The sequence below is a fragment of the Psychrobacter urativorans genome, from assembly GCF_904846675.1.
GTDB lineage: Bacteria > Pseudomonadota > Gammaproteobacteria > Pseudomonadales > Moraxellaceae > Psychrobacter > Psychrobacter urativorans_B.
Map to the genome: position 1 here is coordinate 1 of NZ_CAJHBT010000019.1, position 55,019 is coordinate 55,019.

Below are 55,019 nucleotides of genomic sequence, written 5' to 3' on the forward strand. Positions count from 1 at the left end.
TCTAATCAGTACTCAGCAAATATGCCTTTCTTAATTAGCGAGCTGACTAGTATATCATAATGAAATAGTCTGTCAACTCTTTGTTCTAATTCGTGTCATCAAGTTATCTGGTTTATAAGTTTGTTAACCTATCCCTAGCTTCCCTTGGTGAGAGGCGTATTATATAGGTTTTAGGATGGGTGTCAAGAACTTATTTAAGATACTTGCATTTAGTTGCCAATGACCCTATATAAGCTTACTTAGAGACCATTATCAGAAAAATAACTATCAGCGCTTGATTGTCGGCTTTAATTAATTCACTATTTATCTTAATCCACTGCTACATCTAATGACTCAGTTATCAATACTTATCTAATGTAGATGACAAGTATGCGCTTGTCACCGGTATAATCGTTATTCATTACAAACCTTCCTATATATGATAGGTTTTATCGCACTATTAACTCACCTATCATATGATTAGTACCTTATTAGTAGTACGTCTTGTAGTAGTACGTTTTGACTTTTGCTACTCATAGCTTACAGATTGGACGATGCTTATCCCTTGCTATCTAGTGTTTATAGACAGTTTTTGCTATAATAGCTGCTTTTATAGCACGACTTAACGGCGCTGCCAGTTAACTGTATTTAAAGGGCGGGCCGCTATGTTTGATACTTTGGTAATTATTCATAATTAAGATGAATAATCATCCATCTCAATTATGCACGTTTAAAAAGTCATACTATTAGCTCTCAACATACCACGATGAGTGGTTATAATTTATGTAGTCTTGCGGTCATATGATTGATGGTTGCAATCATCACTGCCAACAGACTCAAAACAGGTGAATAGATTATGGTGGCGATTACTTTACCCGATGGTAGCGTAAAAAACTTCGAAGGCAACACGACTGTTATGGAAGTGGCGCAAAGTATTGGGCCAGGACTTGCCAAGGCAACGATTGCTGGGCGCGTAGACGGACATTTAGTTGATGCCAACGATCCTATTATTGCCGATGCTAAAGTCGAAATCGTTACTGCAAAAGATAATGATGGCGTTGATATCATTCGTCACTCTTGTGCGCATTTATTAGGTCATGCTGTTAAGCAGCTTTATCCTGATGTAAAAATGGTCATCGGTCCGGTCATTGATGAAGGCTTTTATTATGATATCTATAGTGAAACCCCATTCACACCTGAGCACATGGAAAAAATTGAAAAGCGCATGATGGAGCTGATCAAACAGGATTATGATGTTATTAAGAAAATGACACCACGCGATGAAGTGATTGATATCTTCAAATCACGCGGGGAAGATTATAAGCTGAAACTGATCAATGATATGCCGGGCGAAGATGCTTTTGGGTTATATTACCATCAAGAATATGTCGATATGTGCCGTGGTCCGCATGTACCGAATACACGATTTCTGAAGGTATTTAAACTGACCAAAATGAGCGGTGCTTATTGGCGCGGCGATGCCAAAAACGAGCAGTTACAGCGTATTTATGGTACGGCGTGGGCTGATAAGAAACAATTAAAAGCTTATATTCAGCGTATTGAAGAAGCTGAAAAGCGCGATCACCGTAAAATCGGTAAGGCGCTAAATTTATTCCATATGCAAGAACAAGCGCCAGGTATGGTGTTTTGGCATCCCAATGGTTGGACGATTTATCAAGTACTTGAGCAATATATGCGCAAAGTACAAAATGATAATGGCTATGAAGAAATCAAAACACCACAAATTGTCGATCGTAGCTTGTGGGAGCGTTCAGGTCACTGGGGTAACTATGCGACCAATATGTTCACCACTTCTAGCGAAAATCGTGATTATGCCATAAAGCCGATGAACTGCCCTTGTCACGTGCAAGTATTTAACCAAGGCTTGAAGTCTTACCGGGAATTGCCACTACGGATGGCCGAATTTGGCTCGTGTCACCGTAACGAACCATCAGGCTCATTGCATGGTTTGATGCGCGTACGTGGTTTTACCCAAGATGATGCGCATATCTTTTGCACGCAAGCGCAAATTCAACAAGAAGTGGCCGATTTTATCAAGCTTACTCTTGATGTCTATGATGATTTTGGTTTTAAAGACATCATTATGAAGCTGTCTACCCGTCCCGAAAAGCGCGTGGGTAGTGAAGAGGCTTGGGATTTTGCGGAAAAAGCGCTTGCTGACGCCCTTGATAGTTCAGGGCTAGACTGGGAATACCTACCTGGCGAGGGCGCATTTTATGGTCCTAAAATTGAATTTAGTCTCAAAGACTGCCTGGGTCGCGTCTGGCAGTGCGGTACTATTCAGGTCGATCCTAATATGCCTGAACGTCTCGATGCAGAATTCGTCAACGAACAAGGCGAGCGTGAAGTCCCGATTATGTTGCACCGCGCCATTTTAGGTTCGTTCGAGCGCTTTATCGGTATGCTCATCGAACACTATGCCGGTTGGATGCCAGTATGGCTTGCGCCGCAACAAGTGGTGGTGATGAATATCACTGATAAACAGTCCAAAACCTGTGAAAATGTCGTTAGTGAGTTGAAAAAAGCAGGCTTGCGCGCCATTAGTGACTTGCGTAACGAAAAGATTGGATTTAAGATACGAGAGAAAACATTAGAACGTATCCCCTATATGCTAGTATTAGGGGATAAGGAAGTCGAATCAGGCAGTGTCAATGTCCGAACTCGCGAAGGTGAAAACCTAGGCGTGATGAGCATTTCTGAATTTATCACATTAGTACAGACAGCTGTCGCCGAAAAAGGCCGACAGAATCAAAAAACAGATCAGGAGTAATACCTATTAAACAGTCAAACCGTTTGAACATCAACGAAGATATCAGTGCCAAAGAAGTCCGTCTGGTCAAAGAAGACGGCGAACAAATGGGCGTAGTCGATATTAATACCGCGATGAAAGCGGCACGTGAAGACAGTCTAGATTTGGTCGAACTGGTTCCTGAAGCCAAGCCGCCTGTATGTAAGATCATGGATTATAAGCATTTCCTCTATGATCAAAAGCAAAAGGCTAAAGAAGCTAAAAAGAACCAAAAGCAGACTCAGCTCAAAGAGATGAAACTGCGCCCTAGCACTGAAGAAGCTGACTATCAGGTTAAACTGAAAAAAGTCGTTAGCTTCTTAGAAGACCAAGACAAAGTTAAAATCAGTATTCGCTTTCGTGGTCGCGAGATGGCCCATCAAGATATCGGTCGTAAACAGCTTGAACGTATCATTGAAGACACTGCCGATATCTCAAACGTCGAACAATACCCAAAAATGGAAGGTCGCCAGATGGGTATGCTACTAGGTCCTACTAAGAAAAAATAGGCAGATGGCTAGGCTTTATTTAGCTCTCATAAAAACGTATTTGTATTTTTTGACCATCAATATGCTGCGGGATATCGATGGTTTTTTGCCATTAACTGTTTAATATTGCACGTCCTGTAATCGGCACTACTTTACAAAACCAACCTTCTTTAGCACCTAAGAACACGTTAATCTTAATAACTGGTAAACACCTCTCCATTATTATTTAATTTATAGTCTTTTAATTTAGTGCTTTTAGCTGGTTATACTTTAATCAACGCTACTTAGCCTTATAACGAACTTACTTAATAAGAAATATAAATATATGAAGTAAGACATTTAATATTTTAGTTATAGGAAATTTCATGCAAGAGTTGTCCCCACCAAAAAACGCCAATATCCCAGGTATTTCACTGACACCGCCTGCTGCTGTAAAAGAAGTACAAAAAAGTGAAGCGGATCAGATGGTCACGTTAGATGACAGCCAAGTTCCAGAGCTTGATGCCAAAGTTGACGCTTTCGTTGACAACGTTATCAATAACTCAGTGCACAGCTCAGACTTTCAGCAAAATATACAGTCTATTCATAACTTGGGTAACAAAGAAATCCGTGAATCGGCACAAATATCCAATCGCATGCTAGAGCTACCGGCCAAAAGTCTCAATGATAGCCTGTTCGACAACTCGCCCATTGCCAAATCACTTACTGAGCTGCGCGGTATTGTCGAGGACTTAGACCCCAGTAAAAAAGAGCTGACCCATTCGCGTAAATTGTTTGGTCTGATTCCATTTGGTAATAAAGTGCAAGATTATTTCCGCCAATATGAGTCTGCACAGTCGCATATCAATGCGGTGGTAACCAGCCTATATAATGGTAAAGATGAACTCCTCAAAGACAATGCCACGATTGAGCAAGAAAAAGTCAATATGTGGGAGCTGATGCAGTCGATTCGTCAATATATTTATGTTGGTAAAAAAATCGATGAGCAACTGGAACAAAAAGTTCATTCCGTTGAGGCAACTGACCCTGAAAAAGCGCGTATTATTAAAGAAGAGATGCTGTTCTATGTGCGCCAAAAGAATACCGACTTTTTAACGCAGCTGGCAGTTAACGTGCAAGGTTATTTAGCACTCGATACCATTCGTAAAAATAACTTAGAGCTCATTAAAGGGGTGGATCGCGCCACTACTACTACAGTGTCTGCCTTGCGTACAGCCGTAGTTGTTGCTCAAGCGATGACCAATCAAAAGCTGGTACTAGATCAAATCACAGCCTTAAATAAAACCACCAGTAGCTTGATCGAATCTACCTCTGAGATGCTTAAACGCCAATCTCTTGAGATTCATGAACAAGCGACTAGCAGCACTATTGAGCTTGATAAACTACAAAACGCTTTTAATAATGTCTATGACACCATGGATATGATCAGTAATTATAAGATTGAAGCCTTAGAAAGTATGAAACAAACGGTCAATACCTTGACCACTGAAGTAGATAAAGCACAAAAATACTTAGATAAATCGAACCAGACTACCGTGCTTGAAGTCTCGAAAGAGCTGGATAGTAAAAAGATAACAGATAAGTCTGGTACGGTCGATATCGATATTTAATGCCTTTACTTACTTAGAAGCGACAGATTATCGATAACACATAAGGTAATTGACGCAAGATATTGCAGCGTCGTTCGTGTTAAGATAGTCTTTATTAATAATCTTAAAAATAGATACGGTACTTTATGAGTTGGAATGATCCAAACGCTTCGGCTGAAGCCCAAAAATATGACAATCCTATCCCTAGTCGTGAGCTGATATTAAGCACGATTACTGCTCAGGGTGAAGTCACGCATCAGCAGTTGGCAAAAGCTTTTAATATTGATGATCCTGATCAATTTGATGCTTTAGGCAATCGCCTCAAAGCTATGGTTCGTGATGGACAAGTTAACCGCGATGGCCGTCCTTATCGCTATCGCACAGTGACCCAGCATGATGTCGTCAGCGGCACAGTATCCGCCCATCCTAAAGGCTTCGGTTTTGTATTGCTTAGAGATATGCCAGATTTGTTTTTACATGAAAAGCAAATGCGCTGGGTATTCAATGGCGACAAAGTTGATGCTATTGGTACTTCGACGGATAACCGTGGACGTACTGAAGGGCGTATCGTTGATGTGACTGAGCGTCATCAAAACCAGTTTATCGGTACGCTGGCTCAAGACGAAGACGGTTATTGCGTGGAGCTTGGTAGCCCAAACAACCATCAACCAATTTCAGTCACTGATGAAAACGTACAAGCCCTAGATGCTAAGCTTGGCAATCCAGTGAAAGTCGATGTCATTGATTGGCCTAATCAGCACGAATTTGCTACCGGTAAAATTGCTGAAGTCCTCACAGGCGATAACGATCGCGAGCTTATCATTGAGACGACGCTACTCAACTACGATATTCCTTTCGAGTTTAGTGAAGCGGCTCTTAAACAAGCCAATGACTACCAAGAACCGACTAATAAAGATTTAAAAGGTCGTACAGATTTACGTGAATTGCCGCTAGTTACTATTGATGGTGCAGATGCACGTGACTTTGATGATGCGGTATTCGCTGAAAAGCGTAGTGGTGGTAACTATCGCGTATTGGTTGCTATTGCTGATGTTAGCTATTATGTGACGCCAAACTCTGCGCTCGATCAAGAAGCTTATGAGCGCGGTACATCAGTATACTTCCCACATCGGGTGATTCCGATGCTACCTGAAGTATTATCAAATGGTCTGTGTTCATTAAACCCTGACGTTGATCGTTTGTGCATGGTCGCGGATATTAAAGTATCACGCGCCGGTAAAGTCACTGGTTATGAGTTTTATCCAGCGGTTATGAATTCACAAGCGCGTCTAACTTATGACCAAGTGAACGACTATTTCGCCAATCCAAAAGATGACAGCCTACCTAAGTCATTGACTGGTAATAAAGCGGTCAAAAAATCTGTTGATACGATGCATCAGCTGTACGAGCTACTACTCAAAAAACGTGAAGAACGTCATGCTATGGAATTTGAGACCGTTGAGACTTATATCGAATTCAACGAAAAAGGTGGTATCGCGGCTATCTTACCGCGCACACGTGGAGACGCGCATAAGCTTATCGAAGAATGCATGTTACTCGCTAATACTTGTGCCGCAAACTTTGCACTAAAAAACGAGCTGCCTGTTTTATACCGTAACCATGATAAGCCTGATGGCGAAAAGTCGATGCGTATTCATGAATATGCGAAGAACTTTGGCTTAAGCTTCCCTGAAGAGAATCCAACGCAAGAAGATTATCAGCGTATCATTGAAGCCACTAAAGACCGCCCTGATGCGATTAGCGTACATAGTATGTTATTGCGTTCAATGATGCAGGCGAATTATTCGCCTGATAATATCGGTCACTTTGGTTTGGCTTATGACGAATACAGTCACTTTACCTCGCCGATTCGTCGCTATCCTGACTTAATGCTGCATCGTGCCATTAAAGCTAAAGTTACTAATAGCAAACAACCAGTAATGGACTTCTCACTTGAAGGGGCAGGAACGCAAACGTCAGACACTGAGCGCCGTGCTGAAAAAGCATCACGCTTTGTAGAGTCATGGCTCAAGTGTCATTATATGAAAGATCATGTCGGCGAAGAGTTCGATGGTGTGGTCACGACTGTGACTAATTTCGGTCTATTTGTGACCTTAAAAGACCTATATATTGACGGTCTGGTGCATATCTCTAACGTTGGCGATGACTTCTTCGTCTATGACGAAAGACAACAGCAGCTTGTTGGCAAAGATAAAGGTACGTTATTTGGGCTTGGCGATTCGGTACGCGTAAAAGTCGCTGGGGTCAACATGGATCTGCTACAAATTGACTTTGACTTGCAGTCTAAGCTGCAATCTAGTGAGATGAACCGAACTGAAGCTAGCCCAACTAAGAAAAAACGTCGCCGTAGTAGTGGAAATGGTAGTAACGGCAATAGCAAAAAAAGCTAATTTGAGATAAATATTAAGAAGTAATAAAAAAGGCTAACATTATTGTTAGCCTTTTTTATTACTGTGGATTTAACGGTTATATGCGACTACTGCCCGCTGTCTATTTGTTCTAAACGCGCTTTATCCTTTTGCTGCGTTTGGTCCATCTGAGTGTTCACCTTATCAAGTATGGTTTTCGGTTGCTCGCCTAATGGTTTGCTATTAATATTGGTTGAGCTGCTTGTAGTATCAGTAAGGTTGGCAGAGTTAGCATTATCGATAGGGCTATCAGCTGATATTTCATTATTCAGTGCTGCTGCTTGCCTACTCTCGTAGCGATTGCCATTAATCATTTTAAAGCCCAGTAATAAGACCATACCTGCCAATGCGAAGATAATCAGATGTTTCAATTGCATGAATAATGTCTCGTATATTTAAAAATACATTTAATAGATATAAGTTATACTGCATTTTTCATGTCTATTTTATAGAAGAACTAATTTATATTTTATAGCATTACTATTCTTGCGGGCTGTTTTTATCTAATAAATCGGTCTCGTCTGAACTTTCAGCAATTTCTTGTTCCACCTTCTCCATTAGCTTTTCATCCGGACGGGCATCGAGTACGTCGTCGGCATTAGGCCCTTGTAAGATGTGTTTAGCCCGCGCCTTAGCAATTTTCTTATCTTTATCATCCACTGTAATTTCATTCAGGTCGGCCTCTCCTTCCTCTGCAGGCATCATCGGTTCTCTAGTAATTTCAGCACTGCTTTTACTTGCAAGGTTACCGTTTTGCATATGCCCAAGCACTTTTTCTAACTTATGATTAAAGCGCAGGCGATAAATAGGTTCGGGTAAGCTAAAGCCTTCGTTCTCTAAAGCATGCTTAGTCTCACGAATAGCAATACTGCGCGCTTTGGCGAAGTCAGTCTCTGACTGGTTAACCCAGACTTGAAATTCAAGAAGGATGTTGGAGTCACCAACTTCTGTGATAATGGCGATGGTTTTGGGAGTGTCCAATACAAAGTCTAACGTACATATCGCATCAATCCCGACCTTGATGGCTGCAAGTGGATCATCATTAGCATCAACGCCTAGCTCGAAAGTGAAGCGACGTTCAGGATTTTTAGTATAATTTAAGATGGTACTTTTAAAGACTTCAGCATTAGGAATACGTAGCTGATTGCCATCAAAAGTCATCAAAATTGTTGCTCTTGAGGTTAATCTCACCACAATGCCCTCTTGACCGTTGATGGCGATTTGGTCTCGAGCGCGAAACGGTTGGCGGATACTGAGCATCAGTGAGGCAATATAATTCTCGATCGTATCTTTGACGGCAAAACCGACGGCAATACCGATGACCCCTGCACCGCCAAGTAGCGTGCCTAAGATGGTCTCCGCACCGACTAGACTTAATGCTAATATTAAACCAAAGACAATAAAGATAACTTTGACCGTTTGCGATAATAGCTCAGCTACGAATGGATTCGGGGTCAAACGTTGCCACATCTTTTGTCGATTAGACAACCAACTGCCGAACCATACCACCACACCAAAAACCACAATACCGATCAATAATAATGGCAAAGCTTTGATTAGCGTTTTTCCTTGGGTTTTTAGCCCCTGATAAACCGTTGTAACATTGTCTTGCACATCAAGTGTTCGGTTAATCTTATCTTCTACTGTGACCACATCCGTTAGGCGATTGGTCAAATCAATGGCTTGCTGGGCCTTTTTCTCATTCGGAGTTTCGCCAGTTAAGCTCACTACTCCCTGGGTCACGCTGACGTTAATCGCTTGCAAGCCTTCAATTTCAGAAAAAATACCACTAATACGCTGACGGATATCGTTGTCTTTTTTCGGAGTCGGTGTGGTTTCAATTTGCGCATTATTAGTGCTCTCACCACTGATAACTGAGGGTGGAACAATGGGGGCAATGGGGGCGGGCGCACTAGATATAGTATCCCCATCTGCAGGGGCTTCTGATGCATCAGCTGCAGCGCTAATATCAGCAGAAGCATCGTCCGCAGGGGCATCTTTACCCGTGGTAGTTGCCGCCGCATTCGGTAACCCTAATGCTGTTGTAGTATCTGCCAATGCGGCACTAGCGGCATCGGGAACAGCATGGGCTGGCACGCCAGAAATAACGTTTAACAGCAGTATTTGACCCCACACAAGTAGTGCTCTATATAGCTGTTTGGATAGTCGTCTATACAAAAGTAAAAGGTCAAAATAAGCGGCCATAAGTATCCTTTATTAAGCGCTATTAAGATGATACGCTAGGTAAGCTGTTTATTTACGGTCCAAATAGCTCTGTGCCTCACCCAAATCTAGCGTGCCTTCATAGATAGCACGACCAGTGATGATGCCTTCAAGACAATCACCATAAGGCTTTAAAATTTTAATATCTTGCATATCAGTAACGCCGCCAGAAGCAATAACGGGCAGTCCACCTTCGCGCGCTAAATTAACTGTTTGCTCAACATTGACACCTTGCATCATGCCATCACGATTGATATCGGTATAGACAATCGAGGATACGCCAACATCAGCAAAGCGTTTGGCAAGCTCTGTGGCCTTAGTATCAGTGACATTTGCCCAACCATGAGTAGCAACCATGCCATCTTTGGCATCAATACCAACGATGATATTACCAGGGAATTCGCGGCAAGCTTCAGCAACAAACTCTGGATCTTCAACGGCTTTGGTACCGATAATAATATAAGTCAGACCAGCCGTAATATATTGCTCAATACTATGCATATTACGTACGCCGCCACCAAGCTGAATGGGCAGCTGCGGGAAAGCTTCGGCAATATCATGTACCACGCGCTTATGTACTGGTACACCATCAAAGGCACCGTTCAAATCGACTAAATGTAAGCGACGCGCCCCTTCTTTTACCCAACGCGCAGCCACCGCTACTGGGTCGTCAGAGAATACCGTATCATCCTCCATTCGCCCTTGTTTTAGGCGCACACACTTGCCATCTTTGAGATCAATAGCCGGAATAATCACAGGCGCAGCACACATATAGCACTCCTTATAAAATATATAAATAATGTTAGAAATAAAACAGAAAAACCAAATTTAAAATTAGAAATAAACGGTACAACCAGTGCCATTTAAGCGTGTTTTTAAAACCACCATAAATAGAAGTATAAATAAAAATATTTGTAGGCGTTTATCTAAGATTATACGTCGCTGATGCCTAGTTTTAGAAGTTACCTTCAGCATCAATATGAGATAAATTCAATTACTAACTGGCAATTTTAGGTTAATTTAGCGTATAATCCTAGGTAAATTTGTATTTGTTTCTATGTGAAAACAGCTTACTCTCTGATTACCATGTGGACGTTGTACACTCGTCATAAATGGCTGATCGATGTATGGCAGCTGATATACATCCCAAAACAACCCAATAAAATGATACATAACTTGTCATTATATTGGCCGTTATTTTGTTGAACGAATTCATCAATAAATACCGTTTAAGACGCTATCATAGGTCATTAAACACAGGTTAGATACCTTTTACAGGGCATCAATAGGTCATCTACTCCTAGATAATAAGCAGACTGGTCAGCACAGCTAAAGGCTAATTACTGTACTAGGGTGTCTTTTGACCCATTTGTCATCGAATGATAGCAAACAGCTATTACAAGTTTTAAGATTTCTATAAAACGTATGATAAAAATCGCTCTATATCTGGAGTAATCGCTTTTGGCAACTGGCTTTAAGCGTTTATCTGGTACTGAGCGCTTTATTGTGCATCTTGGTAGCCGGTCGCTTTTTTGGTAATTTGAATAAGACATTAACGTGTTGTTAAGGAGTCTAAGGTCAGCGTTAATACTCTTATCAGCAGTAATGCTCAAGCTTTGTACTTAGTGTTATTAGTCACTTTCCTATCGTAAGGAATCAATGATTAAACACTTTTAGCATCGTTTATGACTATTATTGTCGTTGTGCCAAACAGGACGTCTGGTATCGTTTTAGACTATGGACTAAGTTTTCGCTTATGATTACCATTAAGAAAGGTTTGGATTTGCCCATCACCGGTGAACCCTCCCGCGAGATATTTGAGCACAGACCCGCACAGGTGGCACTCATCGGCTACGATTATGTGGGCATGAAGCCTACTATGAACGTCAAAGAAGGCGACATCGTAGCCAAAGGTCAGCCCGTTTTTGAAGATAAAAAACATGTAGGCGTCATCTACACTGCTCCTGCTGCTGGCAAGGTCATCGCTATCAAACGCGGTGAGCGTCGTGTGTTTGAAAGTCTTGTGATTCAGGTTGACCCCAACGGTGAAGAAGTCGATTTTCAGAGTTATGACTCCCAGCAACTCGCTGACTTAGACTCTGATATCGTTGAAACCCAACTGCTTGCCTCTGGTGAATGGACGGCATTTCGCACGCGTCCCTTTAGCCGCTCCCCTGATATCGGTGCTCGTCCGCATGCCATCTTTGTCACTGCTATGGATACTAATCCACTAGCATTTGATCCGATGCTGCTAATTAACGAGCAACTACAAGCTTTCAATGATGGCTTAGCAGTATTATCGACATTGAGTCCAAAGACCTTTGTTAGCCATCATGGTGATGCCCAGCTGACGCCAGTACCGAAAACGGCTACTAATAATGTCACTGAGTATCATAGCTTTAAGGGTAAGCATCCGGCAGGCCTAGCAGGCACACATATTCACTTTTTGCACCCTATTGCTCGCGGCGTCAGCGTCTGGACCATTGGCTATCAAGATGTGATTGCTATCGGTAAATTATTTACCACTGGTCGTTTGTATACTCGTCGTCTGCTCAGCCTAGCTGGCCCTGCGGTTAAAAATCCGCATCTTATCGCCACCGAACGCGGTGCTGATATTACCGCATTGACCAAAGGTCAGCTGATTGAGGGTGATAACCGCATTATTTCAGGCTCAGTACTATCTGGTCGTAAGCTGTTCGCCAACGTTTCGTACCTTGGCCGCTTTCATGATCAAATCAGTGTTTTAGCGGAAGGCTATGAACGTCCTGCATTCCACTTTTTAACTCCCGGTAAAAACCGCTTTTCTAAATTGCCGATTTATATCTCGCAGTTTTTTGGCAAAAAGAAGTATAGCTTCACTACGACTACTAATGGCTCACCGCGTGCGATGGTGCCAATCGGGGTCTATGAAGAGGTTATGCCACAAGACTATCTGCCGACTCAGCTAATGCGCGCGCTGATCATCGAAGACATTATCACTGCAGTTGATTTAGGTGTCCTTGAATTGGACGAAGAAGATGTGGCGTTATGCACCTTCGTTTCTCCTGGTAAATATGAATACAGTGATATTTTGCGTGATAACTTAACGCGCATTGAGCTGGAGGGCTAACCACGATGAAATTTTTACACAATATGTTCGATCGTATGGAGCCGTCCTTTACCAAAGGTGGCAAGCACGAAAAGTACTATGCTCTTTTTGAGATGTTTGACACCTTTTTACGTCAACCAAGTTCAACGACGTTTACCTCATCACACGTGCGCGACGGTATTGACCTTAAGCGTATTATGATTACGGTATGGATGTGTACGTTCCCAGCAATGTTCTTTGGTATGTATAACGTCGGTCATCAGGCATTAACAGCAGTCGCTCAGCTTGGTCTGCAGCCTGAAGGCTGGCGTACTATTATCACTAGCATGGCCGGCTACAATCCCGATAGCATTTGGGCAAGCTTTGTATATGGGGCGATGCAGTTCTTGCCAATATATCTGGTCACTTTTGCGGTGGGTATTTTCTGTGAGATTATATTTGCTGTGGTTCGTGGACATGAGGTTAACGAAGGTTTCTTTGTAACCTCTGTATTGTATGCACTGATTTTGCCACCCGATATTCCACTATGGCAAGTGGCCTTAGGTATTATCTTCGGGGTGGTCGTCGCTAAAGAAGTATTTGGTGGTACGGGTAAAAACTTCCTTAACCCAGCCCTATCGGGTCGCGCATTCTTATACTTTGCGTATCCTGCTTATATGTCAGGCGACTCCGTATGGACCGCAGTCGATGGCTTCTCAGGGGCCACGCCTCTTGGTCTAGCAGCGCTTGGGGTGACTCCGGACAAATTCGTTGACGTTTATGGCCAAGCCATTACTTGGAGCGATGCCTTCTTAGGTAATATTCAAGGTAGTATTGGTGAGGTGTCGACCCTTGCCATTCTATTCGGTGCCGCTGTTCTACTGTGGACGCGTATTGCTTCCTGGCGCATTATGTTAGGCTGCGTGATTGGACTGATTGCCACGTCACTTGTCTTTAATATGATTGGCTCTGAGGACAACCTGATGATGAGCCTGCCGTTCTACTGGCACTTAGTCATCGGCGGTTTTGCGTTTGGTGTGGTGTTTATGGCAACTGATCCAGTATCAGCCGCGCATACCAATAAAGGTCGCTGGGCTTATGGTATTTTGATTGGCTTTATGACTGTATTAATTCGGGTAATCAACCCAGCTTTCCCAGAAGGCATCATGCTCGCTATTCTTTTTGCCAACTTATTTGCCCCTTTGTTTGACTACTTTGTTACCCAAGCAAATATCAAACGCCAAACTGCACGGAGGGTTCGTTATGTCCAAGCCCAAAAGTAATAATATGAAAACCATCAGCGTGGCGTTAACGCTATGTTTGGTGTGTTCAGTATTGGTTTCAGCAGCAGCCGTCGGTCTCAAGCCGGCGCAACTCGAGAATGCTCGTTTGGATCGCAATAAGAATATATTGGTCGCCGCTGGTATGTTTGATGCGGAAACTGATACCAATGAAGATGTCGCTGAGCGTTTTAAAGACTTCGATGTTGAAATCGTTGACTTAAACAAAGGTAATTACTTAGATGATGACGCCCTAAAGGCCGTTGGCATTGCAGATCGTAATACTTATGATACCAGTCAGGCCACTAAGAATAAGGCGTTAAGCGAAGACTTGGGCAGTAATGACCCTGCCAGTATTGGTCGTAAGCCTAAATATGCCAAAGTCTATGTAAAAAATGATGATGCCGGTCAGCCTGAAATGGTGGTGCTACCGATTCAAGGGTATGGTCTGTGGGGCACTATCTATGCTTTCTTAACGCTTGAGAGCGATATGAACACCATCAAAGGCATCAGCTTTTATGAGCATAAAGAAACCCCAGGCCTCGGCGCTCGCATCGAAGAGCCAAAATGGCGTGCGATGTGGAAAGGTATCCACTCTTATGATGAGAACGGCGACGTTGCTACTGGCGTGACCAAAGCTGGTAACCCAAAAGACAACTGGATCGATGGTATTAGTGGTGCGACTTTGACCAGCCGAGGCGTCAGTAACATGATTCAGTTTTGGTTGGGTGAGCAAGGGTATAAGCCTTATTTAGATCATGTGCGTGAAGAAACCGGTCAGACGATTGAAAATACTGACGTGCAAGCACAGCAAATCTCATATAAAAAGCTAGGCCAAAACCCAACTCAGAAAGAGACGCATTCCGTAACCGAGCTGGCATCAATAGCACCAGCAGCGCACGGCAAGGAGGCTTAACGTGGCTGATACAAAAAGTATTTTAGTTTCACCTATTTTTGATAACAATCCAATTGGCTTGCAAATATTAGGTATTTGTTCCGCATTGGCGGTCACTACTACCGTAGCTAATGCGTTGGTTATGAGTGTGGCATTGACCTTGGTGACGGCATTTTCGAGCTTCTTTATCTCGATTATCCGTAAACAGATTCCATCAAGTATCCGTATTATTGTACAGATGACTATTATTGCCTCCTTGGTTATTGTAGTTGATCAGATATTAAAAGCGGTGGCTTATGATGTCAGTAAAGGCCTGTCGGTCTTCGTTGGTTTGATTATCACCAACTGTATCGTTATGGGCCGTGCAGAAGCCTTTGCGATGAGCAATCCACCGGTGCCAAGCTTTTTAGATGGTATTGGTAATGGTATGGGCTACTCTGCTGTACTATTATTTGTGGCCACTATCCGTGAAATATTGGGCTCAGGTAGCTGGTTTGGTATGACGATATTACAACCAGCTACTGATGGCGGCTGGTATGTACCTAATGGCTTATTATTATTACCACCTTCAGCGTTCTTTATTATTGCGTTGTTTATCGTCATTATTCGTATTTGGAAACCAGAACAGGTTGAAGATGCTGAGTTCGTAATGAAGCCGCAATCTAAAGGTATGGCACATGGAGGCGGTCACTAATGGGACATTATCTTAGTTTATTTATAACCTCAGTCTTTATCGAGAATATGGCGCTGGCCTATTTTTTAGGCATGTGTACCTTTTTGGCGGTATCGAAAAAAGTGTCTACTGCTATTGGTCTTGGGGTTGCAGTGGTCTTTGTTATGGCGCTCACCGTGCCGCTGAACAATCTATTGTTCCAGTTTATTCTTAAAGATGGCGCGCTGGCGTGGGCAGGTTTTCCTGATATCGACTTAAGCTTTTTAGGCCTGCTCAGTTACATCGGTCTCATTGCTGCCGTCGTTCAGATTTTAGAGATGTTTCTCGACAAGTTTGTCCCGAGTCTGTACAACGCTCTTGGGGTGTTCTTGCCACTGATCACCGTTAACTGTGCCATCTTAGGTGGCGTACTATTTATGGTTGAGCGTGACTATAACTTTAGTGAATCGGTGGTATATGGCGCTGGTGCTGGGTTTGGTTGGGCGCTTGCCATTACAGTATTAGCCGGTATCCGTGAAAAGCTTAAATACTCAGACATTCCAGCACCGCTGCAGGGTCTTGGTATTACCTTTATTACGGTTGGCCTCATGGCACTAGGCTTTATGTCATTCGGTGGTATGACGATTTAAGCGCTTGTTTACTTAAATGCTTTTCTATTTAAGGGCTATTTATTTAAACACTTGCGCTTAAAACCATAATTAGTTATTTGACCTATTTAATTCATTTATTCGGTAGGGGCTCGGGACAAAACGCAATGACGTATCCCTGCACCCCTACCCCATAGATTAAGGATACATATCATGGATTATGCTACGGCGATTGGTGGCGTTGCTATGTTTACCTTGATCATCATGGGCTTGGTTGCCATTATTTTGATGGCGCGCTCAAGACTGGTCAGTTCAGGCGATGTGACTATTCACATTAATGATAATCCCGACAATGATGTGGTGACAGCAGCAGGCGGTAAGCTACTACAAACCCTTGCCAGTGAAGGTATATTTTTATCTTCAGCTTGTGGTGGTGGTGGTACGTGTGCTCAATGTCGCTGCCGTGTTATTGAAGGTGGTGGTTCTATTTTGCCCACCGAAGAAGGCTATTTTACCCAAGGTGAGATTCGCAATCATATGCGTCTCGCCTGTCAGGTAGCTGTCAAGCAAGACATGGAAATTGAGATTGATCCCGAATTCTTTGATGTACAAAAATGGGAATGTGAAGTTATCTCTAATGATAACGTTGCGACCTTTATTAAAGAACTGGTACTCAAAATTCCAGAAGGTGAAGAAGTTAACTTCCGCGCTGGTGGTTATGTGCAGTTAGAAGCACCGCCGCATGAGGTACATTATAAAGACTTCGATATCGATGAAGAATATCAAGAAGATTGGGATAAATTTGGCATCTTCAAGTATGTCTCAAAAGTTGATGAACCCGTTATTCGTGCTTACTCAATGGCCAACTATCCTGACGAAAAAGGCTTAATTAAGTTCAACATCCGTGTTGCTTCTCCGCCGCCGCGTGGTCCTGATGGTATTCCACCTGGTAAAATGTCTTCATGGACATTTAGTTTAAAACCGGGTGATAAAGTAACAGTATCTGGCCCTTATGGTGAATTCTTCGCCAAAAAGACTGAAGCTGAGATGATCTTTGTTGGTGGTGGCGCCGGTATGGCGCCTATGCGCTCACATATCTTCGACCAGCTCAAGCGTCTACATACAGATCGTAAAATCACCTTCTGGTATGGTGCGCGCTCTATTCGTGAGATGTTCTACGTTGAAGACTATGATCAACTAGAAGAAGAGTTCGATAACTTTGAGTGGCATGTGGCCTTGTCAGATCCGCTTCCAGAAGATAATTGGGATGGCCCTACCGGCTTTATTCATAACGTCTTGTTAGAAGAGTATCTAAAAGACCATCCAAACCCAGAAGATTGTGAATATTACATGTGCGGGCCACCGATGATGAACGCGGCGGTAATCGATATGTTACATAGTTTAGGTGTGGAAGACGAAAACATCATGCTTGATGACTTTGGCGGTTAAGTCGCTTGGTGACTCTGGCGGTCAAGCGAACACGATTAGCTTGATAATATATGTTAAATTAAGAGTCTCAACTGAGGCTCTTTTTTATGGGCGAAATTTAATAGCAACCCTGTATTATTATTAAAGAAAAACGCAGCAAAGCTCTTAGAAAAGATCTCCCCTTATAACGAATAAACCGGCTTAAATACATACAAACCTTTAACCAGATAAGAAAGGACTCTTATGAAAACAAAATTTAAAGACCTAACCATTTGGATAACAGGTGCATCCAGTGGCCTTGGAGAAGCCCTATCAGTTGAGCTTGCCAAACGAGGTGCAAGAATTATTTTGAGTGGTCGTAATAGTGAAAAACTAGAAGCCGTCAAGAAACGGTGTAAAAAGTCGCATAAACATATTGTAGTACCGTTTGATATCAGTGATGCCGATCAAGCAAAAAAAGCTTATCAAGCTGCGAAAGCGCAAGCAGGAAAAATCGATTGGCTTATTAATAATGCTGGCATCAGTCAACGCTCGTTAATCATAGAAACCACCGAGGAGGTTGAGCGTCAATTAATGGAGATAGACTACTTTGCGCAAACGCGTCTGACAAGATTAGTATTGCCCGATATGATCGCTCAAGGGCGCGGCAAAGTGGTGATGGTATCAAGTATAGCCGGCCTACTCGGTACACAATATCGCGGGGCATATGGCGCTGCCAAAGCTGCTATCCACATGTGGGCAAACAGTCTGCGAGCTGAATTACACGATCAAGGGATAGAGGTGGCAACTGTATTTCCAGGGTTTATCCAAACCAATGTATCTATCAACGCTTTAACTTGGGATGGTACGGCGCAAGGTACTATGGATGACGCTACCAATAAAGGACTAACCGCTACAGCATTTGCTAAGCACGTCACCAAAGCATTAATAAAAGGTGAAGAATATGTTATTGCCGCAGGTAAAAAAGAAAAGCTTGCGATGATGGTTAATCGCTTATCGCCTCCAAAGCTTTATAAACTGATCCGTAAGTCTAAAGTTAAATAGCCAAGTTAAATAATTAAAACAATCAATTTGCGTCTCGCTTATTGTGTTTATTAGGGTTAAGGGGTGTAAGATGGGTAAAATTTATTTGCAATGACATTCATCCCTTACTCTATCTCCTACTTTATATCAAATACCCTTATGACAAATTTAGCGCAGTTCTCACACTATAACTCTCCTAGTAGCACAATCACTAATAAAACCATTTTTGGTGCAATTGGTGTTGCCACTCTTTTGAGCCTCACCGCCTGCCAGCAAACGCCTGATTATAATTATTTGAGCGGCGAGACTATGGGTACCAGCTACCATATTAGCTATCAGTTGCCCGAAGGTGCGGATGAAGTGGCCATTCAATCGGCAATCGATGAACGCTTACAACAGATTAATGACAGTATGTCGACCTATCAAGATGACGCTACTATATCAAAATTTAATCGCTTAGCTAAAGACACGCCGATTACAATTGATGCCGATTTTAGCCATGTAATGGAAGTCTCACGGCAAGTTTATAAGCAATCAGGCGGCGCATTTGATCCTACCGTCATGCCACTTATTGAGACTTGGGGCTTTGGCAGCACTATGACTGTTGAGCGTTTGCAGAGCCCACCAAACGCTGCTGAAATTGCACAAGCTCGCGCCTTGGTAGATTTTGAGGGCGTGATACAAAAAGACCAAAGCATTTATAAAACCAAAGACGGTATCGCCCTTGATTTTTCGGCTGTGGCTAAAGGCTATGGCGTCGATGTGATAGCCGATGTCCTCAAAAACAGCTATCAGATTCGCAATTATATGGTTGAGATTGGTGGTGAGGTGGCAACATCAGGCGTTAGTAGTCAGCAGCAACCATGGCAAATCGCCATTGATGCCCCGATCGAAGGCAGTACCGTTAGTGAGCGCCAAACGATTGCAGCTATTCGTCAGCCTATAATTAACGGCAATAAAATGGCTTTAGCGACATCTGGCAACTATCGCAACTCAGTCATGTTCGCAGGTAAGCATTATAGCCATACTATTGATCCTACCACCGGTGAGCCTATCGTAGGTGGTGCGCCTTCGGTGACTGTCGTTGCCGAATCAGTGGCGCATGCCGATGCATGGGCAACGGCATTAACAGCCATGCCTTATGCCAAAGCATTGAAGACGGCTGAAAAACAAAATATAGCCGCGCTATTTATAATACTGGCTGATGGTGTTAAAGCAGATGCAGCCACTGATAATATCGATGATTGGCAAGTGGTACAAACGCCTGCTATGGAAACTTTACGTTCTGGGCAAGCCAATTAGGTGTCAGTATATTTTTTGAGCGAAGATGTAAATTTTGAATAATTTAAATAGAAAGGTATCAAATAATTATATTTAACAACCCTACATAGTTAATATTAATTATGTAGGGTTGTATGATATTTTATGAGGTGTTATTACTCTAACCTTACTATTAGTTATAATTATTGTAAATAAGTTATTATATAGCTTTTTATCAAAGTGATATCAAAGTGTTCTTACACTAAGGATATGAGATGATTTATTCATTAATGGCGGTATTCTTTGTTTTGGGCTATATTGCTATTGCTTTAGAGCATAACCTGCATGTCGATAAAGCAGCTTCTGCTCTGCTCACTGCGATTATTGTTTGGACACTGCTTGTTATTGGTTCAGATACTTTGCTTGCAGGCCAACTCGTCAACGGTCTTGACGCTACTACATTGATAAACACCGAACTTAGGCATCACCTAGCAGAAATCGCTGAAATTTTGTTTTTCTTGATGGGTGCTATGGTAATCGTTGAATTAATCGATGCGCATGATGGTTTTTCTGCTATTACCAACCGTATTCACACTACTAGTGCAGTCAAGCTTTTATGGACGATTGGCACACTCACATTCTTCTTTTCCGCGCTGTTAGATAACCTTACTACTGTCATCGTTATGATCTCTTTACTGCGTAAGTTGGTGGCAGATAAAGAACTGCGTTGGTGGTTTGTAGGTACAGTTGTAGTATGTGCCAACGCCGGCGGTGCCTGGTCACCAATTGGTGATGTGACCACCACTATGCTTTGGATTGGTAACCAAATTACAGCCAGTAACATCATTGTTGATTTAATCTTACCAAGCTTAGTTACTGCCATTTTGCCGCTGATAGTATTGACATTTATGTTCAAAGGCAAAGAAGTACACCGTCCAAAACCGATTAAAGCACCAATCCAGTCATCTAATAGTAATTACCTTGGCAACTATGTCAACGAGCAAGCTTCTGCGATGGTAATGGATACGTCAAATTCGTACACATTTAGCGTGCCTACAACTGAGGCAAATGACAGCGCGATAGTAGATCCTCTTGACACAGTTACCAGTAAAACGCGCATTAGTGTACTGGCATTAGGTTTAGGGGCGCTCGCATTTGTGCCAGTGTTTAAGACCTTAACCCACTTACCGCCTTATATGGGTATCTTATTTGGGGTAGGTGTACTTTGGGTATTTACTGAGCTTGTGCATCGTAATGATGATTGGGATATCAAACAACGTATGACCGTCGTTGGCGTGCTTACCCGTGTTGATATGTCTAGTATTCTATTCTTTTTAGGTATTTTGTTGGCAGTAGCTGGGCTAGCTACTGCCGGTCACTTAACCAATATAGCAACTTGGCTTGATAACACCTTTAGTAGCTTATATACCATTAACGTTTTAATCGGTCTTATGTCAGCACTAGTAGATAACGTACCTCTGGTAGCCGGTGCTATGAAAATGTATCCACTACTTAACGATTCCGCCATGGCCGGGTTAACTGGTAGTGAGTTGGCGCGTCAAAGTCAGTTTTTACAAGATGGTGCATTTTGGCACTTTTTGGCCTACTGTGCGGGAACTGGTGGTAGCTGCTTAATAATTGGTTCAGCTGCTGGGGTTGCTGCTATGGGAATGGAGAAGATATCATTTATGTGGTATCTCAAGCATATCAGTGGACTGGCTCTTATTGGTTACTTAGCAGGCGCTGGCGCATACATTGCTATCCATGTTATGTAGCTATTTATGGCCAACTGTGTCTCCCTGATGTGCATACGCATTATTTATGCTAGCTATATATGGTAAAATAAAGCTATACACTCAATGACTGCCAGCCGTGGCAGGCCATTCATAATAAGCCGAGGTTACCCCATGCTTAGCCAACTACTACCAATGCTTGCTATCACCTTTACCGTATTCGTATTATTTTTTATCTTTATGGGTATTGGTTATATGTTCAAAAAACAGCCCCTCAGAGGGTCTTGTGGCGGCGTTGCCAAATTAATGGGCAATGAAAAATGCTCATACTGTGGCGATGATCCTAACAAGTGCGACTCTATGACCACAGATCAGCAAATGAATGCCGCCAAGTCAGCTCAATTAGGTAGACCTGCATTATAACCACAGTTATAATCCGCATAATTCTTGAGCCGCTTATTCTTTAGCGGCTCATTTATTTGTAAGGTTACTCAAAGAGTGTTAAAAACGCTTATCAATAACGTCTTGTAACCTTGTATAGCTTGTAATAATGGCTTTTAGTTACCATACGTTGATAGTAGTCCTCTGCATCTGCTCTTATAATAGCGTTAAATCCTATTCAAGACCCAGTTAATCTAGATAAGCTTCAATCGCTTCCTGTGATACCTTATTATAGAAGCCGTCTTTATTAAATATTTTCATTCACTGTTTTTTACCAGCTGTCTTTATTAAATAGATGTATTCCAACATTTTGTTCAACCCTATATGATTTGCTTTCTGCAAAATTTTATACAATTCTGACCGAGCTGTCAGTCATCATCTCGGTGCAATTTTTTGGGTGTTATTTTGCGAATGGCGGTTCACCGGCGCTCGGAAATGACGTGTCCTTTTTCTTATTTTGATTGTTGTGTTGCTATGTCTACCCCTTCTAATTTACAATCCAAGCCCTCCACGGATAAGCTGAAAGTGTTTAACCCGCCCTCTTCAAAGTTTACTTTTTGGTTGGTGCTCTGCGCCATGATTTTGCTGGGTACCAATATGCGTGCGCCTATTGTAGCGCTCGGCTCTATTGCACCCGTCGTACAGGCTGCCCTTAATATCTCCGAGACTCAAATCGGTTGGCTGGGCGCAGTACCGATGCTAACCTTTGCCGTTGGCGCGCTGATTTCACCAACAATTGGTAAGCGTTTTGGGATTGAAAATACCTTAATTGCCATGATTGTGCTGCTGACCGCAGGTATGGTCGTTCGTGCCGCTATTCCAACTTGGATTGGATTTTTGAGCGGTACGCTCATGCTGACCTTAGCCATAGGTTTTGCGAATACCTTAGCCGCTCCAGTGATTAAGCAGCGCACGCCTAAACATATTCCACTGGTTACGGGTCTGTTCAGTCTGACGATGACGGTGACCGCAGGAATAGTCGCCGGCGTGGTATTGCCGCTATCTGAATGGGTAGGATGGCAGTGGGCACTTGGTGGTTGGTCATTTTTAGGTATTTTTGCGATTATTATTTGGGTATTTTTACGCCTGCGTTTAGGCTCATCTAGTGATCAAGCCCCTGTCCTCGCGTCGCCCGGTTCTTCCGATATTTCCGTGTGGCGTACTGCTTTTGCGTGGCAGATTGCTATTTTTATGGGCTTACAGTCGTTATTATTTTATACCGTTGCCAGCTTTTTACCGTCTATATGGGTAAGTAAAGGACTAACTGCAGTAAAAGCCGGACAGATGGGTTCGATGTTTCAGTTTATGGCACCAGTGGCAATTTTAAGCTTAACGTGGCTGGTCAATCGTGGTCGCCCTATTCAAGCCTTGGCAGTATTTGCCGCGGTTCTGAACGTTATTGGTGTCTTGGGAATCAGCTACTTGTCCACTGACCTAGCATGGTTATGGTCAGGTATTATGGGTGCTGGTTGCTCGGCGATGTTTACCTTGAGTATGATATTGTTTTCCCTGCGTACATATACCACCAATCAAGCCAGTGAGCTGTCCGGTATGGCGCAAGCGGTCGGTTATATCATTGCTTTCTTTGGCCCATTGGGTACAGGCTGGCTACATGAAGCGACTGGTAACTGGGACTTGCCGCTACTGTTGATTCTAGTGTTAATGATTATCAACGTTGGTGTGGCTTGGTTAGTCGGTCGTCCGGTGATGGTTGATGGTAAAAAGATTTAATAGCTCTCGTTAATAAGTAACAAGTACGCTTTGCAGTCTAATATAGACTGCAAAAATAGTACGATAAAAATATTAGGCGGGTTAGGCATTCACAATTAAACACTGTTGAATGTTTAACACGCCTTTTTATTTGCTACACTAAACCGATTGCATACAGGACAAGATAATTATGTTAGACGTATCATTAGGTTTCAGTAAACGTTATAGCGTGACAGTCGTCTTACTGACCGCTTTATTAATGCTGGTGTTAGCAATTAATGGCTGCCAAAAAGCATCTGAAACGGATACTGTCACTGATGAAGCGGTTGTGAATACTCAAACAACCGCTGAAAGCCCGATTCAAACTGATCAGCAACTCACTCAACCGGCTAACAGTCAATCATTGACTATACTAGCACTCGGCGATTCTTTGACAGAAGGTCTAGGGGTTGCAAATGATGCCAATTATCCAGCGCAGCTAGAAGCGAGCCTACAAGAAATGGGCTATAAGAATGTCAAAGTCATTAACTCAGGGTTAAGTGGCGAAACCAGTACCGGTTTGGTCAATCGCTTGGATTGGGTCGCGCAAACCAAACCAGATATTACGATCTTAACCATTGGCGCGAATGATGCTATTCGCGGTATTGATGTAGTAACCGTTGAGGCCAATATTCGTACAGCCGTTAAGCATCTACAAGATAATGGCAGTCAGGTCATCTTAGGCGGCATGCAGATTTATGACAATTTAGGTAATGACTACGTACAATCTTTTACAGCGATGTACCCAAGAATAGCCAAAGATATGAATGTAACGCTCATCCCCTTCTTTTTAGACGGTGTCGCTGCCGATGCTAATCTTAATCAAGCCGATGCTATTCATCCAACTAGCGAAGGTTATACCATCATCGTTAATGATAATATTCTACCAATATTGAAACCTGAGATTGAGCAGATGCTAGCAAATAAATCAGCGGTACTCGCACCAGAAAACATGCCAGCAGAGACACCACTAGTTGAGACTTCGCAATGACACTATCGAAAACGGCATCAAAAATAACGGCGACAGCATCGTCGACAGCAGCGCCAACCCCTAAAAAAAACGCGCTGCTTGTCGGCTCGCAATTGAATAAAACCGTACAAGTCGGTGAGCAAACACTGTCTATTATTAAAGACGTTAATATCCACGTTAACGCTGGCGAGTTTGTGGTCATTATGGGCAAGTCCGGCTCCGGCAAGTCGACCTTACTGGGACTATTGGCCGCTTTAGATCACCCCGATAGTGGTTCCGTTGAATTGGCCGGACAAACATTAAGCACGCTTGATGAGGACGCATTAGCAGTCATCCGGCAGCGCGAGATGGGCTTTGTCTTTCAATCCTTTCATTTATTGCCAACATTAACAGTGGCAGAAAACATTGCTTTTCCACTCGATATTGCCCGGCGTCCGAATAAGGCGCGGGTTGATGAATTGATTGAAGCGGTTGGCCTCAGTCACAGACGTAACAGCTTACCCAGTCAATTATCTGGAGGTGAACAGCAGCGCACAGCCGTAGCACGCGCCTTGGTATCACACCCTAAGATTGTGTTTGCCGATGAGCCTACCGGTAACTTAGATGAGCAGAATGCCGACCAAGTTATGCAGCTGTTATTAGACTTACGCCAACAAGTCGGTTCGGCACTGGTCGTCGCGACTCACGATGCCGCGCTTGCCGAAATGGCTAATAGAGTCATTACTATGCACGATGGCCGGATTTTGTCTCAATGAATAATAAGCTAACAAATAATAGCACCATGGATAATGAGTCAAATTATTCTAATGGCATACTGGGTCGAATATTTGCGCGCAGCTTAGGGTCACAGGTATTAAGCCGCAGTTGGTGGCGACGCTGGGTTTATCCAGTGCTGTTTTTAATTACCTTAACGTTGTCGCTTGCCACTTACCTGACCCTCGACTCTATCCAACAGACGGTCAATAGTTATATCAATGACAATCAGCGCGCGCTGGTTGGTGGTGATTTGATATTGACCAGTAACCAAGATTGGCCTGCAGAAGTATTAAGCCAAGTACAAACGATTGCTGATACGCAAACGGTTTATGACTATCAGTTTAATGCCATGATAGTCACTGCTGAGCAAACCTTACTTGCCCGCGTAAAAGCAGTCTCGCCGGCTTACCCCTTATATGGTGAAGTGGCGCTGGCCTCTGGCACGCCATTATGGCAACAGCTGAATTCAAATAGCGTAGTGGTCGCTCCTGAAGTTCTTAAAGGTTTAGATATCAGCGTTGGCGATAGTATCAACGTTGGCGACGCACAATTTATTATTAGTGATGAGCTGATTAAAGAGCCGGATCGTCCACTCACCGCGTTTGGTTTTGGCGGTCGCGTATTAATGCAGCAAGATGCTCTCGAGGCAACTAATTTAATGGGTCAACGTAGCCGAGTCAGTTACCGTATCGAGCTGGCAGGTGACCCTGAGCTGATGGCTAGCCAGCGCGAGCAGCTAAACCAAATATTAGAGAACTATCCCGATATTGAGCTGTCCGATGCCGAGTCAGCGGATACCTCGGTATCACGTATCTCTGACAATGTACTGAAGTTCTTAAAGCTATTAGTCATAGCAGTCTTGCTGTTATCTGCGGTGGCAATGTATGGCGTCATTACTGCATTTGTGACCAAGCAGCAATCTAATAATGCCATTCGTATGGCGTTAGGTGAGCCTATAGGAGCAATCAAAGGCAGCTATTATCGCTTGCTAATGGGTACAGCAGTAATCGCTTGTATCGCAGCGGTAGTTTTAAGTCTTGCTTTTCTCAAAATCGGTCAGCCCTATCTTGCGGCAATTTTACCAGCGGATATTGGTCTTGCCATCAATCCTCTGAGCATTACTAAGACTGTCATCATTGCCTTAGTATTGACCTTACTCATTACGCAACGCGGCCTTAGTACGCTCAGGACGACTAAGCCTGTAACCTTACTTAATCAAGGTGCCAGTCAGCAGTTGCAACGCTTGCCTTGGTATCGTCAGCTACCGCTATTATGGTATGGACTGATGCTAGTCGGCTTATATGGCTTCTTCGCTTATGAAGTGCAGTCTTTGAAGCTAGCCGCACAATTACTTATCGGCTTAATCGGTTTTATTGCCATATTCTGGGCATTGGCACGTGCTTGGTTATGGCTACTTTCGCGCGTGGCGACTTATAGTAAAATAAGCTGGATGCAGCGTATTGCTATCCATAACCTTGCCCGTAAAGGCAATCAATCAGTGCTTTTCTTTGTCACCTTATCGCTATCGGTAGCCGTACTGACACTAATTACGACGCTTAATCATAGTATTAATGTGCAGTTTATTAACGCCTATCCTGAGGATGCGCCCAATTTATTCTTACTAGATATTCAGAGTGATCAACACGATGACATTAATAACTTAATCGATGAGCCTGTTAGCTATTATCCAGTGATTCGAGCGCGGGTGGTGACTGCCAACGATGTTCCGGTACAAGACATTGAGCCTGCTGAAGGCTTTGATGATCCGACCCGCGTCTTTAATTTAAGCTACGCTGATACAGTGATGGAAACAGAGTTTATTACCTCTGCAGTGCAAGATAATAAGCTCTACGCTCCTATTATTAATGAAGATATTGTTAACGAGAATCATGCAATCCAAGCAGTTGAGACAATAGCGCCTTTATCTATTTTAGATACCGCAGCAACTATGCTCAACGTTAAGATGGGCGAGCAGATTCGCTTTAATATTCAAGGTATTGAGATTGTCGGTCAAATTACTAGTATTCGCTCGCGCTATGAGCGTGGCCCCAGTCCTTACTTTTATTTCTTATTTGAGCCATCGGTATTGTCTGCTGCCCCGCAAATTCAATTTGCTACCGTTCACGTGCCAGCAGATAATATTTCTGAGATACAAGGGAAGCTCGTCCGCCGTTTCCCTGCCATTACTACTATTGATGGCACCGCAATTGCCCAGCAAGTTCAAGAGTTGGTCGCACAGATGAGCCGTTTGGTGTATATTTTTACCTTATTGGCGTTGCTGACCGGCATTATGGTATTGATTAGCTCGCTATTATCCACCTCGCAAGATCGCATGCAAGAGAGCGCCTCATTCCGCCTACTAGGGATGCAAAAACGCGATTTATACATGCTTAATATTTTAGAATTCGGTCTGCTCGGTATTAGTGCCGCCGTATTCGCTGTGACGATTGCTAGTGTTGGCGCGTGGGCAGTGATTACTTACTGGTTTAATTTGCAATTTAGTATGCCTTGGTTGAGCATCGCTATGGGCTCACTAGTGCTAATTGCTTTATTATTCGCCATCTCTATTGTTTATGTGCGTCTGGTTATTGGGCGCGGCATTATGGCACGGGTGCGAGCGATGATTTAGAGTGAGAAGCGTTAAAAAACTGTATTTAGTTTTAACTTTGCAAAGAAAAACCCCGTCATGGGGTTTTTTAATCTGCTGTTATCTACCATCCTTACTCGCTATAAGTTTTGTTCAATCCCAATAACTACAAATTTCATTAGCATAATTAGTAATTGGATAGATGAATTTTTTATCTATACTCAATAGCTTACAGACTTCCCCAAACTTTTGTAATATCGACTGTTTGATAGAAGGCTCACTAAAAGATAAGACGTTAGTCTCACCAAAAACTAAACCTATTATTAATTTTCTCAAAAATCCTCTGGTCTCATCTTGTAGAATCTCATATTTCATAGGTGAAAAATTCACCGTAGCTAAGAAAGACCTAATTATATTAACTTGTTCGGCACTTAGTGCGTCTTCCATCTCAACTATGAAAGAAGCTATCTCACTCGGGTCTTTATATACAATACTATGTAGGCTTTCCAAATTCATTTTTCTATCCCTATAAATCTAAGCTAATATCATGGTGAGTTTGTAACCAATCATCAACGAACCAACTTAGCTCCAAAAATTCATTGTGACCTTCAAAACTAGAAATATTTTTTATTTCTTTAAATTCTCTATAAGATGTGAATAACCAACGCAGTCTTTTACTCTTTATACTATTCCAATTTAAGCCTACTATATTAGCACTATCGATAATTATTTCATTAAAGAAACTAACATCTAGCTCCAAATTATCTTTTACTATCTCATCTTGCTTTAAGAGGTTAGCTACTTTAGGAAAGTCTTCTTTATATAGGTGCAATGAATCCGTAAAATGGTTATGCAATCCAACCTGTATATCTAACTCTCTGGATATATAAAATTGTATTAACCTAAAGACAAAAAGATTGTATGGTACTCCTTTGTAAACATCATTAGATCTATTCAATACAGTCATATCTAATTGGTTATCGCGGATTTTAAATAAAAGAGATATATTACAAGGTATATCTAGCGAAGTTAAATTATTTAAATCTCCAGCTGCATAAATAGAGATGACCGCTCGTCTTGACTCTGGACTGTCTAACAGCTCTTTTATAACTTTTTCGACTTGGTTAACACCAAACTTATTGAAAATACGATAACCATAAGCACCATATAGATGGATATTATCCTCGGAATATTTTCCATAATTATCTATTATAGTCTGTAAAGGCTTAAGTTCATTAGAACCTGAATATATCCAAGCCACTTCCATTATCGCAAAAAATATATTCAAACCTCTACCTTTTACAAAAGGCAAACCACAACTTAGAGATCTGATGGAAAACATAGCTGTGGAAAGATCGTAGCAATCTCCAACTCTTGATTCAGTCAAGGTACTATCAGAGCTAAATGCTTTTAGAGCTGAATAATAGGTTTTTGAATAGTTATCACCAACAAAATATTCCATCTATAGACCACTAAAACGTTTTTTATTTTTTTCTAACTTATTAAGGTAGCCTTCTTCAAGATTGACGTTAAATTGATTAGATATTTTAACTAAGTAAATAAATGTGTCTACCAGCTCTTCATCCAATAAATTTTTGACCTCTTTCAACCTAGAATCCCCTCTAGCAACCTTTTTTAAAATATTTGAGAACTCTCCTATTTCACCTACTAGACACACAATCAAGTGCTCTAATTCATGAATGTTACTCTCATCAATATCTACATAGAAACCTTTCTCTCCTACAGAATGATTGATATCAAAATCTTTCTGTAAACTCTTTATCTTTTCAAGTGATAAGCTCATTGCTCTACTCCAGACCCAATATACGTTATATTATAATTATTAGTATTAATAACGATTAATCTAAAAATAGTTTATTCACAACTTCTAATATTTCATTGTGTATTTCTACTATGTCTTTATTAGCTGCAATAATAGCTAGGTTTCCTTTGTAGTTACTAAATATTTTCTCGTAGTTCTTACTTACTAACTTTAGCTTTCCTTCATTCTCATATTCATCTATAAAAGCTCTAGAGGCAATACGTCTAAGAGACTCTTCTACAGGGTTATTAAGATATATCACTAAATCAGGCTTCGGAAACTTACTATTAAGGGACTTAACAAACTGAAAATCTTCTTCCGTAGTACAATGATAAGCATAAGAAGAGAAGTAGTACCTAGTACTAATGACTACTGAACCAGAATTTACTAATTTGAAAACTCCATCTACTTCGTTGTATAAGTGATCATGTCGATCAGCTGCAAATAAGTAAGCCATCTGCTCATCAAATACATGATCCTGTTCTAAAGGATTATTATTAGACTTTGCAAAAGTGACTCTTCCTTTCATACCTTGTCTTATCAAGTTCCCTATAGGCCCTGAAGAAGGTTCTGAAGTTAAAAAGCAACTGTTTTGCTTCTCTTGGAAAAACTCTGCAAGGAGTTGAGACTGTGTACTTGTACCAGACCCGTCGATACCTTCAAATACTATGAACTTACCTTTCATCTTGGCTCTCTAAAATTTGTATACTAAATTGCATATATCTTATTTTAAGATTTTATGCGTAAAATATGTCTTATCAACCGAGTATCACCCAATATTTCATCTAGTAAAATCAGCATTAAACAATTGTAGATTAGTCTGTTATTTGTTACTCTCTTCCACCAGAATATGCATATGTAGCTAAACAAGTCCACTATGTAGGTATTGGATAATACATACAATTATAACCTTTTACAAAGAGTAGAGTTGATGAGTTTTTTAGGAGAAAGCGAGCTCAAATCTAGAGCTAGAAACATAATTTTAGACTATAATGAAGATGGTATAAAAAGTAACCATTATGAACTTACTCTTGGACAATCATATTGCTCTACAACCACGAATTCTAAAGTACTGCAAGCTACAGATAATCAGATTGTGATTGAGCCTGGTGAATTTTATTTTCTAGAATCGTCTGAAATTCTTAAGATACCTGATGATTTAATGGCGTTTATCTCAATAAAAAGCAAAGTAAAATTCAAAGGTTTGATTAATATTTCAGGTTTTCATGTAGATCCGAATTTCCAAGGTAAACTTGTATTTTCTGTACTGAACGTAGGAACAAGTCCAATAAACCTTACAGTAGGTGATCCATTGTTTCAAATATGGTTTTCAACGCTAACTAGTATCACTACTTATGAAGGCGATCATCAAGGCTTAAAAGGTGTCAACGGAGAGTTTCTCAATAAATATATGATTAGTAATAATAATGCCTATCCTGCGGATTTACAAAAACAGATTAACAAATTAGAAACTAAACTCAGTAATACCCTTGTATATGGAGCAATTCTAATAACTTTAATATCTGGTATTTTTTTTATTGTATTTAAACTTTATGTAGACTCTTTTTTACCGCCCGTTTCATAAGTTTTAACCTATCCCAACCCCTTACGTGATGATGTTTGTTAAAACTTTGCTTAACTAACAATAGTCGCCTTGGAGAGCTTTTCAGCCCTGATTGAAGCGATAGCTTGGTGTGCTGTGCGCCATAGACTGCCAATTACAAGCGCAAAGCAGGATTAGCTCCAAAACCATAAGCCCTGAAACCTCAAACTAAAACGCCCTCTATTAACTTAGAGGGCGTTTTTTTATTCATGATAGCCCTCATTTGCTATAATAACGCCACTTTATCACTCAAATAACCTCTTATAACTTTATGGTAACTCTATGGATTTCTCAAAATTTGGGCAAAAATTTACTCAGCCAACTGGCATCTCCCAGCTGATGGACGATCTTGGCGATGCACTAAAAAGTGACCAGCCGATTAATATGCTGGGCGGTGGCAATCCTGCTCGTATTGAAGCCGTTAACGAAGTGTTTTTACAGACCTATCAAGCGCTTGGTAATGATGGACTAGAAGGGACTGCTCTTAATAGCATAGGCAACTACTCAAACCCGCAAGGTGATGCGGCTTTTATTGATGCGTTAGTAGACTTCTTTAATCGTCATTATGATTGGAATTTAACAGCGGATAATATAGCCCTTACCAATGGCTCCCAAAATGCTTTCTTTTATCTGTTTAATCTCTTTGGTGGCGCATTTACAGATGACCAAAACCAATCCGTGGATAAGTCGATCCTGCTACCGCTAGCACCAGAATATATTGGCTATAGTGATGTACATATCGATGGTCAGCATTTTGCTGCTATTTTGCCTCATATTGATGAAGTTACTTACAATGGCGAAGAAGGCTTCTTTAAATATCGGGTAGATTTTGAGGCGTTAGAACGGTTACCAGCGTTGGTTGAAGGGCGTATCGGTGCTATTTGCTGCTCACGTCCGACCAATCCAACGGGTAATGTATTGACCGATGAAGAAATGAGCCGTTTAGCAGAAATTGCCAAACGTTATGGAGTACCGCTTATTATTGATAATGCTTACGGTATGCCGTTTCCCAATATCATTTATTCAGACGCACATTTAAACTGGGATGACAATACGATTTTATGTTTTAGCTTGTCTAAAATTGGCCTGCCGGGTGTACGCACAGGGATTATTGTTGCTGCGCCTGAAGTGATTGCAGCAGTCAGTTCAATGAATGCGGTAGTCAACTTAGCCCCTACGCGCTTTGGTGCTGCGATTGCGACGCCATTGGTCAAAGATGACCGTATCAAGCAATTATCTGACGAGGCTATCAAACCGTTTTATCAGCAGCAGGCGAATACAGCGGTGCGTCTGTTAAAAGAAGCCTTGGGTGATTATCCCCTAGCGATTCATAAGCCTGAAGGCGCAATATTCTTATGGCTATGGTTTAAAGACTTGCCGATTACTACCGTTAAGCTGTATGAGCGCCTAAAAGAAAAAGGCACGTTAATTGTGCCAAGCAAATACTTCTTTCCCGGTGTTGATGTTGATAACTATAAACATGCGCATGAATGTATTCGCATGAGTATTGCCGCTGATGAGCAGACTCTTATTGATGGTATTAAGGTGATTGGGGAAGTGGTAAGAGAGCTTTATGATGATAGGTAGATATTTTTCTTAAAAAAACATTTGGTTTACAGAAAAATAGAAGGGTAGTGTTATGAGATTTAAAGTAATATATTCAAATCTCATAATACTACCCTTCTATTTTATCATTGAGATAAAAGCTTTAGGTTTTCAATAATCCTTAAACAATAGCACTACTACGATAGACACTTAACAAAGTCTGAAATGTATTGCTATTAATGATACTAACCATTTTCTGTGTAGATGTCTGAATTTCTTCTTCTGTATACGCTCGGTTATAAGTGTTCTCTGGATGATGAATACTATGCCTTATATAGGACATTAAAGTAAGGTTGATTGGGTTAGTGCGCCCGTTACCATTGTCTTTTATCCAAACCATATCTTGTATAATGCTATGTTCCCTTTCTACCCATTGATCAAATTTTTTAGCCATATTGCTATTAGTAATATCAGAAATATATCCATAAAGCTCATTATGGAAATCTGTTGAGCATATCTCATAAGTAAAATAATTTATTTCTGCTAGAGTGGGTGAAAATGAGAATGTTTGCATTGATTCAACAAGGTTTGCTTGCGCCGACTGGTTATTTTTCTTAGTCATATATGTACATATATCATTGCTTGCAAAATGCTTTAATAAAAATGGAGAGTGAGTAGTAAGGAATACCTGTTGATGCTCTGAAATTGTAATTATAGATTTAATTAAAGTCATCTGTGCTCTAGGATGGAGAGAAATTTCTGGTTCATCAATGAAAAAGAACAGTGGCTTTTTCAAATCCGCATTGCTTGGGTGTTTAACTAGAAAGTCAGCATAAACTTTCATAACCGCTAATGCGAATGCTCTTTGCATTCCGCTACCTTTTTCAGAAATATTTGTCTCAATTCCATCATTAACTATTATGTCACCCAATTTAACAAATGATGATGGTTCTGGGGGCTTAAAGTCAAATGAGACCGTCGCTTCTCCATAAAACTCACCTAGTGATTTTTGAATATCATTGACGAGGTGTTGAGATTGCTTTAATAGAGAATCTTCACCTGTAGTAAATGCTACATTATGAGCATCTAAAAAATTGTTCCAGTTACTGCTAGTTTCAAAGTTATTGCAAACATCCTTAAGTAGTTTTCCCAATGTTTTGGTACTACCAAAATCTGTTAATTCACTTGCATCCATATCCGACCATATAGATACAACCTCGAATAATGTATTAATGGCTTTATCGAATCCAGTGGGGTTTTCAAACTGATCAGTAACACTATTGTAGACGGTTATTTTTCTAATATTAATATCTACTGACTTTTTACCCTGCTGAACACTATATTCTTCAGAAGTACGTTTCAGCGTTATTCTTTGCGTCCCATCATCAGTTACAACATAAGGTAAATACTTAACTTCAGAGAAGTTTTCTATCGATTGTTCAAGATTGCCTTCTATTTCTATAGTAACGGAAACATGTTTATCTTTGTGATTGGCATTCTTATAATCATCAATAGTTTTATCTCTTGGAGCTCCCGACCTCAAAAAATCGATTGCTTTGAATACTGTAGTTTTACCAGTATTATTTTCCCCAACTAAAAACACAACTGGCTTATTAGTATCAAGTTCATGTCGCCCAGCAAATGCTTTAAAGTTCTCTAAAATTATCTTACTAATTTTCATACTCATCCTTTATTAGAACTTTAGTAGTAAATGACACACAAACAAATTTTTAATTTAGTTTGTTTTTCTTATTATTAATTAAGATTTAGGACTCACAATAAAGTATACGAATTTAATTTAAAGTCTTTTTTTTAATAAGCTGCTTGGTTTACTTACTGAGTCAAAGATTCTTGTCCAGCCAGTTAATACATAGAGCACAGAGGGTAGCAGGCACGTATTGATAAGATCATGGATGCTTACCCTTAGTTCTATTTTTCCTATCCCCAAGATACCTAGCTCTGTAATAGTATGGCGGTTGTCTAAATACTCGCCTAATAAGGCAATGCAGGTCACCATGATTAAAGCGATGAATGACCTGATACTGTATTTTCCAAAAATTGGACGCAGCAGGATTAAACTCAATAAATAAACGCTGATGCCCACATACATATGTAGGGCATCTTTGTCTAGTCCTGTGGCATTCACGATGTCTGTCTTAAAGATATAAAAATCCACTTATTTCTCTTAAATTATAATTATAGATATAAATACCAATAAAAAAAGTTTGCGACAATGCAAACTCTCTTGCGCGAGGGCAAAGCAGTGCTTTGCTCCTTCCTCGCTCAGGTTACGCATTTGCTAACCTACCTTGACATTGAATTAAACATTTAACTCACGTTTATTTAAATATCCCAATCCACAAAATTCTTTAATAACTGCAAGCCTGCGCTATGGCTCTTTTCTGGATGGAACTGGGTTGCAAATAAATTCTCTTGCAAAATACTGGCACAAAATGGCTGACCGTAATCACAAGTTGCCGAAATTTGATTGCTATCGGCAGGCTCGCAATAATAGCTGTGAACAAAATAAAAGTGCGAATTGTCCTCAATGCCATGCCATAGTGGATGATTGAAATCCATACCGCTGATAGTATTCCAGCCCATATGTGGCACTTTAATAGGCGCGCCATTTTCATCGATCCATTCGGGATCAAAAGCTTTTACTTGCCCTTCTAAAATATCCAGACAAGGCGTGCCACCATTTTCAGCAGACTCAGTAAATAACGCCTGCATGCCCACACAAATGGCCATCACTGGCTTATTAAATACCGCATGACGTATGACGTCATCAATGCCAGCCTCGTGCATGCCAGCGATGCAAGCACGCATCGCTCCGACACCAGGGAAGAAAATCTTATCCGCAGCAGCGACTACTTTTGGGTCATTGGTGATGGAGACTTCTGCACCGACCGCTGATAGTGCTTTACTGGCAGAGTGTAAATTACCCATGCCATAATCTAATAACGCAATTTTGGTCGCTCTACTCATCTAGAACGCCTCTTTGGTCGATGGCAAGGTATTTAGCGCACGCTCATCATATTCGCAAGCCATACGTAGCGCACGCGCAAAGGCTTTAAAAGTACTCTCGATTTGGTGATGGCTATTTTTACCTTTTAGATTGTCCAAATGCACGGTCATCCACGAATGATTCACAAAGCCGTAGAAAAACTCACTGAATAAATCAACATCAAAAGTACCCACATGCGAGCGAGTGAATGGAATATCCATGTGCAATCCTGGACGACCAGACAAGTCAACCACTGCGCGGGTTAACGCTTCATCTAATGGTGCGTAGAAATGTCCGTAACGACGAATGCCTTTTTTGTCGCCTAGCGCTTTAGCAAAGGCTTGTCCAACGGTAATGCCGGTATCTTCGACACTATGGTGATCATCAATAAACGTATCACCGGTACATTTGATCTCTAAGTCGAATAAACCGTGACGCTTGATTTGGTCTATCATATGATCTAAAAATGGCACACCAGTGTCCACAGTGCCTTGACCAGTGCCGTCAAGATTGACTGTACAGGTTACTTGGGTCTCAGCGGTATCGCGCGTAACAGTCGCGGTACGTGCGGCATGGCCGTAAAGATTTTTAGCAGAGTTTTGATCTTGCGATTGTGCTGTCGAATTGGCGGTCATAACTACCCTCTATAAATATAAAATCAATAAAATAGGGCTAAAAACATGCCCGAGATGTTTGGAATAAAGTGAAAGAGCTATAAGTGGTAAATATTAAGAAATGGGAATGTTATTAAATAGGTTAGGCGCTGACGTATTTTACTTGAGCTTGTACATTTTACTTGAAACAGTCATTTCATCTATTAATTTAAATCGGCTTTGAAATTCAGCTTCTAAGGCTATAAGAAGGCCTGTAAGAAGCACCGTAAGAAAGCTTCTAAAATACGGTCTAAGCGTTATCTATCCTCATCATAGCAAACCCTAACATTTACTGCCACGCCCAAGCAGCAAACCACGCTCATATTTGCACGATTCTGCTAAAATAGTGAATCAAGTATTTTAAATCAATGCTAATCAACCAACGTAGGAACCAACTATGCCTTTAGAAGCGATTGCCATTAATAGCTTGGATGCGCCACTGATTAAAAAACCAGGACGCGAGCATGAATTAGCTGAGCGTCTGCAAGCCCTTTATGATACTGATGACAGTCAACCTGCTGGCGCAGAGGTGCTAAGCATCATCGAGCAAGGCTTTAAGCGTGGTCAGTGTCTATATGTTGGCATGTTTAATGATAAACCTATCGCGGCAGTTGGCTGCTTCGATGATGGGCAAACTGATGCCAAACGTCTGCAATATTTGACCGTACATGCAGAGAATCGAAATCGCGCGATTGATGCCAAGTTTATCAAGCTGGTGTACGATGCTGAGGTCAAAAAAGGCGTGCGCCAATTTGTGCCGGTCGGTGCTGATATCCATCGTATTATGACCGAGTATGAGCTACTACAAGTTATAAGATAAGCGAGTTGCTATTTACTACTTACTGAGAGAAAACCGTTAAGAGAAAGTAACATTTCGAATTTTTAGCCTAAAACTGACTTTCTTTGCTTTTTTATCACATAAAACGCAAAAACAACTTGACAGCAGAGCCAATATTTAGTTTAATAGCGCCTCAACGAAGACGGCTCGATAGCTCAGTCGGTAGAGCAACGGATTGAAAATCCGTGTGTCGGCAGTTCGAACCTGCCTCGAGCCACCATTCGTTACTAGATTCTAGCAGTACTTTAAGAACCTCAAGCATTTATGTTTGAGGTTTTTTTATGTCTGTAAATTACTGCTTTAAAACCCTACTCTACACTTGTATAACACTTTTAGGCTATTATTTATATAATGGCGCTGATTATACTAAAAGTCACCATCGTTCATGGGTAAAGACTATGCGAGAGTTTGATTACGACTTGGATTATAAGAGCCTAAATCTACGCGATCAGCCTGAGCTATATCGTGTTGGCCGCGGTGAACAAGGGGTGCTATTGGTTGAGCCATATAAATCTGAGATACTTCCCTCTTGGCGCTTTGCGACGCCTGATATCGCTACCGAGAGTAGCAAGACTATTTATCAAATGTTCTTAGATTATATAGCTGCGGATGACTTTATCGGTGCCGATATGGCACGCAAATTTATCCAAATGGGCTATACACGGGCGCGGCGTTATGCCAATCATAAAGGCGGTAAGAAATATAAGGGCGCTGTCCCTGACAATAAAAAAGGTCAAAGCGGTGCCCATGGTCGCGCGGAGCTACCACGTCAAGAGGAAGACCCTATCAAAGCCGAATCCGCACGTATCTTTAAACAGAAATGGGATTTGTGCCGCGAAAATGAAAACTATCTAACGATGAAAGCTGAACATCGCCAGCGCTATAAAGATATCGAATAAATATGCCTGGAACAATATAGCAAAAAACCAATTACTTTTACCCACTGTGCTAAGGTAATAAGAGATAAAAGCACTTAACTGACTAATAAGGGCAATAAGCCTTTTTTACAGCACATAATAATGAGAATAAATAATGACTAAAAAACTTTTAATTTTTGATTTTGATGGTACCTTGATTGATAGCGTGCCCGATTTGGCTAGTGTCGCCAATATTATGCTCACACAATTAGGCAAACCAACTTATCCGATTCATACCATAAAAGAATGGGTGGGTAATGGCGCACGAGCACTGGTAGAACGTGCCTTATCTGGTAGCATTGAAGTTGATAACAGTTTATCTATAGCAGAAATAGAAGCCGCTGAGCGCTTATTTTATAATGCTTATGAAGCGCATGACACTAGCAAAACCACCTCTTATCCTGATGTCGACCAAGGTTTAAGACAATTAAAAGATGCGGGCTTTACCTTAGCATTAGTCACTAATAAACCCATTCGCTTTGTTCCCAAAATTTTAGAAAGTTTGGGCTGGACACCACTATTTTCTATGGTGCTAGGCGGCGATAGTCTACCGGTTAAAAAGCCTGACCCAGCACCCCTACTACACGTCTGTGAAACACTTAACTTTAAACCTGCACAAGCTATTATGATTGGCGATTCTATCAATGATATCTCGGCGGGTAAGCAGGCAGGCATCGATACTGTTGGGCTATCCTACGGTTATAACTACGGTAAAGATATCCGCGACAGTAATCCCAATCAGACTTTTGATCACTTTGCTGAGCTGCTTAATTGGTTGCTCAAATAAACGTCTCGTTCTAACAAGTTGTGTCGCATTTATCATTCATGATTGGCATGGGAAAAGAAATGTTCAAACGTAAGTTGTGTTGTGCAAACTGTAATAAAGAGATTGTCGGGGGTGAACCAATTTTTGCCGAAATGCTCGCCCCTAAAAGTATCGTGATGGTAGAAATTAAAGCGTATTTAAAAAAGAACAGTACCATTTTTTGTCAAGCGTGCTTAGATTCTAAGAAGTTGAAGGCTGACTAAGCATTTGAACATTCATAAATTTTAAGACTCATTATTTACTGCGATAGCTAAGCGCTTCAGACACATGAGCACTAGTGATATTACTACTGTCTGCTAAATCAGCAATGGTACGTGCTACTCGCAGTACACGGTGATAGCCTCGAGCAGATAGGTTAAGACGCTGCTGCGCCAGCTGTAATAACTGCTGCTCGCCTTCTGCTAATATTGCGTGCTTATCAAGGTCACTAGAGCTTAGCTCATTATTGACTTTTTGTTGCCGTGCCAGCTGCCGCTTATGAGCAGCCGCTACCCGAGTACGTACTTGCTCAGATGTTTCCCCAGCGCTGCTATTTTGCAAATCAGCAATCGGTAGTGCGGGTACAGTGATATGCAAATCAATACGGTCAAGCAGCGGGCCTGACAGTTTATCTTGATAGCGCTTAATCTGCTCTGGACGGCAGCGACAACGTCCTGATGCGTCGCCATCATAACCACACGGACAAGGATTCATTGCCGCAACCAGCTGAAAATTAGCCGGAAAAGTCATTTGTGAATTGGCACGGCTGATAGTGATTTGTTTGGCTTCTAAAGGCTGACGCAGTACCTCTAAAACGCTACGATCAAACTCAGGCAGCTCATCTAAAAATAAAACGCCTCTATTGGCCAAAGTAATCTCGCCGGGTTTGGGACGGGAGCCGCCGCCAACCAGTGCGACTGCTGATATGGTGTGATGAACTTGCCGAAAGGGGCGCGTGCCATAATCGTAATCGCTATCTGCTACCGAATAAGTGCTGGCGACTTCTAACGCCTCCTCCGCGCTTAAGTCCGGCAAGATAGTCGGTAGCCGTGATGCCATTAATGTCTTACCGGAACCGGGCGGTCCTGTGAATAATAAAGAATGGCCACCTGCCGCTGCAATTTCTAACGCTCGCCGTGCATGATGCTGACCTTTGACATCTGCTAAGTCCACCTGATAACTGGCATTGGGTTTGATGCGGCTTAGCGGTACGATAGCCAAGCGCGCCTCCGTTGCGTTAGGGTCTGCTAACGACTGTAGATGTGTACAGACTGCTTTTAGATTCTGAGCGGCTAATATTGTCACCCCTTCAACGCGGCTGGCTTCGACGCCATTGTCTGCTGGCACGATCAATTGCCGCTGGGCTTGTGACTCTCCTGATGCTAGCGACTCAGCTTTCATCGCCCGTGCTACTGCCAAACTCCCAGTCACTTGTCTCAGCTCACCATTGAGTGCCAACTCTCCAATAAATTCAAATGCCGATAGCACTTCTGGTTCAAGCTGATCACTGGCAGCCAAAATACCAATCGCTATAGGCAGATCTAATCGTGCCCCATCTTTTGGTAAATCAGCAGGCGCTAAATTAATAGTAAGACGACGATTGGGAAACTGAAAGCCAGAGTTTAAGATAGCAGAGCGTACTCTATCTTTACTCTCACGAACTGCCGCGGCCGGTAGTCCCACGATAGTCAAAGCGGGTAAGCCTGATGACAGATGTACTTCAATAATGACCTGTGGTGCGTGCAAACCGACGACTGAGCGGGTATAGACCTGAGCGAATGACATGAGTGTTACCTAATATAAGGAACTATCGATAATAAAGTATTCTCTATCTATGCGCAAATGTCGTGTCTCATTATTAATAAAGTCTATTGCGCCAAGTTTGATTTATGATGGTATTGCTACCGTTAATTCAGTATAAAAGAACGCCTCAGCCACCACACTAAAGACAAGGATTTGTTATACTGGTCATTGTCTACTTAGCCAACACTGTTAGCCAGATAACGCATAGAACTATATAGCATAAAGCCATGTGGGTTTTAACGGTCAGGGCTTATATAGCTCAAAAGTAGCCAACAACCCGCTAGCAAATAACTAGCACGCTACACACGGTCAAAACGAGGAATGTCGCATGTCACAGCAAGCAGAATATAATAATGCACAGCAGCCAAATGAACAGCCGACCACTACACGCCCTGTTGCACAAGTAAACAACCCTTATGCCAGTCTTCGTGGTACTAGTGGTAGTAAACAGCTACCAGCCTTTGATGAAGACCTTGTTAATAAATACAATCGTTCTGGGCCGCGCTATACCTCCTACCCGACCGCTTTAGAATTTTTGCCGATGCCGGATGGTCTTGAGGCCAAAATCCTCGAGAATCGTGAAGCACGTGCGCCCCTGTCGTTATATTTTCATATCCCGTTCTGTCGGCATCTATGTTACTACTGCGCTTGTAATAAGATTATCACTAAAAAAAACAGTGACTCAGGCGATTATTTGCAATATCTCATCGCTGAAATTAAGCACAAGCGCAGCTTACTGACCTTACCGGAGAGCGGAGACAAGCCGCTGGTTAAGCAGCTACATTTAGGTGGCGGCACACCAACCTTCTTGCGTGATGAAGAGATGGTGCAGCTGTGGGAGTTTTTACAAACCCAGTTTGAGTTTTTACCCGAAAATGAGGGTGATTACTCTATTGAAATCGACCCACGCGAGCTGGGTGACGAAACCCTACAAACCTTGCGTAACCTTGGCTTTAACCGAATTAGTTTAGGCGTACAAGATTTAGATGAAGCCGTACAGATTGCCGTTAATCGGGTGCACTCAGCAGAAATGATCGCCAACATCTTAAATGAAGCCCGAGATCTAGGCTTTCATTCGATTAATATTGACCTGATTTATGGCTTACCGCACCAAACCCCTGCGACATTGAACAAAACCGTCCACCGTATTATAGAGATGTCACCGGATCGTCTGTCAGTATTTAACTATGCCCATCTGCCTGAACGCTTTAAAGCCCAGCGCCAAATTAAAGACGAGGATTTACCAGATCCAGCTGAAAAAATTGCCATGCTCGGTAATACTATTAATACCTTAACTGAAGCAGGCTATCAATTCATCGGTATCGATCATTTTGCAAAGCCTGATGATGAGCTGGCAGTGGCGCAGCGCGAAGGACATTTGCACCGTAATTTTCAAGGTTATACCATCATGGGCGACTGTGACTTGTTAGGCTTTGGAGTATCTGCAATCAGTCAGATCACCAATGCCAATAGTAGCTACATTTTGCAAAATCACACTGACTTGCAGATTTATCAAGACAATATTAACGCTGCAAACAATAATCCTATGGCCATGCCAGCGGTCAAATATATCAAAACCTCAATCAAAGATCGCTTGCGTGAGTACGTCATCATGAATCTACTATGTCATGACTATATCGACTTTAAAGACGTCAATCAAAAATTTGGTATCGATGCCGTTACCTATTTCATTAATGAGATTCAACAGCTTGGTGAGATGCAAAAAGACAAGCTGATAGATATGGATGTGGCTGGTATCCGCATTTTGCCTAAGGGTCGCTTATTGGGCCGTAACGTGGCCATGGTATTCGATGAATATCTTGAGAAAAAACATAAAAATCGTTTTTCTAAAGTTATTTAATAAAGTTCCGCTAGCAATAAAAAAGACCTCAATGCGAGGTCCTTTTTTGGTTAAGAATGAATAAAAATAAATATTTTTACCTACTTATTCACTAGGCATTACAATATATAGCCTAGTGGCATCTTCTATGGTTTTGTCACTGTCTAGATATTTTTGCTCAACGGTGTTATTACCATCCGCCATGACTAAGTCAGTGATAGCAAAGTCATCATCATTTAATAAACCCAACGAGCCATCCCGACGTAACCATAAGCCCTCAAGCTTATCGTGCGGATAATCTAAGGTAGCGAGAACATCGACCACTAAGGTTTTGCTGGCAGGCTTGATATTCATTTCTGCAAGTGCTTGCCAACTACTATCATCGGCGGCAATAAATTGCTCTAGCGTCTGACCATTGATCGTTAGACCCAAACCTTTATCTTGCTTAAGACTATTCTGTTTAATACTATATCTAGCAGCGCTACCTTCGTCCGACTCACTAGCAATAGCTTCAATGTTAGTAGCCTGAGCAATATTAACTTTATAAATATATTTTTGCGCAGATTTGTCTTGTAGAGGGAATTTGCGATCATGTTCAATGAGGTAAAACTCATGATTGCTTAAAGCGACGATACCAGAATTTACATGTTGCGCTTTATTGAGACGATATAAATATTGTTCAATCTGACCATTGACTAGATTAATGGTAACCATGCGCGTCAAATTCGAGTCACGTCCTGATTTATCTGGGTTGTCCATTGAAGACTCCATGATACCGACTAACGTTGTTTGATCAGGAGTAATAGTCAAGGCTTCTATACCGCGATTGGCTCGGCGATTAGCAAATTCCGCAGGCAATAAAACCGGTTTGCCATTGATCATGACATTATTACGCTTATCATTAGCAAACGGATTAATTCGCGCAATCTCTACCCCATCGGCATCATAATGGATAATATTCGGGCCATACTCATCACTGATCCAAAAGCTACCATCTACTAATGGTGCTAGACCTTCAGGGTCAAGACCATTGATATCATTTTTGATTGGATTAATACTCTCATCATAAGACAGGTCAGGATTAACCGTCATGAGCTTGCCTGACACATCGTACGGAACCTCATTAGTACCGCCCAACGCTTTTGGATTGGGTAGTCCAGAGATAGGATTACCATTAGTATCGTTAAGTAGAATCTCTTTAACCTTTGTTATCTTTCCATCAGCTTGTAATTCAAACAATCCAATGCGCGGCGTATAGCCAGGTAGCAAAAAGCGTTTACCTGGACCAGCGCTACCATCAAAGTCAGCATTAGGCCCGCGATCAGTTAACGCGTAGAATTGATTGGCATTGGTCGGATGGGCAGCCGCATCTGAGCCAAATCCGCCACCACGAATTTCTAGCTTTTTATCAGGATAGGCGGCATTGGTATGTTGATTACCAAGCACGCTATAAGGCAGTGGACTGCCCTGAATGAATTCCAGATTCTGGTTAATTACTTTATGCATAGCTTCTTCTTTTTTATTGTTTTTTGACATTTTTATTTCCTAATTTAATATTTTTTAATGGTTTAAATAAATAGCGCTATAAAACCATACCCCAATAAAAAGACAGATGAAGACTGATTTGTTGTCAATTTGCTATAATTTATAGACAAAAAAATAGACAGCTAGCAAAATACTAACCGCCTATTTTCATTTATTTAAACTTTTATATACTTAAATAACGCCTATTATATTTTCAATTTATCACCGACCATCCCTTTAACCGTACTTAGAATATCAGCGGGTATCACCACCATTTTCGAGTTATCAGACTCAGCCAATTCTCGAATCGCTTTAATATACTGCTCACCCAGCAAGTAAACAATCGGCATCTCCTCTTCTCCTACCGCGCCAGTAATGAGGCGAATGGACTCCTCTGACCCTTTAGCAAGTACCACTTGCGCTTCAGCATCACGGCGTGAGGCTTCTAAGCGACCATCGGCCTCTAAGATAGCAGCCTGCTTTTGACCATCGGCTCGAGTAACGGTAGCGCGGCGTTGGCGTTCAGCTGCGGCCTGCTCTTCCATCGCCATTTGCATGGTCGGTGACGGATTAATATCTTGAATTTCCACCGTCTTTAGAGTGATACCCCAATCAGAAATATCCTCTGAGATGGCATGCTTAAGCTTGGCTTTTATTTCATCACGGCTAGACAAGGCATTGTCTAAATCCATTTCACCAATAATCGAACGCAAGGATGTCTGTACCAAATTACGAATACCATACGCATAATCTTCGATACCATAGACGGATTTATCTGGGCGAACAATATTGATATAAGCGACCGCATTGGCAACGATAACCACGTTATCACGAGTAATCACTTCTTGTGATGGAATATCAAGTACGATATCTTTGGTCGTAACTTTATAGGAAACTCTATCAACAAAAGGAATGATCAAGTTAAGACCAGGCTCAAGTGTCTGACTGTATTTCCCTAATCGCTGAACAATCCACTTATAGCCTTGCGGTACAATCCGTACGCCTTTAAAAACGGTAAAGGCGATTAAAGCAACTAATACCAATAAAACGATACTCATGCTATTCATACTGTTGATGATGTTATTCATAATGCTCTCCTTGAACCATCGCTATAAATGGTACGGCAATGTTATATATCTGTGATTCTGAGGTGTTGTAGGTGTTTTCTATACTGAACAAAGCTATTAATTAAGGAGCTATTAAATAAATACTTCAGTAGATTATTTGTCAGTGAGCTATTTATTAAGATCTATTTTATCGAGATCGGCTTTATTAAGACTAAGTTTATTTGCGACAGGACGACGGTTAATGACAGGACGATCATCAATAATAGGCACGGCTATGTCAATAATAGGCGCGTCTATTCGTTTAGTAAGCGCTACGATAAGCTCGTTACCAATGATTTCTGTTACTATCACACGGTCGCCCACTTCAACCTCTTCGTCGCGCGTGCGGCAAAACCATTCATCTGCACCTACAATTGGGACACTAAAGCGCACGCGTCCGAGCGCATCGGCTTGTGGCTTAAGCACAATCATACCCGTCTCACCGATAATCACACTGCCGCCCAGTCCTGCCTTCGTACGGTTTACTGACAATGGCTTGATATATTTGAACCAAGTAAACATAAACAGTACTGATAGAGTCAACCAAACAAGCACTTGCCATAATAAAGAGATGGGCAGTAGCCATGATAAAGCAGCAACAATTACTGCCGCAGCGCCAAACCAAAGGCTGGCAAAAGTGGGAATAAGCATCTCAATAATCATTAATAAGAAACCTAATACCAGCCAGTGCCACGGTTCAATCATCCAAATAGTCTCAATCATTACCGTACCCTCCTTTGCAATTCTAGCTTTTAATGTAGCACAATTCCGTTGTTAATATTGCCTTAAAAACAAATCCTGTCTTGTTAATTTTATTTTATAATTAAAACGACTGTTCTAAAAAAAGTAAAAAAAAACGACCACATAAAGTGATCGTTTTTTTATACTCTAAGACTAAATCATCAAACTATAATTAAGCATTATAAGTTTAATAAGCTTAGAATTTCAGATGAGCACCAACTGTCATTAGATCAGCGTCACTACCGACAATATCGTATTCAGCTTCGACACCGAAGTCAGAGTTTACGGCATAGCCGACACCTAGGCCACCAGCAAGTCTTGTATCGCTGTCTGAGACACGATTATTTCTTCTAATGCCAATACTATCGGTATAGCTACTAGAACCATCAATTTTGGTTCTGGCAACACCTAATTTCGCTTTACCATATAAGGCAGTGTTTGGAACGAAATAGCGGTAAGTACCATATACACCGTAAGTTTTGGCATCGACGTCACCATTATAGTAATTAGCGTCGTCTGAACCTACATATTCAGCTTCAACACCGAAATTAGGATCGAAGTTATAACCACCATAGACACCATAAGCTGTTGGATCACTAGCGCCGTTAGTATCTAAATCAAACTTACCAACTTTTACACCAACGTAAGGCTGACCGGTGTAGCCATTGCCATAAGAGACGGCCGCTTGTGCGCTTACACTCAGTAAAGAACCAGCTGCTAGGGCGAGTAAAGTTTTTTGTAGAGTTTTCATCGTCATCTCCTTAAAATCAATTTTGGCAAACAAGTTATTTAATTATGCTGACTATTATAGCCAGATCGCCTTATCTGCTAACGATGTATACATAGTAACAAACCATTTCATTTATAGTGTCAGTATTTAACAGTACGACAGTTAATTTTTGCAAGTATTTGTCAGTGTTAGGGTTACAAAAGGCTGGGTTTGAAATATCTTGTTACTCTCTCTATGTTTGTGTAATAATACCTACTCACCTGAGCTTATTTTAACTTCAATTAGAGTGAAAAGATTGAATAGTTATATTAAAGAACAACCGTAATTACAGTCATTTGTTACCGTCAGCTAAGAGACTTATCGGTGATGCTTAAACAATAGATTTAGGTAAGAACTACAACTCGATTTTCAGTGCCCATACTGCGCAATGGTTTGTTTGATGAGCCATTAAACTTTATAAAGCAGTCATCTTTACGGCTACAAGTGGAAGGTCAGCCGTTATTTAATAACTCTACGCCAGATTATTTTTTGCAAATTAACGCTTTAACCGGACAAGAGCTAGAGTATCTAACGATTGCAGACGGTTAATTGGCATTGGACAACGCTGGCTTTGAGCAAGTTTAGCTATCCGCCCGCCCATCGCTTTAACCTACAATTTACACGCCCTTACGATATGCTCAAACACATGAAGTTGACAGGCGTCTCAACCAGTCGGATACGAGCTCAAATATAACACCAAATTGAGCCAACGTCCAAGCCATTTATATGAACAAAAGCGCGCTTACAACAGTTTGTATCACAAGGCGACAATGGTCAACCCTGCGTTAATCTAAACTATGAAGTGCTGATAGCTGATGTCTTTATGATATAAAATTATCACTCATGATTAAAAAAAAACGCACCTCGAAAGGTGCGTTTTTTTATGAATTATAATTTTTAATACTGGCTTTTAGAAACAGAGCTTTTAGAAAAAACTTACTTCTTATCTTCTTCGTCCACTTCTGTGAATTCAGCATCAACCACGTCGTCGTCAGCTTGGTTGCCCTCAGCTGCATCATCCGCACCTTCTTGGAACTGGCTTGGATCCATACCCTCAGCACCTGCGCCGGCATCACCATAAATCTTTTGGCTAACGGGCAAGAAGGCATTATCTAGCGCTTCAAGCTTGGCTTTTATGTCTTCATGATCGTCTTCTTTCGCAGCCATTTCAAGCTCAGAGATAGCGGTTTCTACTGATGATTTTTCATCATCAGACACTTTGTCTTCCGCATCTTTTAACGCTTTTTGTACGGCATGGATACGACCGTCCGCTTCGTTACGAACTTGCGCAAGCTCTGCGAATTTCTCATCTTCAGCAGCGTTGGCTTCAGCGTCTTGTACCATTTGCTCGACTTCTTCATCCGACAAGCCAGAATCTGCTTTGATCTGAATGCTTTGCGCTTTACCAGTACCTTTATCGGTCGCTGAGATATTCATGATACCGTCAGCGTTGATATCAAAAGTTACTTCGATTTGTGGCAAGCCACGTGGTGCTGGCGGAATATCCGTCAAGTCAAAACGGCCAAGCTGTTTATTTTGGTTCGCGATTTTACGCTCACCTTGATACACCTGAATGGTCACTGCAGGCTGGTTATCTTCTGCCGTTGAGAATACCTGTGATTTCTTGGTAGGAATCATGGTGTTTTTCTCAATAATTGGCGTAAGCACGCCGCCCATTGTTTCAATACCAAGTGTCAATGGCGTCACATCAAGTAGCAATACGTCCGTTTTGTCACCCGACAATACCGCGCCTTGAATCGCTGCACCAGCAGCTACTGCTTCGTCAGGGTTCACGTCTTTACGTGGCTCTTGGCCGAAGAAATCTTGTACTTTTTGCTGTACTAGTGGCATACGAGTCTGACCGCCCACTAAGATAACATCATCAATGTCACCAGCTTTTAGGCCAGCATCATCAATCGCAATCTTACAAGGGCCCATAGTACGCTCAACTAGCGCTTCGGTTAGGCTCTCTAGTTTTGAGCGGCTAATCGTTACTACTAAATGCTTAGGACCACTGCTATCAGCAGTAATATAAGGCAAGTTTACTTCAGTGCTTTGGGCACTTGATAACTCAATTTTAGCTTTTTCTGCTGCTTCTTTGAGACGCTGCATCGCTAAAGAGTCGCCTTTTAAGTTAACGTCTTGGTCTTTTTTGAACTCACTTACCAAGTAATCAATTAGGGCTGAGTCAAAGTCTTCGCCGCCAAGGAATGTATCACCGTTGGTTGCTAATACTTCAAACTGCTGCTCGCCATCAACGTCAGCAATCTCAATGATTGATACGTCAAAAGTACCGCCACCTAAGTCGTAGACAGCAATGGTACGATCGCCTTGCTTTTTATCCATGCCATAGGCAAGAGCGGCGGCAGTTGGTTCGTTGATAATACGTTTCACATCAAGACCGGCAATTTTACCCGCATCTTTAGTCGCTTGACGCTGTGAATCATTAAAGTAGGCAGGAACAGTAACGACTGCTTCAGTGACGCTTTCACCAAGATAGTCTTCAGCTGTTTTTTTCATTTTTTTCAAAATTTCAGCTGAAACTTGTGGTGGCGCTAATTTTTTATCGTTAATCTCAACCCAAGCATCACCATTGTCCGCTTTGGCGATTTTATAAGGGACCATGCCGATATCTTTTTGCACGACCTTGTCGTCAAAACGACGACCAATTAGACGCTTAATTGCAAATAATGTTTTGTTCGGGTTGGTTACCGCTTGACGTTTGGCTGACTGACCAACCAGAATCTCATCGTCTTTATAAGCGACGATTGATGGCGTAGTACGTGTACCTTCAGCGTTTTCAATGATTTTGACTTTATCGCCTTCCATCACTGCGACACATGAGTTGGTTGTACCTAAATCAATACCAATTACTTTACCCATAATTCATTGCTCCAATTTATTCTAAGTTACTGTTTATATAAATCAATTTCTATAAGTTACTATTTATAGCTGCTAGCAGCGGTACTCATTTAATCATACCAAACTAGACTTATCAGACCATAACTGGTCACTTGCTGTTTTATATCGGTTTGCGCTTGTATTTTTTCAAGTCAATGACCGCGCAAATATTTTCTTTTATGTGAGTTTTTGTGAATACCCTTACTTTTAATAAGGACTATCACTAATAAATAATTTACTACTCACAAAACTACTGACCAACACGTACCATCGCTGGGCGCAATAGACGGCCGTTTAAGCTATAACCTTTCTGCAAAACGGTACCAACAGTATCGGCTGGCGCATCGGCGTCAATGCCTACTGCTTCATGAAAGTCAGCGTCGAACTTCTCGCCCTGGGGATCCACTACTTCTACGCCATTTTTATTCAATACGGCCAGCAGCGCTTTGTGCGTGAGGGTCACCCCTTCGGCGACAGGATCGTTAGCATCGGCATTCTCAATCGCACGCTCTAGGTTATCAACCACTTCTAACAACTCTTTGGCAAATTTTTGTAGGGCGAACTTTTTACTTTTATCCGCTTCTTGTTCCATACGTTTTTGCGCATTATAAGTTTCGGCGTTGGCACGAGCGGTACTTTCTTTGGCTTGCTTAACCTCGCCTTCCAATTCAGCGATACGCGCCTCAAAGGCATCAATATCAATTTCGTTTTCGATGGTTTTATTCGCACCTGAGTTGGCCTGCGGATTAAACTCGTCTAAGGTTTCTTCTAAAACACTCTCATCACGGTCAATGTTGCTTTGCGCCGCTTTTGGGTCTTGAGTGTCAAATTCTTGGTTTGGGGCTTGCTCGCTCATGATAACTCCTATGATTTTTAATGACTCTTAATGAGGACTTTTCAATTTAAAACAAAATCGGTCATAGTGTATACTTATTGACCGTTCAAACATTTTTACAAACCGCTTGCGGCTCGTCCACTTAGCTTTAATAAATAGGACTCAATAGCTGCTTGATAAAGGTGATGAGGGTAAATTTCAAGCCTAACCGTGATGAATTTTTGCTTTAAATAAAATAATGAGTATAAATAGGCAGTATTATTGAAGCCTATAAACGGTAAGACGCTTAAAAACAACAAAGCATAAGTGAGCGATAAAAATTCATGTCGGTTACGGTTTTGTCACCGAGACGCACGTAACCTTTTGCCGCCCAGCTTTTATTATAATGCTAATAAAGCAACGGCTGCTCCATACTAGCTAGAACTGACTTTGACCTTATAAGGGGTATTATGCCTATTTTACCAATACCATCGTTACAAGCACTGGTGACAAAAGTGGTAAAAACTACTGCGCCGGAGGCGGCTAAGCCGAATAATCGGCAGCACCTACTGCATTATCTTTTAAAGGGATTAGGTCAGTTACCTACGCCGCTACTTGAGCGTCTTAATCATTCTTTAAATGCCCCTACTGCTAAGCAATATCCCCATGCCGATGCCCATCTACGCTTGATCATCGCTCTTAATAGTAAGCTCAAGCGACCGCTACAATTGAATCAGCTGATAAAGCTGCGGCACAAATTTGCCACCGATGCGGTAGCGCTGCAAGCCCCAAAGGTATGGCAGCAGCCTGATGCTGGTATTGATATTGAGACCAATACTGATGTTAAATCGAAGACTAAAAAAAGCGCATTATCAAAAGGCTTAATAGTCAGCTGGAAAGATAAAAATATCGCTAACGCTGATGGCGGTGATATGACTATTCGCTGTTATCAAGAGCAGGATAGTAATCAGCAAAACCCTAATAAACATAATACTGATAAAATAGCCATGCTGTTCTTTCATGGCGGGGGTTTCTGTATCGGAGATGTCGATACCCATCACGAATTTTGTCATGCTGTCTGTGCAAAAACTGGCTGGGTAGTGGTCAGTGTTGACTATAGACTGGCCCCTGAACACTCTGCACCGACGGCGCTACGCGACTGCCTGACAGCTTATAAATGGCTGGCTGAGCACTGCTATACCTTAGATGTTTTACCATCACGTATTGTATTATCTGGCGACAGCGCGGGTGGTTGCCTTGCCATATTGGTCGCACAGCAGGTGACTGCGCCAAACGTTACTCAGTGGCTGGATTCAGGATTGGATGCTGAGACCACTACCAACTTACTGCAAGATTTACCGCCCCCACTGGCACAGCTGCCTTTATATCCGGTGACCGATATCGAGGCTGATTATCCGAGCTGGGGCTTATATGGTCAAGGATTGCTACTAGATCATGATGATATTGAAGTGTTCGACGCTGCTTACATGCAGCACAGCTTTTTAACACGCTCGCATGCGCTTATCTCGCCCATGCATGGCAACAATACGAATATGTGTCCGAGCTATATCGTCGCCGCGGAATTAGATATTTTACGCGATGAGGCACTGGCTTATGCTGCACAATTACAAGAGGATGATATCGAATCTCAGACTCATACAGTACTGGGCGCGCCGCATGGTTTTATTCATTTGATGAGTGTTCATCAGGGTCTTGGGCGCAAAATCGATTATATTATTAACGAATTTGCTGATTTTGTACTGCAGATAATTGACACAGAAGCGAATTCTATTCCGTCAGAATAAAAAAAAGGATGAGTATTAAAAGAATCGTTAAAGACATTTAGACATAAGGTTTATTGAAATTGTTAAGATTTAATAATGCTGGCAGGTCTAGATATAGCCTCTTTACCTGTCATTGTAATTAGCCAAATCTCAGATCGTGACCCTAAACGAAACGGTATACCCCAAAAACCATAACCGGACGACACTACAAAGTGTCCGCGTCCAATGGCTTCATAACCATAACCCAAACGGTTAATGGCATTGACAATAAAGTTGGCAGGGAAAATTTGTCCGTTATGCGTATGGCCTGAGACCTGTAAATCAATGGGCAGCGCACTATGTTCAAGGATATCGCTAGGCCGATGATCTAATAGTATCACCGGCTCATCTGTATTCACTTGCGTGAGTAACTCGGTAGTCGCCATACGCTGGCTTTTATGATTATCAAAGCGCCCCACCAGCCAAATCGGTTGACCTTGATGCGTTAAGCGTAATACTTGATCGTTTAATAACTGCACGCCAGCAGTACGCAAGGAGTTAATAATTGACTTTTCATGACCATATAAGTCGTGATTGCCTAAAGTGGCATAGACACCGTATGGCAGAGTTTCACATAACTCAGCTAAATTAGTTGCCATATCGTAAGCGGTAAAAGCTTGGGTATTATCATCCATAATATCGCCTGGCATCAACAGGATATCCGCTTTAGAATGGACGACCAGACGACGCAATCTATCTATAGCACTGCTACCAAACAAACGACCTAGATGCAGATCACTGGCCACCGCGATACGTAGTTGCCCGTGCATGGGCTTATTAATACTAATAGTTTGCTTGCGTATTACGGGCATATAAGCGCTATATAAGGCATAAACAAACAGTCCGATGAAGATAAATAGAGCACAATCTCGTAGCCCCAGCTCGACCATACCTAAATCGTTAATGAAGCCACCACTGAGCATAATAATGAGCCAATAACCACCATACAATAAACTGGTCAGCACAGCGGTAAGTATGATGAAATGCATAACCAACATCCAGCCACTCACCCAGCGATAACTGTTAGCCAGTAGCTTAGTAACGCTTAGCAATAGCAGACCATTGCTGATTATAAATACGGCTATAAATACCGCGGTCTGTAACATCGGCATTAATGCTGCCCAGGGGTGTAACCACCACTGCAAACTTAATGCCGTCCCTAAACTAAACAGCTGCAATAGCACAATGATGGTAATAAAAAATACGTAGCGCATGGTCTGTCCTAAAGCTATTTTATTATCATTATCGTCACGTTATTACTTTAAAAATGTGATTAAAATTAGGGCTTGTTGAAGCCTATTAATCTACTGGTTTTTCTGCAGGTTGTAGGGTTACTACCCATATCTCAGCGCGCGTACCTAACCTAAAGGGTACGGCACCAAAGCCATAACCCGATGTCACCAAAAACTGAGTGCCAGCAATCTGTTTAGCACCATGTACCAATGGTTTAAACCACTTCATATAGGTAGTGAGTGGAAAAATTTGTCCACCATGAGTATGGCCAGATAAATGCAGATCAACCGGCAACGCACTGATTATTTCAATTTCTGAGGGATTATGCTCCATAATTATCACTGGCTTATCGATATCAACCTGCATCAGTAAATCTTTTGCTATAGGACGACCGATGTCAGTTTCATCTGAACGCCCCACCAGCCATACTGACTCATCTAACAACACACTTTTATTATCAATCACTTGTATACCAGCACGCTCAACCGCTTTAGCAATCGGCACCTGATTGCCCGAATAATCATGATTGCCCAGTACCGCATAAACGCCAAGCGGCGCCTGTAGTTTTGATAGTTGCTCATGCATGTTGGTCTTATCATAATAATAGGTGCTGTCGTTCATAATGTCACCTGCCAGCAGCACCACATCAACGTTCTGCGCCTCAACGAGATTGACTAATTTCTTCAGCTGTCGATTACCAAACAATCTATCTAAATGGGTATCAGACACTAAGGCCATGGTCAATGGCTTATCTAACGGCTTATTCGTCTTAACCGTCAAACGATGCACTACGGGTGAATAAGCATTGAATACTGATAATCCAACAATGCCAATATAAACACCGACCGCTACCGTCCGCACTAGTCTAGGCCGCTGCTTCTGCTTAAGTACCCGACAGTAAATACCGGCAATAACCGCAGTTATCAAAGCGGCGTAAACCATAAAACCTTGCAAAATGCTCACGACCAAATAAACATCAAAACGCCCGCGCTTGTATTCACTCAGCCCGTAAATCAGTACTATGTTGTTGATAATAACAACAGACGTTACGAGTGCGACGATATGACGGCGGCGCTTTATACGCAGTAGCCAGTACATAGCAGCACTGGTGGATAGCGCTAATACTTGGGTAATAACAATAAACTTCAACATTATAAATAGGTCTGGTCATCAAAACACTAGGCCATCTTAAGCCAAAATTATGTAATTAACTATATCGATTGGGTATTTTCATTAGGGTCTGTATAGAATTCAAATCAGCGGCAGCCAAATAAAGACACAGGCTAGAATCACAGCAGCTTCATAACTG

45 protein-coding genes, 1 tRNA gene and 1 pseudogene are annotated in these 55,019 nt (G+C 41.8%); 27 read left to right on the forward strand and 20 right to left on the reverse strand.

Features of this window, described 5'->3' with window-relative positions:
- Positions 1-835 precede the first annotated feature (835 nt).
- The 4 genes from thrS to rnr all read left to right on the forward strand — a co-directional run bounded on the left by thrS (position 836) and on the right by rnr (position 7,276).
- Positions 836-2,770: a threonine--tRNA ligase gene (gene thrS, locus JMY06_RS09125; protein ID WP_201617993.1), complete on the forward strand. Its 1,935-nt coding sequence runs from the start codon at positions 836-838 to the stop codon at positions 2,768-2,770.
- A 23-nt stretch (positions 2,771-2,793) separates the two neighbouring features.
- On the forward strand, positions 2,794-3,297 hold the full coding sequence (gene infC / locus JMY06_RS09130; RefSeq protein WP_201529288.1) for a translation initiation factor IF-3: 504 nt from the start codon (positions 2,794-2,796) through the stop codon (positions 3,295-3,297).
- A gap of 344 nt (positions 3,298-3,641) precedes the next feature.
- Entirely contained in the window at positions 3,642-4,886 is a 1,245-nt protein-coding gene (locus JMY06_RS09135) for a toxic anion resistance protein (RefSeq protein WP_201529290.1), read from the forward strand.
- Positions 4,887-5,011: 125 nt separating this feature from the next.
- On the forward strand, positions 5,012-7,276 hold the full coding sequence (gene rnr, locus JMY06_RS09140; protein WP_201617994.1) for a ribonuclease R: 2,265 nt from the start codon (positions 5,012-5,014) through the stop codon (positions 7,274-7,276).
- Positions 7,277-7,362: 86 nt separating this feature from the next.
- On the opposite strand, the gene JMY06_RS09145 is transcribed toward rnr, so the two are convergent.
- From JMY06_RS09145 to hisA, 3 genes are all read right to left on the reverse strand, one after another.
- On the reverse strand, positions 7,363-7,671 hold the full coding sequence (locus tag JMY06_RS09145) for a hypothetical protein (protein WP_201617995.1): 309 nt from the start codon (positions 7,669-7,671) through the stop codon (positions 7,363-7,365).
- Positions 7,672-7,774: 103 nt separating this feature from the next.
- Complete coding sequence (locus JMY06_RS09150; RefSeq protein ID WP_201617996.1) at positions 7,775-9,499, reverse strand: mechanosensitive ion channel family protein; 1,725 nt, start codon at positions 9,497-9,499, stop codon at positions 7,775-7,777.
- A 48-nt stretch (positions 9,500-9,547) separates the two neighbouring features.
- Entirely contained in the window at positions 9,548-10,288 is a 741-nt protein-coding gene (gene hisA / locus JMY06_RS09155; protein ID WP_201617997.1) for a 1-(5-phosphoribosyl)-5-[(5-phosphoribosylamino)methylideneamino]imidazole-4-carboxamide isomerase, read from the reverse strand.
- Between the two features lie 985 nt (positions 10,289-11,273).
- Here hisA and JMY06_RS09160 point away from each other — a divergent pair.
- The 14 genes from JMY06_RS09160 to JMY06_RS09225 all read left to right on the forward strand — a co-directional run bounded on the left by JMY06_RS09160 (position 11,274) and on the right by JMY06_RS09225 (position 28,008).
- Positions 11,274-12,626: a Na(+)-translocating NADH-quinone reductase subunit A gene (locus JMY06_RS09160; protein ID WP_201617998.1), complete on the forward strand. Its 1,353-nt coding sequence runs from the start codon at positions 11,274-11,276 to the stop codon at positions 12,624-12,626.
- Between the two features lie 5 nt (positions 12,627-12,631).
- A complete protein-coding gene (locus JMY06_RS09165; protein ID WP_201617999.1) occupies positions 12,632-13,867 on the forward strand; it encodes an NADH:ubiquinone reductase (Na(+)-transporting) subunit B in 1,236 nt (411 codons plus the stop codon).
- Positions 13,848-14,780, forward strand: a complete 933-nt coding sequence (locus JMY06_RS09170; RefSeq protein ID WP_201618000.1) for a Na(+)-translocating NADH-quinone reductase subunit C — start codon at positions 13,848-13,850, stop codon at positions 14,778-14,780. The genes JMY06_RS09165 and JMY06_RS09170 overlap by 20 nt, the downstream gene beginning before the upstream one ends.
- A 1-nt stretch (position 14,781) precedes the next feature.
- Complete coding sequence (locus tag JMY06_RS09175) at positions 14,782-15,453, forward strand: NADH:ubiquinone reductase (Na(+)-transporting) subunit D (protein WP_201529306.1); 672 nt, start codon at positions 14,782-14,784, stop codon at positions 15,451-15,453.
- On the forward strand, positions 15,453-16,061 hold the full coding sequence (gene nqrE, locus JMY06_RS09180; protein WP_201529308.1) for an NADH:ubiquinone reductase (Na(+)-transporting) subunit E: 609 nt from the start codon (positions 15,453-15,455) through the stop codon (positions 16,059-16,061). Before JMY06_RS09175 ends, nqrE begins: the two co-directional genes overlap by 1 nt.
- 171 nt (positions 16,062-16,232) lie before the next feature.
- On the forward strand, positions 16,233-17,468 hold the full coding sequence (gene nqrF / locus JMY06_RS09185; RefSeq protein ID WP_201529310.1) for an NADH:ubiquinone reductase (Na(+)-transporting) subunit F: 1,236 nt from the start codon (positions 16,233-16,235) through the stop codon (positions 17,466-17,468).
- 222 nt (positions 17,469-17,690) lie between these two features.
- Positions 17,691-18,491, forward strand: a complete 801-nt coding sequence (locus tag JMY06_RS09190) for an SDR family NAD(P)-dependent oxidoreductase (RefSeq protein WP_201618001.1) — start codon at positions 17,691-17,693, stop codon at positions 18,489-18,491.
- Between the two features lie 138 nt (positions 18,492-18,629).
- Complete coding sequence (locus JMY06_RS09195; protein WP_201618002.1) at positions 18,630-19,772, forward strand: FAD:protein FMN transferase; 1,143 nt, start codon at positions 18,630-18,632, stop codon at positions 19,770-19,772.
- A gap of 233 nt (positions 19,773-20,005) precedes the next feature.
- Complete coding sequence (gene nhaD, locus JMY06_RS09200; RefSeq protein WP_201618003.1) at positions 20,006-21,505, forward strand: sodium:proton antiporter NhaD; 1,500 nt, start codon at positions 20,006-20,008, stop codon at positions 21,503-21,505.
- A gap of 132 nt (positions 21,506-21,637) precedes the next feature.
- Positions 21,638-21,886 (forward strand): (Na+)-NQR maturation NqrM, encoded by a 249-nt coding sequence (gene nqrM, locus JMY06_RS09205; RefSeq protein WP_201618004.1) that lies wholly within the window; start codon positions 21,638-21,640, stop codon positions 21,884-21,886.
- Between the two features lie 492 nt (positions 21,887-22,378).
- Complete coding sequence (locus JMY06_RS09210; protein WP_227672266.1) at positions 22,379-23,635, forward strand: CynX/NimT family MFS transporter; 1,257 nt, start codon at positions 22,379-22,381, stop codon at positions 23,633-23,635.
- Between the two features lie 169 nt (positions 23,636-23,804).
- Complete coding sequence (locus tag JMY06_RS09215; protein WP_201618006.1) at positions 23,805-24,644, forward strand: arylesterase; 840 nt, start codon at positions 23,805-23,807, stop codon at positions 24,642-24,644.
- Positions 24,641-25,378 (forward strand): ABC transporter ATP-binding protein, encoded by a 738-nt coding sequence (locus tag JMY06_RS09220; protein ID WP_201618007.1) that lies wholly within the window; start codon positions 24,641-24,643, stop codon positions 25,376-25,378. Before JMY06_RS09215 ends, JMY06_RS09220 begins: the two co-directional genes overlap by 4 nt.
- Positions 25,375-28,008, forward strand: a complete 2,634-nt coding sequence (locus JMY06_RS09225; RefSeq protein ID WP_227672267.1) for an ABC transporter permease — start codon at positions 25,375-25,377, stop codon at positions 28,006-28,008. The genes JMY06_RS09220 and JMY06_RS09225 overlap by 4 nt, the downstream gene beginning before the upstream one ends.
- Positions 28,009-28,119: 111 nt before the next feature.
- Here JMY06_RS09225 and JMY06_RS09230 read toward each other — a convergent pair whose 3' ends face one another.
- The 4 genes from JMY06_RS09230 to tmk are packed head-to-tail and all read right to left on the reverse strand — an operon-like array spanning position 28,120 to position 30,473.
- The gene (locus JMY06_RS09230) at positions 28,120-28,482 is read right to left on the reverse strand and encodes a hypothetical protein (RefSeq protein WP_201618008.1); all 363 of its coding nucleotides are present in this window, start codon (positions 28,480-28,482) and stop codon (positions 28,120-28,122) included.
- 10 nt (positions 28,483-28,492) lie between these two features.
- On the reverse strand, positions 28,493-29,428 hold the full coding sequence (locus tag JMY06_RS09235) for a thymidylate synthase (RefSeq protein ID WP_201618009.1): 936 nt from the start codon (positions 29,426-29,428) through the stop codon (positions 28,493-28,495).
- The gene (locus JMY06_RS09240) at positions 29,429-29,770 is read right to left on the reverse strand and encodes a MazG nucleotide pyrophosphohydrolase domain-containing protein (RefSeq protein WP_201618010.1); all 342 of its coding nucleotides are present in this window, start codon (positions 29,768-29,770) and stop codon (positions 29,429-29,431) included.
- A 55-nt stretch (positions 29,771-29,825) separates the two neighbouring features.
- A complete protein-coding gene (tmk, locus tag JMY06_RS09245) occupies positions 29,826-30,473 on the reverse strand; it encodes a dTMP kinase (protein WP_201618011.1) in 648 nt (215 codons plus the stop codon).
- A 246-nt stretch (positions 30,474-30,719) separates the two neighbouring features.
- Between tmk and JMY06_RS09250 the strand changes: the two genes are divergently transcribed.
- Entirely contained in the window at positions 30,720-31,373 is a 654-nt protein-coding gene (locus JMY06_RS09250) for a dCTP deaminase domain-containing protein (protein WP_201618012.1), read from the forward strand.
- A gap of 300 nt (positions 31,374-31,673) precedes the next feature.
- A complete protein-coding gene (locus JMY06_RS09255; RefSeq protein ID WP_201618013.1) occupies positions 31,674-32,978 on the forward strand; it encodes a valine--pyruvate transaminase in 1,305 nt (434 codons plus the stop codon).
- Positions 32,979-33,117: 139 nt separating this feature from the next.
- On the opposite strand, the gene JMY06_RS09260 is transcribed toward JMY06_RS09255, so the two are convergent.
- The 4 genes from JMY06_RS09260 to hisB all read right to left on the reverse strand — a co-directional run bounded on the left by JMY06_RS09260 (position 33,118) and on the right by hisB (position 36,578).
- Positions 33,118-34,617: an ATP-binding protein gene (locus JMY06_RS09260; protein WP_201618014.1), complete on the reverse strand. Its 1,500-nt coding sequence runs from the start codon at positions 34,615-34,617 to the stop codon at positions 33,118-33,120.
- A gap of 117 nt (positions 34,618-34,734) precedes the next feature.
- The gene (locus tag JMY06_RS09265) at positions 34,735-35,082 is read right to left on the reverse strand and encodes a hypothetical protein (RefSeq protein WP_227672268.1); all 348 of its coding nucleotides are present in this window, start codon (positions 35,080-35,082) and stop codon (positions 34,735-34,737) included.
- Positions 35,083-35,279: 197 nt separating this feature from the next.
- Positions 35,280-35,924: an imidazole glycerol phosphate synthase subunit HisH gene (gene hisH, locus JMY06_RS09270; protein ID WP_201618016.1), complete on the reverse strand. Its 645-nt coding sequence runs from the start codon at positions 35,922-35,924 to the stop codon at positions 35,280-35,282.
- Positions 35,925-36,578 carry an imidazoleglycerol-phosphate dehydratase HisB gene (gene hisB, locus JMY06_RS09275; protein ID WP_201618017.1) on the reverse strand — a complete coding sequence of 218 codons (654 nt, stop codon included), beginning with the start codon at positions 36,576-36,578 and terminating at the stop codon, positions 35,925-35,927. It abuts the gene before it with no gap.
- A gap of 415 nt (positions 36,579-36,993) precedes the next feature.
- Here hisB and JMY06_RS09280 point away from each other — a divergent pair, with 415 nt between their 5' ends.
- From JMY06_RS09280 to JMY06_RS09295, 4 genes are all read left to right on the forward strand, one after another.
- Complete coding sequence (locus JMY06_RS09280; protein WP_201618018.1) at positions 36,994-37,416, forward strand: hypothetical protein; 423 nt, start codon at positions 36,994-36,996, stop codon at positions 37,414-37,416.
- A gap of 162 nt (positions 37,417-37,578) precedes the next feature.
- Positions 37,579-37,654, forward strand: a tRNA-Phe gene (locus JMY06_RS09285).
- A gap of 178 nt (positions 37,655-37,832) precedes the next feature.
- On the forward strand, positions 37,833-38,333 hold the full coding sequence (locus tag JMY06_RS09290; protein ID WP_201528401.1) for a DUF4385 domain-containing protein: 501 nt from the start codon (positions 37,833-37,835) through the stop codon (positions 38,331-38,333).
- Between the two features lie 133 nt (positions 38,334-38,466).
- A complete protein-coding gene (locus JMY06_RS09295) occupies positions 38,467-39,138 on the forward strand; it encodes a phosphoglycolate phosphatase (RefSeq protein ID WP_201618019.1) in 672 nt (223 codons plus the stop codon).
- A gap of 273 nt (positions 39,139-39,411) precedes the next feature.
- Here JMY06_RS09295 and JMY06_RS09300 read toward each other — a convergent pair whose 3' ends face one another.
- On the reverse strand, positions 39,412-40,941 hold the full coding sequence (locus JMY06_RS09300; RefSeq protein WP_201618020.1) for a YifB family Mg chelatase-like AAA ATPase: 1,530 nt from the start codon (positions 40,939-40,941) through the stop codon (positions 39,412-39,414).
- 346 nt (positions 40,942-41,287) lie between these two features.
- On the opposite strand from JMY06_RS09300, the gene hemN reads away from it, so the two are divergent.
- Positions 41,288-42,820, forward strand: a complete 1,533-nt coding sequence (hemN, locus tag JMY06_RS09305; protein ID WP_201618021.1) for an oxygen-independent coproporphyrinogen III oxidase — start codon at positions 41,288-41,290, stop codon at positions 42,818-42,820.
- A gap of 84 nt (positions 42,821-42,904) precedes the next feature.
- On the opposite strand, the gene JMY06_RS09310 is transcribed toward hemN, so the two are convergent.
- The 4 genes and pseudogenes from JMY06_RS09310 to JMY06_RS09325 form a co-directional block, all read right to left on the reverse strand.
- Positions 42,905-44,335, reverse strand: coding sequence for an esterase-like activity of phytase family protein (locus JMY06_RS09310; protein ID WP_227672269.1), 1,431 nt, complete (start codon positions 44,333-44,335; stop codon positions 42,905-42,907).
- A gap of 194 nt (positions 44,336-44,529) precedes the next feature.
- On the reverse strand, positions 44,530-45,390 hold the full coding sequence (locus tag JMY06_RS09315; RefSeq protein WP_201618032.1) for an SPFH domain-containing protein: 861 nt from the start codon (positions 45,388-45,390) through the stop codon (positions 44,530-44,532).
- A 312-nt stretch (positions 45,391-45,702) separates the two neighbouring features.
- A pseudogene (locus JMY06_RS09320) lies at positions 45,703-46,152 on the reverse strand (NfeD family protein); the annotation flags it as partial.
- 214 nt (positions 46,153-46,366) lie between these two features.
- Positions 46,367-46,921, reverse strand: coding sequence for a porin family protein (locus JMY06_RS09325; RefSeq protein WP_201618023.1), 555 nt, complete (start codon positions 46,919-46,921; stop codon positions 46,367-46,369).
- 390 nt (positions 46,922-47,311) lie between these two features.
- Between JMY06_RS09325 and JMY06_RS09330 the strand changes: the two genes are divergently transcribed.
- Positions 47,312-47,488, forward strand: coding sequence for a hypothetical protein (locus JMY06_RS09330; RefSeq protein WP_201618024.1), 177 nt, complete (start codon positions 47,312-47,314; stop codon positions 47,486-47,488).
- Positions 47,489-47,875: 387 nt separating this feature from the next.
- Here the strand turns inward: JMY06_RS09330 and dnaK are convergent, their stop codons facing one another.
- Positions 47,876-49,822: a molecular chaperone DnaK gene (gene dnaK, locus JMY06_RS09335; protein ID WP_201618025.1), complete on the reverse strand. Its 1,947-nt coding sequence runs from the start codon at positions 49,820-49,822 to the stop codon at positions 47,876-47,878.
- Positions 49,823-50,090: 268 nt separating this feature from the next.
- Positions 50,091-50,696 (reverse strand): nucleotide exchange factor GrpE, encoded by a 606-nt coding sequence (grpE, locus tag JMY06_RS09340; protein ID WP_201618026.1) that lies wholly within the window; start codon positions 50,694-50,696, stop codon positions 50,091-50,093.
- Positions 50,697-51,124: 428 nt separating this feature from the next.
- On the opposite strand from grpE, the gene JMY06_RS09345 reads away from it, so the two are divergent.
- Positions 51,125-52,459 carry an alpha/beta hydrolase gene (locus JMY06_RS09345; RefSeq protein ID WP_201618027.1) on the forward strand — a complete coding sequence of 445 codons (1,335 nt, stop codon included), beginning with the start codon at positions 51,125-51,127 and terminating at the stop codon, positions 52,457-52,459.
- Between the two features lie 62 nt (positions 52,460-52,521).
- Here the strand turns inward: JMY06_RS09345 and JMY06_RS09350 are convergent, their stop codons facing one another.
- Both JMY06_RS09350 and JMY06_RS09355 read right to left on the reverse strand, forming a co-directional pair.
- Positions 52,522-53,691, reverse strand: a complete 1,170-nt coding sequence (locus JMY06_RS09350; protein ID WP_201618028.1) for a metallophosphoesterase — start codon at positions 53,689-53,691, stop codon at positions 52,522-52,524.
- An 85-nt stretch (positions 53,692-53,776) separates the two neighbouring features.
- Complete coding sequence (locus JMY06_RS09355) at positions 53,777-54,862, reverse strand: metallophosphoesterase (RefSeq protein WP_201618029.1); 1,086 nt, start codon at positions 54,860-54,862, stop codon at positions 53,777-53,779.
- Positions 54,863-55,019 lie beyond the last annotated feature (157 nt).

Coding starts and splice junctions, on each gene's coding strand:
- JMY06_RS09355 (WP_201618029.1), bottom strand. CDS start 54,862: ATGTTGAAGTTTATTGTTATTACCCAAGTATTAGCGCTATCCACCAGT.
- JMY06_RS09135 (WP_201529290.1), top strand. CDS start 3,642: ATGCAAGAGTTGTCCCCACCAAAAAACGCCAATATCCCAGGTATTTCA.
- JMY06_RS09350 (WP_201618028.1), bottom strand. CDS start 53,691: ATGCGCTACGTATTTTTTATTACCATCATTGTGCTATTGCAGCTGTTT.
- JMY06_RS09260 (WP_201618014.1), bottom strand. CDS start 34,617: ATGAAAATTAGTAAGATAATTTTAGAGAACTTTAAAGCATTTGCTGGG.
- JMY06_RS09290 (WP_201528401.1), top strand. CDS start 37,833: ATGCGAGAGTTTGATTACGACTTGGATTATAAGAGCCTAAATCTACGC.
- nqrE (WP_201529308.1), top strand. CDS start 15,453: ATGGGACATTATCTTAGTTTATTTATAACCTCAGTCTTTATCGAGAAT.
- JMY06_RS09215 (WP_201618006.1), top strand. CDS start 23,805: ATGTTAGACGTATCATTAGGTTTCAGTAAACGTTATAGCGTGACAGTC.
- hemN (WP_201618021.1), top strand. CDS start 41,288: ATGTCACAGCAAGCAGAATATAATAATGCACAGCAGCCAAATGAACAG.
- thrS (WP_201617993.1), top strand. CDS start 836: ATGGTGGCGATTACTTTACCCGATGGTAGCGTAAAAAACTTCGAAGGC.
- JMY06_RS09150 (WP_201617996.1), bottom strand. CDS start 9,499: ATGGCCGCTTATTTTGACCTTTTACTTTTGTATAGACGACTATCCAAA.
- JMY06_RS09315 (WP_201618032.1), bottom strand. CDS start 45,390: ATGAATAGCATGAGTATCGTTTTATTGGTATTAGTTGCTTTAATCGCC.
- JMY06_RS09170 (WP_201618000.1), top strand. CDS start 13,848: ATGTCCAAGCCCAAAAGTAATAATATGAAAACCATCAGCGTGGCGTTA.
- JMY06_RS09210 (WP_227672266.1), top strand. CDS start 22,379: ATGTCTACCCCTTCTAATTTACAATCCAAGCCCTCCACGGATAAGCTG.
- JMY06_RS09225 (WP_227672267.1), top strand. CDS start 25,375: ATGAATAATAAGCTAACAAATAATAGCACCATGGATAATGAGTCAAAT.
- hisB (WP_201618017.1), bottom strand. CDS start 36,578: ATGACCGCCAATTCGACAGCACAATCGCAAGATCAAAACTCTGCTAAA.
- nqrF (WP_201529310.1), top strand. CDS start 16,233: ATGGATTATGCTACGGCGATTGGTGGCGTTGCTATGTTTACCTTGATC.
- dnaK (WP_201618025.1), bottom strand. CDS start 49,822: ATGGGTAAAGTAATTGGTATTGATTTAGGTACAACCAACTCATGTGTC.
- JMY06_RS09235 (WP_201618009.1), bottom strand. CDS start 29,428: ATGGAATATTTTGTTGGTGATAACTATTCAAAAACCTATTATTCAGCT.
- JMY06_RS09190 (WP_201618001.1), top strand. CDS start 17,691: ATGAAAACAAAATTTAAAGACCTAACCATTTGGATAACAGGTGCATCC.
- nqrM (WP_201618004.1), top strand. CDS start 21,638: ATGCTTAGCCAACTACTACCAATGCTTGCTATCACCTTTACCGTATTC.
- JMY06_RS09160 (WP_201617998.1), top strand. CDS start 11,274: ATGATTACCATTAAGAAAGGTTTGGATTTGCCCATCACCGGTGAACCC.
- JMY06_RS09325 (WP_201618023.1), bottom strand. CDS start 46,921: ATGAAAACTCTACAAAAAACTTTACTCGCCCTAGCAGCTGGTTCTTTA.
- JMY06_RS09145 (WP_201617995.1), bottom strand. CDS start 7,671: ATGCAATTGAAACATCTGATTATCTTCGCATTGGCAGGTATGGTCTTA.
- JMY06_RS09345 (WP_201618027.1), top strand. CDS start 51,125: ATGCCTATTTTACCAATACCATCGTTACAAGCACTGGTGACAAAAGTG.
- JMY06_RS09310 (WP_227672269.1), bottom strand. CDS start 44,335: ATGTCAAAAAACAATAAAAAAGAAGAAGCTATGCATAAAGTAATTAAC.
- JMY06_RS09300 (WP_201618020.1), bottom strand. CDS start 40,941: ATGTCATTCGCTCAGGTCTATACCCGCTCAGTCGTCGGTTTGCACGCA.
- JMY06_RS09240 (WP_201618010.1), bottom strand. CDS start 29,770: ATGAGCTTATCACTTGAAAAGATAAAGAGTTTACAGAAAGATTTTGAT.
- tmk (WP_201618011.1), bottom strand. CDS start 30,473: ATGAAAGGTAAGTTCATAGTATTTGAAGGTATCGACGGGTCTGGTACA.
- hisH (WP_201618016.1), bottom strand. CDS start 35,924: ATGAGTAGAGCGACCAAAATTGCGTTATTAGATTATGGCATGGGTAAT.
- JMY06_RS09295 (WP_201618019.1), top strand. CDS start 38,467: ATGACTAAAAAACTTTTAATTTTTGATTTTGATGGTACCTTGATTGAT.
- JMY06_RS09165 (WP_201617999.1), top strand. CDS start 12,632: ATGAAATTTTTACACAATATGTTCGATCGTATGGAGCCGTCCTTTACC.
- rnr (WP_201617994.1), top strand. CDS start 5,012: ATGAGTTGGAATGATCCAAACGCTTCGGCTGAAGCCCAAAAATATGAC.
- JMY06_RS09280 (WP_201618018.1), top strand. CDS start 36,994: ATGCCTTTAGAAGCGATTGCCATTAATAGCTTGGATGCGCCACTGATT.
- JMY06_RS09195 (WP_201618002.1), top strand. CDS start 18,630: ATGACAAATTTAGCGCAGTTCTCACACTATAACTCTCCTAGTAGCACA.
- JMY06_RS09220 (WP_201618007.1), top strand. CDS start 24,641: ATGACACTATCGAAAACGGCATCAAAAATAACGGCGACAGCATCGTCG.
- nhaD (WP_201618003.1), top strand. CDS start 20,006: ATGATTTATTCATTAATGGCGGTATTCTTTGTTTTGGGCTATATTGCT.
- grpE (WP_201618026.1), bottom strand. CDS start 50,696: ATGAGCGAGCAAGCCCCAAACCAAGAATTTGACACTCAAGACCCAAAA.
- hisA (WP_201617997.1), bottom strand. CDS start 10,288: ATGTGTGCTGCGCCTGTGATTATTCCGGCTATTGATCTCAAAGATGGC.
- JMY06_RS09230 (WP_201618008.1), bottom strand. CDS start 28,482: ATGAATTTGGAAAGCCTACATAGTATTGTATATAAAGACCCGAGTGAG.
- JMY06_RS09250 (WP_201618012.1), top strand. CDS start 30,720: ATGAGTTTTTTAGGAGAAAGCGAGCTCAAATCTAGAGCTAGAAACATA.
- JMY06_RS09255 (WP_201618013.1), top strand. CDS start 31,674: ATGGATTTCTCAAAATTTGGGCAAAAATTTACTCAGCCAACTGGCATC.